This is a genomic window from Micromonospora sp. CNZ280 (assembly GCF_011759515.1).
Map to the genome: position 1 here is coordinate 680735 of NZ_JAAOYP010000004.1, position 57671 is coordinate 738405.

49 protein-coding genes and 2 pseudogenes (2 of these 51 running past the window's edge) are annotated in these 57671 nt (G+C 69.8%); 23 read left to right on the top strand and 28 right to left on the bottom strand.

Going from position 1 to position 57671, the window contains the following annotated elements:
* Nucleotides 1-4368 carry the 5' portion of an anti-phage protein ProA gene (proA, locus tag FHX32_RS30275; RefSeq protein ID WP_167190767.1) on the bottom strand. It extends 1644 nt beyond the left edge of the window, so the window shows 4368 of its 6012 coding nt (coding positions 1-4368); its start codon is at nt 4366-4368; the stop codon falls past the left edge of the window.
* 296 nt (nt 4369-4664) lie between these two features.
* On the opposite strand from proA, the gene FHX32_RS30280 reads away from it, so the two are divergent.
* Nucleotides 4665-5519 (top strand): glycerophosphodiester phosphodiesterase family protein, encoded by an 855-nt coding sequence (locus FHX32_RS30280; protein ID WP_167190770.1) that lies wholly within the window; start codon nt 4665-4667, stop codon nt 5517-5519.
* A gap of 8 nt (nt 5520-5527) precedes the next feature.
* Here the strand turns inward: FHX32_RS30280 and FHX32_RS30285 are convergent, their stop codons facing one another.
* From FHX32_RS30285 to FHX32_RS30300, 4 genes are all read right to left on the bottom strand, one after another.
* Nucleotides 5528-6937, bottom strand: coding sequence for an ABC transporter substrate-binding protein (locus tag FHX32_RS30285; protein WP_167190773.1), 1410 nt, complete (start codon nt 6935-6937; stop codon nt 5528-5530).
* Nucleotides 6938-6956: 19 nt separating this feature from the next.
* Nucleotides 6957-7787: a carbohydrate ABC transporter permease gene (locus FHX32_RS30290; RefSeq protein ID WP_167190776.1), complete on the bottom strand. Its 831-nt coding sequence runs from the start codon at nt 7785-7787 to the stop codon at nt 6957-6959.
* Nucleotides 7784-8623, bottom strand: coding sequence for a carbohydrate ABC transporter permease (locus FHX32_RS30295; protein ID WP_208419494.1), 840 nt, complete (start codon nt 8621-8623; stop codon nt 7784-7786). The genes FHX32_RS30290 and FHX32_RS30295 overlap by 4 nt, the downstream gene beginning before the upstream one ends.
* A gap of 296 nt (nt 8624-8919) precedes the next feature.
* Entirely contained in the window at nt 8920-9321 is a 402-nt protein-coding gene (locus FHX32_RS30300) for a hypothetical protein (RefSeq protein ID WP_167190782.1), read from the bottom strand.
* 357 nt (nt 9322-9678) lie between these two features.
* Between FHX32_RS30300 and FHX32_RS30305 the strand changes: the two genes are divergently transcribed.
* Together FHX32_RS30305 and FHX32_RS30310 are read left to right on the top strand one after the other, a co-directional pair.
* Complete coding sequence (locus FHX32_RS30305; RefSeq protein WP_167190785.1) at nt 9679-11025, top strand: SWIM zinc finger family protein; 1347 nt, start codon at nt 9679-9681, stop codon at nt 11023-11025.
* Nucleotides 11022-13703, top strand: a complete 2682-nt coding sequence (locus tag FHX32_RS30310) for a DUF6493 family protein (protein WP_167190788.1) — start codon at nt 11022-11024, stop codon at nt 13701-13703. The genes FHX32_RS30305 and FHX32_RS30310 overlap by 4 nt, the downstream gene beginning before the upstream one ends.
* Before the next feature lie 103 nt (nt 13704-13806).
* Here the strand turns inward: FHX32_RS30310 and FHX32_RS35515 are convergent.
* A pseudogene (locus FHX32_RS35515) lies at nt 13807-13887 on the bottom strand (IS21-like element helper ATPase IstB); the annotation flags it as partial.
* A 37-nt stretch (nt 13888-13924) separates the two neighbouring features.
* On the opposite strand from FHX32_RS35515, the gene FHX32_RS30315 reads away from it, so the two are divergent.
* The 3 genes from FHX32_RS30315 to FHX32_RS30325 all read left to right on the top strand — a co-directional run bounded on the left by FHX32_RS30315 (nt 13925) and on the right by FHX32_RS30325 (nt 17038).
* Complete coding sequence (locus FHX32_RS30315) at nt 13925-14644, top strand: DinB family protein (protein ID WP_167191091.1); 720 nt, start codon at nt 13925-13927, stop codon at nt 14642-14644.
* Nucleotides 14645-14897: 253 nt separating this feature from the next.
* A complete protein-coding gene (locus tag FHX32_RS30320) occupies nt 14898-15776 on the top strand; it encodes an IS5 family transposase (RefSeq protein ID WP_486481402.1) in 879 nt (292 codons plus the stop codon).
* Between the two features lie 143 nt (nt 15777-15919).
* Nucleotides 15920-17038 carry an IS630 family transposase gene (locus tag FHX32_RS30325; protein WP_167190791.1) on the top strand — a complete coding sequence of 373 codons (1119 nt, stop codon included), beginning with the start codon at nt 15920-15922 and terminating at the stop codon, nt 17036-17038.
* Nucleotides 17039-17170: 132 nt separating this feature from the next.
* Here the strand turns inward: FHX32_RS30325 and FHX32_RS30330 are convergent, their stop codons facing one another.
* Complete coding sequence (locus tag FHX32_RS30330; RefSeq protein ID WP_167190354.1) at nt 17171-18013, bottom strand: transposase family protein; 843 nt, start codon at nt 18011-18013, stop codon at nt 17171-17173.
* A 378-nt stretch (nt 18014-18391) separates the two neighbouring features.
* Entirely contained in the window at nt 18392-18787 is a 396-nt protein-coding gene (locus FHX32_RS30335; protein ID WP_167190794.1) for a hypothetical protein, read from the bottom strand.
* 34 nt (nt 18788-18821) lie between these two features.
* On the opposite strand from FHX32_RS30335, the gene FHX32_RS30340 reads away from it, so the two are divergent.
* Entirely contained in the window at nt 18822-19076 is a 255-nt protein-coding gene (locus tag FHX32_RS30340; RefSeq protein WP_088994233.1) for a hypothetical protein, read from the top strand.
* Between the two features lie 155 nt (nt 19077-19231).
* Here the strand turns inward: FHX32_RS30340 and FHX32_RS30345 are convergent, their stop codons facing one another.
* The gene (locus FHX32_RS30345; protein ID WP_167190797.1) at nt 19232-20020 is read right to left on the bottom strand and encodes an alpha/beta fold hydrolase; all 789 of its coding nucleotides are present in this window, start codon (nt 20018-20020) and stop codon (nt 19232-19234) included.
* A gap of 80 nt (nt 20021-20100) precedes the next feature.
* On the opposite strand from FHX32_RS30345, the gene FHX32_RS30350 reads away from it, so the two are divergent.
* Nucleotides 20101-20706 (top strand): TetR/AcrR family transcriptional regulator, encoded by a 606-nt coding sequence (locus tag FHX32_RS30350; protein ID WP_167190799.1) that lies wholly within the window; start codon nt 20101-20103, stop codon nt 20704-20706.
* 151 nt (nt 20707-20857) lie between these two features.
* On the opposite strand, the gene FHX32_RS30355 is transcribed toward FHX32_RS30350, so the two are convergent.
* Nucleotides 20858-21412, bottom strand: coding sequence for a TetR family transcriptional regulator (locus tag FHX32_RS30355; RefSeq protein WP_158289856.1), 555 nt, complete (start codon nt 21410-21412; stop codon nt 20858-20860).
* Between the two features lie 82 nt (nt 21413-21494).
* Here FHX32_RS30355 and FHX32_RS30360 point away from each other — a divergent pair, with 82 nt between their 5' ends.
* Entirely contained in the window at nt 21495-21803 is a 309-nt protein-coding gene (locus FHX32_RS30360) for a DoxX family protein (RefSeq protein WP_486481412.1), read from the top strand.
* A gap of 85 nt (nt 21804-21888) precedes the next feature.
* Here the strand turns inward: FHX32_RS30360 and FHX32_RS30365 are convergent, their stop codons facing one another.
* Nucleotides 21889-22479: a UPF0158 family protein gene (locus FHX32_RS30365; RefSeq protein WP_208419495.1), complete on the bottom strand. Its 591-nt coding sequence runs from the start codon at nt 22477-22479 to the stop codon at nt 21889-21891.
* Nucleotides 22480-22657: 178 nt separating this feature from the next.
* On the opposite strand from FHX32_RS30365, the gene FHX32_RS30370 reads away from it, so the two are divergent.
* Genes FHX32_RS30370 through FHX32_RS30380 form a run of 3 tightly spaced genes read left to right on the top strand, consistent with a single transcriptional unit; the run spans nt 22658 to nt 24128 of the window.
* Nucleotides 22658-22996 carry a metalloregulator ArsR/SmtB family transcription factor gene (locus tag FHX32_RS30370; protein ID WP_167190805.1) on the top strand — a complete coding sequence of 113 codons (339 nt, stop codon included), beginning with the start codon at nt 22658-22660 and terminating at the stop codon, nt 22994-22996.
* Entirely contained in the window at nt 22993-23469 is a 477-nt protein-coding gene (locus tag FHX32_RS30375) for an SRPBCC domain-containing protein (RefSeq protein WP_109901713.1), read from the top strand. The genes FHX32_RS30370 and FHX32_RS30375 overlap by 4 nt, the downstream gene beginning before the upstream one ends.
* Nucleotides 23466-24128 carry a dihydrofolate reductase family protein gene (locus FHX32_RS30380; protein WP_167190808.1) on the top strand — a complete coding sequence of 221 codons (663 nt, stop codon included), beginning with the start codon at nt 23466-23468 and terminating at the stop codon, nt 24126-24128. Before FHX32_RS30375 ends, FHX32_RS30380 begins: the two co-directional genes overlap by 4 nt.
* A 138-nt stretch (nt 24129-24266) precedes the next feature.
* Here FHX32_RS30380 and FHX32_RS30385 read toward each other — a convergent pair whose 3' ends face one another.
* The 4 genes from FHX32_RS30385 to FHX32_RS30400 form a co-directional block, all read right to left on the bottom strand.
* The gene (locus FHX32_RS30385) at nt 24267-25412 is read right to left on the bottom strand and encodes a TIGR02679 family protein (RefSeq protein ID WP_208419496.1); all 1146 of its coding nucleotides are present in this window, start codon (nt 25410-25412) and stop codon (nt 24267-24269) included.
* 80 nt (nt 25413-25492) lie between these two features.
* Nucleotides 25493-29533, bottom strand: coding sequence for a TIGR02680 family protein (locus tag FHX32_RS30390; protein WP_167190813.1), 4041 nt, complete (start codon nt 29531-29533; stop codon nt 25493-25495).
* Entirely contained in the window at nt 29530-30753 is a 1224-nt protein-coding gene (locus tag FHX32_RS30395) for a TIGR02678 family protein (RefSeq protein ID WP_167190816.1), read from the bottom strand. Before FHX32_RS30395 ends, FHX32_RS30390 begins: the two co-directional genes overlap by 4 nt.
* The gene (locus FHX32_RS30400) at nt 30750-32408 is read right to left on the bottom strand and encodes a TIGR02677 family protein (protein ID WP_208419497.1); all 1659 of its coding nucleotides are present in this window, start codon (nt 32406-32408) and stop codon (nt 30750-30752) included. Before FHX32_RS30400 ends, FHX32_RS30395 begins: the two co-directional genes overlap by 4 nt.
* Before the next feature lie 323 nt (nt 32409-32731).
* Here FHX32_RS30400 and FHX32_RS30405 point away from each other — a divergent pair, with 323 nt between their 5' ends.
* Nucleotides 32732-33226 carry a hypothetical protein gene (locus tag FHX32_RS30405; RefSeq protein ID WP_109901723.1) on the top strand — a complete coding sequence of 165 codons (495 nt, stop codon included), beginning with the start codon at nt 32732-32734 and terminating at the stop codon, nt 33224-33226.
* A gap of 212 nt (nt 33227-33438) precedes the next feature.
* On the top strand, nt 33439-33603 hold the full coding sequence (locus FHX32_RS30410) for a hypothetical protein (RefSeq protein WP_158289858.1): 165 nt from the start codon (nt 33439-33441) through the stop codon (nt 33601-33603).
* Here the strand turns inward: FHX32_RS30410 and FHX32_RS34695 are convergent.
* Together FHX32_RS34695 and FHX32_RS35520 are read right to left on the bottom strand one after the other, a co-directional pair.
* Nucleotides 33590-34492 carry a 3'-5' exonuclease gene (locus FHX32_RS34695; RefSeq protein WP_342447639.1) on the bottom strand — a complete coding sequence of 301 codons (903 nt, stop codon included), beginning with the start codon at nt 34490-34492 and terminating at the stop codon, nt 33590-33592. The genes FHX32_RS30410 and FHX32_RS34695 overlap by 14 nt on opposite strands.
* Before the next feature lie 212 nt (nt 34493-34704).
* Nucleotides 34705-35730, bottom strand: a pseudogene (locus FHX32_RS35520) (UvrD-helicase domain-containing protein); the annotation flags it as partial.
* A gap of 41 nt (nt 35731-35771) precedes the next feature.
* Here FHX32_RS35520 and FHX32_RS30420 point away from each other — a divergent pair.
* Genes FHX32_RS30420 through FHX32_RS30440 form a run of 5 tightly spaced genes read left to right on the top strand, consistent with a single transcriptional unit; the run spans nt 35772 to nt 41692 of the window.
* Nucleotides 35772-38870: an N-6 DNA methylase gene (locus FHX32_RS30420; protein ID WP_167190819.1), complete on the top strand. Its 3099-nt coding sequence runs from the start codon at nt 35772-35774 to the stop codon at nt 38868-38870.
* 49 nt (nt 38871-38919) lie between these two features.
* A complete protein-coding gene (locus tag FHX32_RS30425) occupies nt 38920-39927 on the top strand; it encodes a radical SAM family protein (protein ID WP_167190822.1) in 1008 nt (335 codons plus the stop codon).
* Between the two features lie 31 nt (nt 39928-39958).
* The gene (locus tag FHX32_RS30430; protein ID WP_158289859.1) at nt 39959-40372 is read left to right on the top strand and encodes a TIR domain-containing protein; all 414 of its coding nucleotides are present in this window, start codon (nt 39959-39961) and stop codon (nt 40370-40372) included.
* Nucleotides 40369-41082, top strand: coding sequence for a type 2 periplasmic-binding domain-containing protein (locus FHX32_RS30435; protein ID WP_167190825.1), 714 nt, complete (start codon nt 40369-40371; stop codon nt 41080-41082). Before FHX32_RS30430 ends, FHX32_RS30435 begins: the two co-directional genes overlap by 4 nt.
* 1 nt (nt 41083) lies before the next feature.
* Nucleotides 41084-41692, top strand: a complete 609-nt coding sequence (locus FHX32_RS30440; protein ID WP_167190828.1) for a thymidylate synthase — start codon at nt 41084-41086, stop codon at nt 41690-41692.
* Nucleotides 41693-41939: 247 nt separating this feature from the next.
* Here the strand turns inward: FHX32_RS30440 and FHX32_RS30445 are convergent, their stop codons facing one another.
* On the bottom strand, nt 41940-43634 hold the full coding sequence (locus FHX32_RS30445) for an IS1634 family transposase (protein WP_208419472.1): 1695 nt from the start codon (nt 43632-43634) through the stop codon (nt 41940-41942).
* Between the two features lie 258 nt (nt 43635-43892).
* Between FHX32_RS30445 and FHX32_RS30450 the strand changes: the two genes are divergently transcribed.
* Nucleotides 43893-44615: a hypothetical protein gene (locus FHX32_RS30450; RefSeq protein ID WP_167190830.1), complete on the top strand. Its 723-nt coding sequence runs from the start codon at nt 43893-43895 to the stop codon at nt 44613-44615.
* A gap of 6 nt (nt 44616-44621) precedes the next feature.
* Here FHX32_RS30450 and FHX32_RS30455 read toward each other — a convergent pair whose 3' ends face one another.
* Both FHX32_RS30455 and FHX32_RS30460 read right to left on the bottom strand, forming a co-directional pair.
* Nucleotides 44622-44987, bottom strand: coding sequence for a hypothetical protein (locus FHX32_RS30455; RefSeq protein ID WP_167190833.1), 366 nt, complete (start codon nt 44985-44987; stop codon nt 44622-44624).
* 191 nt (nt 44988-45178) lie between these two features.
* On the bottom strand, nt 45179-45574 hold the full coding sequence (locus FHX32_RS30460; RefSeq protein ID WP_167190836.1) for a hypothetical protein: 396 nt from the start codon (nt 45572-45574) through the stop codon (nt 45179-45181).
* 27 nt (nt 45575-45601) lie between these two features.
* Here FHX32_RS30460 and FHX32_RS30465 point away from each other — a divergent pair, with 27 nt between their 5' ends.
* Nucleotides 45602-45775 (top strand): hypothetical protein, encoded by a 174-nt coding sequence (locus FHX32_RS30465; protein WP_158289861.1) that lies wholly within the window; start codon nt 45602-45604, stop codon nt 45773-45775.
* A 120-nt stretch (nt 45776-45895) separates the two neighbouring features.
* Here FHX32_RS30465 and FHX32_RS30470 read toward each other — a convergent pair whose 3' ends face one another.
* Both FHX32_RS30470 and FHX32_RS30475 read right to left on the bottom strand, forming a co-directional pair.
* Entirely contained in the window at nt 45896-46147 is a 252-nt protein-coding gene (locus FHX32_RS30470) for a hypothetical protein (protein ID WP_109901739.1), read from the bottom strand.
* Nucleotides 46144-46440 (bottom strand): DivIVA domain-containing protein, encoded by a 297-nt coding sequence (locus FHX32_RS30475; protein WP_167190839.1) that lies wholly within the window; start codon nt 46438-46440, stop codon nt 46144-46146. The genes FHX32_RS30470 and FHX32_RS30475 overlap by 4 nt, the downstream gene beginning before the upstream one ends.
* 308 nt (nt 46441-46748) lie before the next feature.
* Here FHX32_RS30475 and FHX32_RS30480 point away from each other — a divergent pair, with 308 nt between their 5' ends.
* Nucleotides 46749-46985 carry a GntR family transcriptional regulator gene (locus FHX32_RS30480; protein ID WP_167190842.1) on the top strand — a complete coding sequence of 79 codons (237 nt, stop codon included), beginning with the start codon at nt 46749-46751 and terminating at the stop codon, nt 46983-46985.
* Here FHX32_RS30480 and FHX32_RS30485 read toward each other — a convergent pair.
* The 6 genes from FHX32_RS30485 to FHX32_RS30510 all read right to left on the bottom strand — a co-directional run bounded on the left by FHX32_RS30485 (nt 46980) and on the right by FHX32_RS30510 (nt 56995).
* Nucleotides 46980-47657 (bottom strand): DUF6308 family protein, encoded by a 678-nt coding sequence (locus tag FHX32_RS30485; protein ID WP_167190845.1) that lies wholly within the window; start codon nt 47655-47657, stop codon nt 46980-46982. The genes FHX32_RS30480 and FHX32_RS30485 overlap by 6 nt on opposite strands.
* Before the next feature lie 2 nt (nt 47658-47659).
* Nucleotides 47660-48799, bottom strand: a complete 1140-nt coding sequence (locus FHX32_RS30490) for a restriction system modified-DNA reader domain-containing protein (RefSeq protein ID WP_167190848.1) — start codon at nt 48797-48799, stop codon at nt 47660-47662.
* A gap of 116 nt (nt 48800-48915) precedes the next feature.
* Entirely contained in the window at nt 48916-52125 is a 3210-nt protein-coding gene (locus FHX32_RS30495) for a type I restriction endonuclease subunit R (RefSeq protein WP_486481413.1), read from the bottom strand.
* A complete protein-coding gene (locus tag FHX32_RS30500; protein ID WP_208419498.1) occupies nt 52122-53249 on the bottom strand; it encodes a restriction endonuclease subunit S in 1128 nt (375 codons plus the stop codon). Before FHX32_RS30500 ends, FHX32_RS30495 begins: the two co-directional genes overlap by 4 nt.
* Complete coding sequence (locus FHX32_RS30505) at nt 53221-54834, bottom strand: HsdM family class I SAM-dependent methyltransferase (protein ID WP_167190851.1); 1614 nt, start codon at nt 54832-54834, stop codon at nt 53221-53223. Before FHX32_RS30505 ends, FHX32_RS30500 begins: the two co-directional genes overlap by 29 nt.
* A 31-nt stretch (nt 54835-54865) precedes the next feature.
* A complete protein-coding gene (locus FHX32_RS30510; RefSeq protein ID WP_167190854.1) occupies nt 54866-56995 on the bottom strand; it encodes a hypothetical protein in 2130 nt (709 codons plus the stop codon).
* Between the two features lie 216 nt (nt 56996-57211).
* Here FHX32_RS30510 and FHX32_RS30515 point away from each other — a divergent pair, with 216 nt between their 5' ends.
* Nucleotides 57212-57671: the 5' portion of a DUF4352 domain-containing protein gene (locus FHX32_RS30515; protein ID WP_167190857.1), read on the top strand. 80 nt of this gene lie beyond the right edge of the window; the window shows 460 of its 540 coding nt (coding positions 1-460); it begins with the start codon at nt 57212-57214; the stop codon falls past the right edge of the window.

Below are 57671 nucleotides of genomic sequence, written 5' to 3' on the forward strand. Positions count from 1 at the left end.
CTCGTTGGTCCGCGAGCCGCCGCGGTCGTACTGGCCGTCGACCCGGCGCCAGGTGATGCCGGCGGAGCTGCTGGCGCCGGGCGACGGCAGGCTGGAGAGCTTGTTGTCGTAGTAGTACCGGTTGGAGAAGGCGATCAGCGACTCGTCGTGGCTGCGGTAGTGCCAGGACAGCCAGCGCTGCGGCAGCCCCGACTCGACGGCCTCGCTGAGGATGCTCTCCAGGTCCTCCAGCACCGGGCCGTCGCCGTCGTCGACCTCGTCGGTGGTGTGGCTGGCCTGCATGATGCTGGTCGGCGGCATCTGCCGGGAGTCACCGACGACCACCACGGCGCTGCCGCGACCCATCGCACCGATCGCCTCGGCCACGCGGATCTGCGACGCCTCGTCGAAGATGACCAGGTCGAAGCGCTGACTTCCCGGGGCCAGGAAGTTCGCCGCCGAGGCGGGGCTGACCAGCACGCACGGCGTCAACGCCAGCACCGCGTCCGGGTACAGCTCGAACAGCTCGCGGAAGGACCGGCCGCCGCGCTTGCGGCGCAGTTCCGCGGCGAAGTCGGCGAAGCGGCCGCGCCGGTCGGTCGGGCTGAACGGACGGCGGCGGACCAGCACCGAGGGCAGCCGCTCGGGCAGCGCCGAGCGCAGCTCACCGGCGGCCGCCTCGAACTGGGTGATCTCGTCGTCGTGCAGCTCCGGGTCGAAGTACTGCAGGCCGCCGGCCCGGACCCGCTCGGCGAGGGACGCCGCGGCGACCCCGCGCCGGTACGCCTCCTCGGCGAGCTGCGCGGTCACCTCGGCGCGCAGCAGCTGGTCCCGGTAGTCGGTGAGATCGGCAGCGGCGAGCACGTCGGCGTGGGTGAGCACGGTGGCCCAGCGGCGCAGCGGGAACAGCTCCTCGCTGCGCAGGTCGTGCAGCCAGGTCGCGCCGTCACGCTGCCAGGCGTCGACCCAGTGCGCGCCGGCGGCCCACAGCGCCAGCTCCGGCTCGCCGGAGCGCAGCACCCCGCGCCAGGCCCGCCACCGGGCGGCGACACGGTCCAGCAGGGCCGCGTCGGCGTCGGTGACACCACGCTGGAACAGCTCCCAGGCCTGTGGGTGCCGGGCCAGCAGCGTCCGGCCGGCCCGGGTCGCCTCGACCGCCTCGGTCAGCCGCTGCTGCGCGTCCGGGTGGGTGGGCTGCCAGCCGGGCAGGTGCAGGCCGCCCAGCGTCACCGCGTGCTGGTGCAGCGCCGCGGCCTGCGCCTGCGCGGCGACCAGGCGGCCGGTGGTCACCTCCACCCGGTCGACGTCGAGCGTCGCGCCGGCGACCAGGTGCACGGCCAGCTTGTCGACGACGGCCTGGCGGCGCTTGCGCTTGCCGAACAGCTTCTTCGCCGCCTCCTCCGCCTCGGCGTGCCAGCCGGCCAGCTCCGGGCGGGCGTAGACGTCCGGCCGGAAGGTGGCCAGCTCACCGGCGAAACCCTGACCGAAGGCGGCCAGGTCGGCCTGGAGCCGGGCCACTGCCTCGTCCCACCGCCGGTCGCCGGCGCGCAGGGTGGTCTCCCGGTCCGGCAGCAGTCCGCGTACGGCGAGCCAGGCGCCGGCCTGCAGCTCGGTGACGGTTTCCGGGGTGGGCAGCGTCCGCAGCAGCCCGACCAGGTGCGGGTGGCCGGCGAGGTCGGCGCGGAGGCGTTCGAGTTCGGCGGCGATCTCGGTGACGGCCGCGGTATGCAGCCCGTCGAGGGCGCGGCAGCCGCTGAGCGCCCAGGGGTGCTCGGGCCGGACCCGGGCCGAGCGGGCGGCGGCCGGGAACTCGCGCAGGGTCCGCTCCACCTGGGCGCGTACCTCGGCGGGTGTGTGCAGGTAGCTCACCGGGATCGGGGCAGCCGGGCCGTCGTCGTAGGCGAGGACCTGTTCGTAGGCCGACCAGAGCGACATCCCGACGGGGTTGGCGGTGTGGACCTGCTCCGGGTATTCGACCAGCGGGGCGAGCCGGGTCCGGTAGGCCGTCTCGACGGCCGTCCAGTCGCCGTCGCCGCCGCCGTCGTACTGGTCGAGGGCGTCGCGCAGCTGCTGGCGGATCGCGTTGAGGGACTGCTTGCGCCCGTGCAGGTCCAGCGCGAACGGTCCGAGACCGATCTGCTTGAGGCGGCGCTTCACGACGTCGAGGGCGGCCTGCTTCTCGGCGACGAACAGCACCGACCGGCCGGCGGCGACAGCGCGGGCGATCATGTTGGTGATGGTCTGCGACTTGCCGGTGCCGGGCGGGCCTTCCAGGACGAAGGAGTGGCCGCGCTCGGCCATCACGATCGCCTGCATCTGGGAGCCGTCGGCGGGGATCGGCAGGTGCAGCTCCGCCTCGTCGACGGCCACCTCCACCTGGTGCTCGGGGCGGGCCGGGTCGTCGAAGGTGGCGCCGGAGGACTCGACCAGGTGCCGCACGACCGGGTTCTCCATGAACCGGGGCCAGTGGTCGCCGAGGTCCCGCCACATCTGGAAGGTGGAGAACTGCAGCAGCCGCAGGCTGGCCGTCTCGTCGATGCGGTAGTTGAGCCGGTTGTCGACCAGCCCGGTGTTGATCGCGGCCAGGGTCTTGGCGATGTCGATGCCGTGCTCGTCGAGGACCGGCTGCTCCAGCTCCCGGATGCGCACGCCGTGCTTGACCCGCAGCCACTCGATCAGGCAGTGGTTCGGGCTGGCCACCTCGGTGCCGTCGATGACCAGCGCGTACGGCCGGCGGCCGGCGCCGCCCTCGATGCGCACCGGCAGCAGGAACAGCGGCGCATACGCCTCTCCCCCGCTGGTCTTGGTGTGCACCAGCGTGCCGATGGTCAGGTAGAGGTAGTTGCTGCCGGTCTCCTGCTCCATCGTGCGCGCCTCACGCTGCAACGCCCGCATGACGGTCTTGTAGCGGGCCTCGGTGACCGCGCCGTAGACCCGCCGGTCGGTGCGCAGCTCCCGGGTGAGGATCTCGGCGTCGAGGTCCTGCGCCCGGCGGGCGCCGGCCAGTTCGTGGACGTGGCTGATGTCGTCCTGCGGGATGACCTGCACCTGGCGGCTGTCGTGGATGAGGTCGTCGAGCAGGGCGAGGGCGCCGGCGGGCACGTGCAGGTCCAGGCCCCGGCCGCGCTTGGGCAGGTTGAGCAGCGGGTTGCGCAGGCTCAGGTCGAGCAGGGACTTGCGCCACTGCTGGATGCGCGCCGGCGAGCCGTCGGCCGGCTGCGGCACCTCGTCGCCCTCGTCGGCGAGTTGGCGCAGCTTGGCCGCGGCGACACCGGGCGGCAGGTCGAGGGAGGCGGCTTCAGTGTCGGTGTCCGTGCTCGTCTGGGCCTCGACCGGCGCGACCAGTTCGTCGGCCGACGGCAGCGGGCGGATGCCGGAGCGGTGCGCGAGGTGCACGTCGACGACGCCCTGTAGCCGGTGGACTTCGCCGCGGAAGTGGCCGAGTCCGACCCGGACCGCCTCGGTGAACGTCGCGGACTGCGCGCCGGGCCCGATGCGGGTCAGCTCGACCGGCACCGCCCGGCCCGAGTCGACCATCGAGATCAGCAGGTTCGTCTCGGTGACGGCGGTCGCGCCGAGCCGCTCCTCCTCCAGCAGGAAGCCGCCGAAGGCGTGCCCCTCGCTGATGAAGATGAGCGGGTGCAGGCCCGCCGCCTCCAGGCAGGCGGCGTAGGTGACGGACAGGTCGAGGCAGTTGCCGAGCCGCCCGTCCAGCACCGCGGCCGTCGTGCGGACCTTCTGGCCGCTGTTCTCGAACGACGCCGGCAGGGTCTGGTAGGTGATCTCCAGCTGGCGCAGCGCCTCGTACACGGCGCCGGCGATCAGCGCCGCCCGCTCCGAGCCCTCCTGGTAGCCCTGCAGCGACCCGGAGCCGGTGCGCGCCAGCAGGAGCTGCGCCGCCGATCGCAGCACCGCCTCGACCGCGCGGGTGTTCGGCTGCACGAAGGCGGCCAGGCTGTCATAGAGGGCCGGGCTGTTGAACCACTCGTTGTGCGCCAGCACTCGTGACGGTGCGACCAGCCGTAGTGCCTGCCCGTTGGCCTCGACGGTGAGCCGGTAGTCGACCGGGAACGCCTCGTCGGTGCGGTACAGCAGCGCGCGGTCGGGGGTGACGTCGCGGAAGTCGTCCCAGCCGGTGCTCGCGCCGGGCCGCAGCGGCGTGGCGAGGGTACGCGTCCACGGCTCGGTGAGCGCGCCGTCGGGCCCGCGCAGTTCCAGGGTGAGCGTCACGTCCGACAGCGGCTCCGCACCGCGGTTGACCAGCGTGAGGTGGCGGACCAGCGGCACCCGGTTGTGCACCAGGGCGGCGTTGATCGCCGGCTGCACGAGCAACGCGACGGCGAGCTGGTCGTCGTCGGCGGTGAACTGTGCGAAGACGCTGTCGGACATGGGCGTTTCTCCAGGTGGCGCGGCCGGGAAAAGGTCAGCCTAACGGCGACGACTCCCCACCGTGCGAGTGCACCGAGCGCACCTGGCCCTCCCCCGCTCCCATCCCCGCCGACCCGTGCTCATCATCGCGACGGACGGGACGGGCTGCTGTTGCAGCGCGGGCGGCGACGCCGCACGGCTCGTGGCCGACGAGTGGTCCGCCGCCCGCTTCTGGGTGATCATTACTTCTGCCGCCCGCACAGCCACTACCGGTACCGGCGGCGGCCACCGTCGCCCCTTTACTACGGAGTTCCTGAATGAGTACGAGTCCGTCAACGAGGCGGGGCGCCGCGACGTACGCGCACCGGGGATCGTCCGGCACGGCGCCGGAGAACACCGCTGCCGCCTTTGAGCTCGCGATCGCCGAGGGCGCCGACTACATCGAGACCGACGTGCAGCTCAGCGCCGACGGGGAGCCGGTGATCATCCACGATGTGACGCTCGCCCGCACCACCGACGCACGGCTGACATTTCCGGACCGCGCACCCTGGAACGTGCACGACTTCACCGTGGCCGAGCTGAAGAAACTCGACGCCGGGGCGTGGTACGACGGCGAGTTCACCGGCCAGCACATCCTCACGCTCGACGAACTGCTCGACCTGCTCGGTGACCGGGTCGGCCTGAACCTTGAACTGAAGTCACCAGCGGTGAATCCCGGGCTGGCGCAGGCGGTCGTCGCTCGGCTGCGCCGGCGTCGCGACTGGATCTCCCCGGGCGTCCGCCCGCGGCCGCTGATCGTCGGGTCCTTCGATGAGCAGGCCCTCCGGGACTTCCACACGCAGCTGCCCGATGTCCCGGTCTCGCTGATCACCTACGACGTGCCGGCGGGCGGGAAGCTGACGGGCCTCGCCGGGTGGATCTTCTCGGTCAACCCGGACATCCATCGGCTCCGGCTCGATGACGCGGCCCGCGTCATCGAGGCGGGCATGGCCCTGGTGCCGTGGACGGTCGACTCGCCGGAGTTGTGGCGGTGGGCCCTGGACCTCGGCGTCGACGGCATGATCACCAACTACCCGTACGCGCTGAAGACGATGCTGCACGGTCACTGCGACGAAGAGGGGCCGACTCTCACGGAGCCGGCCCCTCGTCCCGAGGTGTCCCCTCGGCGGTGACGCTGTGGTCAGCTGACCGACTTGTTGTAACTGTCGATCGCGGCCTGCACACTCGCCGCGGCGTCCTTCATGGCCTGGTCGGCCGGCTTGCTGCCGACGATCGCCGCCTCCAGGCCGTCCTCCGACGCCTTGCGCGCCTGCGGCATCACGCCGAGCAGGCAGCCGGCCGACGCGACCGACGGCGGCAGCGCGTGCAGCTGGTCCACGGCGGTCTTGAACTGGGGGTACTGCGCCACCCAGTCCTTGTCGATCTGCTCATCGAGCGCCTTGGCGTTGACCGGCACGTACCCGGTGCCGGTGTGCCACTTGGCCTGCTGGGCCGGGGTCAGGGCGAACTTCACGAACTCCCAGGCGGCCCGCTTCTCCTTGTCGCTGTGCCCGACGCCATTGATCCACAGCGAGGCGCCGCCGATGATCGGCCCGCCCGTCGAGGAGCTGCTCGCCTTCGGGTACGGCGCGGTGAGCACGGTGAACTTGCCCTTGGCCGCCTCGATGTAGCCGCGCATGGCGCCCGTGGATTCCAGGTGCATCGCCACCGTGCCGGCCTTGAAGGCGGCCTGGGCGTCGTCGGTCTTGCGGCCGGTGTTCGTCGCGTAGCCGCCCTTCACCAGGTCCGCCCACCACTGCGCGACGCGCACGCCGGTCTCCTGGTCGAACTGCACCTTCGTGGCGAGGCCCTTGCGGCCGTTGCCGTTGTCGCAGTACTCCTTGCCGTCCGTCGCGATCAGCTGCTCCACCAGCCAGCCGTAGATGGCGGCGCCGAAGCCGTACTGGACGGTCTTGCCGCCGGCGTCCTTGACGGTCAGCTTCTTCGCCATCTCCCCGATCTCGTCGAGGTTCTGCGGCGGCTTCGTCGGGTCGAGGCCGGCCCGGACGAAGGCCTCCTTGTTCAGGTACAGCAGCGGGGTCGACGTGTTGAACGGCATCGACTGGAGCTTGCCGTCGATCGAGTAGTAGTTGGCGATGTTCGGTTCGATGTCGCCCGCGTTGAACTTGTCCTTGTCGATGAACTTGTGCATCGGCACGGTCTGCTTGGAGTCGACCATGAAGCGGGAGCCGATGTCGTAGATCTGCACCAGCGCCGGAGTGCTCTTCTGCTGCACCGACGCCTTGTACTTGGCGATGGTCTCGTCGTAGTTGCCCTGGTAGATGGGCTTGACCTCGACCTTGCCACCGCTCTGGGCGTTGAAGTCGGCGACCAGCTTGTCGATCGCCTCGGCGTTGGCGCCCTTCATCCCGTGCCAGAACTCGATGGTGGTCTTGTCGGTGGCCTTCTCGAGCACCTCCGCGCCGGGCGCCTCGAGCGCGTCCTTGCCGGAATCGGTGCCGGACCCGGAACCACCGCACGCGGTCAGCGCGGCGGCGGCTACCAGGGCGACGAATGCCGTCATTGCCCGGCGGGGCTTGGGTTGTCTCACGGGTTCTCCTCTTGACGAATTAACGCAGCGCGCCGGCGGTGAGGCCACGGACGATGTAGCGCTGACCGAAGAGCACGACGGCCAGCGTGGGAAGCAGGGACAGCGCGACGCCGGCGAGAACGAGGCCAGGTTGCGCCGCCTCGGCGTCGTTGAGCTGGGAGATGCCGATCTGCAGTGTCTGGTACTCGGAGTCGCGGATCAGGATCAGCGGCCAGAAGTACTGGTTCCACGCCGAGAGGAAGACATAGACCCCGACCGCCGCGATCGAGGGCTTGGACAGGGGCACGATGACCCGCCACAACAGGCGCCAGTGGCCGCACCCGTCGATCACCGCGGCGTCCCGCAGCTCGGTCGGAAACTGCAGGAAGGCCTGGCGCAGCAGGAACGTGCCGAACGCCGAGGCGAGGAAGGGCAGCACGAGACCGAGGTAGGTCAACCCACCCCGCGCCAGACCCCAGCCGGAGATGGCCAGGTAGTTGGGAATGATGATCGCTTCCCACGGCACCATGAGAGTGGCCAGGAACAGAGCGAAGGTCGCCGCCTTCGCCGGCAGGCGAAGGAAGGCGAAGGCGTACGCGGCCAGGATGCTGGTGACGATCTGGGCCACTGTGATGGCCCCGGCCTGGACCGCCGAGTTGACGTAGAAGCGGCCGAGCGGCACCGAGCGGAAGACGTCGGTGATGTTCTGCCAGTACAGCTCGTGCGGCACCAGTGCGGGCGGGTAGGTCGCCAGGTCACCGGGGCCCATCACGGCGCCGACGAAGCCGTAGTAGATGGGGAACAGGACCGGGATCAGGGCCAGGCCGAGCACGACGTAGACGGCGGCCTGCCCGAAACGGAACTTCTTCATCGATAGTGGACCCGCCGCTCGAGGATGCCGAACTGGACAGCCGTACAGCCGAGCATGACGATCAGCAGCACGACGGCCTGGGCGCTGGCTGATCCGAAGTCGGAGGACCCGTAGGCGAACGCCTTCTCGTAGATGGAGTAGACCAGGGTCGTCGTGGCCTGGTCGGGGCCGCCCTTGGTCAGGATGTGGATCTGTCCGAAGCTCTGCAACGCGTGGATCGTGGACACCACGACCAGGAAGAACAGCTGCGGGGAGAGCAGCGGCACGGTGATCCGGGACGCCAGCCGCCAGCCGGTCGCACCGTCCAGCCGCGCGGCCTCGACCACCTCAGGTGAGATCGCCGCGACCCCGGCGGAGAGCACGAGGACGTTGTATCCGAAGTTCATCCACACCGTCGCGGCGCAGATGGCGGGCAGCGCGATCGACGGGTCGGTGAGCCAGTTGACCCGGTCGATCCCGAAGGATCCGAGCACCCCGTTCGCCACGCCGATCGCGGGGTTGTAGATGACGGCGAAGACGACCGACGCGGTCGCGACCGAGAACGCGAACGGCAGCGCGAACGCGGTGCGCAGCACCCGTACGCCGCGGATGCGTGCCTCCAGCAGCAGCACCACGAACAGCGCGCCCAGGACGGCCGGCACGACGGAGAACAGCGTGAACAGGCCCGTGGTGGCCAGCACCCTGCCGAACTCGGCGGACAGCATCTCCCGGTAGTGCTCCGCGCCGACGTACACCGACGGCGCGCCGAAGAGGTCGTTACCGTGCACGGACAGGTACAGCGTCCGCCCCAGCGGCCAGAACACGAACAGCGCGAAGACCACGACCGACGGCAGCAACAGCAGCCACCCGAGCCCGGATTCGAAGCGCGCTGGCTTCCCTCGCCGGGCGGTCGAGCGGGGGGAATCCGAGGTCGGCGCCTGGTCATCCGGTGGGGCGGTGACGGTGGGAGGGGGATGCACGGGCAGCACAGTACCAACGGCATCGACCGAAAGAAATCCTTCCATGCAGCACCCGGAGCTGGAATTTCTTTCCAGGACTGGTGCTCTTCCCCACCCGTGGCCAGTGCGTCGTCACCCTCCGGTGTGGTCACGAGTCTCGAGCGGCAGGGAAGCCTTGCTCGGCGGACGCGACGTCAGCGACCTCGACGGCGCGCCGTGAGGGGTACGAGGACGAGGCCGGCAGCGCCAAGTGCCGCGGCTCCGACAGCCCACCACCAGAAAAATTTCGAAAAGACTGAGGCGATCACCAGCCCCACGCCAATACCGGCCAGCAGGCCGAGCCCAAACAGGGCCCGTGGCGGCAGCGCGAGGTACGGCAGCCGCCGTACCACGAGCACTTCCAGCCAGGTGCCGCCCACCGCCAGCAGTGCCGCGCCGGTGGCGTCCACGGCGGACAGTCCGTGACCGTCGCTGATCGGCACGAGGACCGAGCCCTCGTGACCGGCGGGGACGAAGAGGGTGAGCACGCCGGCGACGATGAGCAACGCGGCGACCGCTACCTGGGTGCGTGGCGCGCCGCCGCCCTGGTGAGACATCGCTTCAGTTTCGGTTATCCGCCACCGGCTTGACAGGAGCCGAATCGCCGAATCTTGCGGGCCGGCGGCGGTGGGCCACCGGTCCCGCCTTCCTCGCCCGACCCGGCACCCTCCCGCCGGCACCGCGTCAGAAGCGATTGCACGAAAGTGCTCCAGCCCGGGGCGGTGGGTCGAACCGGAGCGACGTGGAAGCCGAGGAAATGTCGTACGGCTCGGGTTAGCTGCCGCGTACCGCTCGCCGTCCGGAGCCGGGGCAGCGTCGATGCGTTGTGGACGGGTGCGGAGGACAGCGCGGCGTGCGCGGCGCGTGGCACCATTCCCGGACGCCGCGCGGCGGGGCCCAGGAAGGATCGAGCATTGAGTGCGAGCCCGTCCGTGGTGGACACCAGGATCTACCGGCATGCGTCGGGCGTGGTCGGTGACACCGTGGCCCTTGCCACGTCGACGCCGGACCGGGTCGACGAGCAGACCTTCTTCGCCGGTTTCGTGCGTACGCCCCGGGTGGTGGCCGGCGGGCTGCTGGCACTGGCCGACATCGCGGCTGCCGACTTCCGGCCGGTGCGTAGTCCGGGCGGGCGCGATCCGGTGGTCACCGGCGACGGCGAGCGGCTGCGGTTCGAGGCGCTGTCGACCTGCGGCGGCGTGTACGGGCGCCTGGACCTGGCCGCCGACGAACTGGACGGCGCTCCGGTCGGTCAGGGCGTGACCAACGTGGACATCAACCCCGGGTTGTACACCGCGCTGACCCGCGTCGGGGCCGGGGACCCGGTGCGACTGGCGGTCGGCGAGGACGAGCTCGCCGTGTCGACGCTCGACGGGCGCGTCGTCGAGAAGCGGGTGCCCCTGCCGCAACGGTGGCTGCGCGGGCTGGCCGAGGTGTCGGCGCACGCGCTGCCGATGGACCCGCGGCTGGAGCTCCGCCCGGGACGCGCGGTCGCGCTGCTGGCCGAGGTGTCGGCGCGCACCGGCCGGCGGACGCGTCGGTTGTTGCCGGCCGCGACCGGGTGGCGCTCCACGAGCCGGCCGGTTCGCGGTGCGGTCTGCGTGGCGGACGGATACCGCCTGTCGGTGCTGCGTCCGCTGCTTCCCCTCGCCCGCACCGTCACCCTCTACGCCCCGCCGGTCAGCGGCGCGCCGACCCAGGTGAGCGGCTGGGTGCTCGACTTCGGCACGGCCCGGTTCACGCTGCTGCTGTCGACCGCCGTGCAGCACGGCTTCGCCGGGGACGGTCAGCTGCTGGCCGACCTCGGAGCCGGGTCCGCCGACGACACCGACGCCGACGCGTTGAGCGCCCTGCTGGTCACCGACCCGGTCGTCGACCGGTCGTCGGTCGCCGAGCGGATGGGCTGGGACGGTGGACGGGCCACCGCCGCCCTCGCCGCGCTCGCCACGGCGGGCCAGGTGGGCTACGACATCGCGGCGGCGGCGTCGTTCCACCGGCCGCTGCCCTACCGGGCCGATGTCGTGGCCGCGCTGCATCCGCGGCTGGCGGCGGCGCGGGCGCTGGGGGCGGCGGGCGGGGTGGTGCCGACGGCCGCGGGCGTGGAGGTGACCTCCGGTGGTTCGACCTATCTCGTGCACCGGCGCGGCGCCGGGTACGCCTGCACCTGCGCCTGGTGGGCCGAGCATCAGGGCGTGCGCGGGCCGTGCAAGCACGTCGTGGCAGCGATGATCAGCGAGGAGAACGGGGGTGACCTGCGGTGAGTGACGGATGGCGCGAGGTGTGCGCGCGGGTCGACGCGGCCGACTTCGACGCGCTCGGGGAGACGCTCGCGGGTCTGGACGCCGCCGGGCGCGCCGGCCTGCTGCCGGCGCTGGAGGCGCACACGCCGACCCGTGCCGAGCCGAAGCCGGTCGTGCTGCCCCCGCCCGAGCCCGAGCCGGAGCCGGAGTTGCCCACGTCCGGCACGTTCGGTTTCGTGTTCATGACCGCTCCCGCAGAGGAGATTCCCCGCGACCTCGCCGGCATCCGGGCGCTCATGGCCCGCCAGCGGTCGCAGCGGCAGGAACGCCAGCGCAGCTTCGAGCAGCAGCGACTGGAGTGGCAGGCCACGCACGAGGCCAGACAGCTCAACGAGCGCCGCCACGCGGTCCTCGCCATGGCCGTGCTCGCCTGCGCTCCCACCGTCGCTGACGCGGTGAAGCGGTTGTACCGGCCGTGGTCCGCGGGCCCGTCGCTGCGGGTGTCACCCGAGATGGTGCCCGGCCTGCTCCGGGCACGCGGCGCCGACTGGGGCGCCAGCCTGGCCCGGCACCTGCTGCGCCGGTCCGGCTCGCGGATCCGAGGGGCCGCTCACTGGCCGTTCACCGAGGCGCTCATGCGGGCCGTGGGTGCCGGGCCGCCGGACACGCCCGCGGCCGTGGCGCAGTACGTGGCGATGCGGCGGGGCAACCCGTCGCTGGCCGCTGCCCTGGCCGCCGACCCGTGGCTCGACCACGTGGTGCCGTACCTCTTCGACGACGACCGGGTGGCCGCCGCCTTCGCGACCGGCGTCGCGAGCCGGGACTGGCCCCCGGCCCTGCTCGAGCTGACCGCCAGCGGCCGGATCGACCGGCGGGTGCTCATCGCGGGGTGCCTGCGCCGGTTGCGGGCCGGCGGGCGGAAGGGGCTGCTCCAGCCGTACCTCGATCTGCTCAAGCAGCTGGCACCGACCCTCGACGAGTTGGCCGGGCACCGGCAGGAGCTGATCGGCCTGCTGACCGCACCGATGTCGACGGTCGCGAACCTCGCGTACACCGGGCTGCGCGACCTGCACCGGGTGTCCGCGCTGGATCCGGCTGCCCTGCTGGAGATCACCCGGAGCATGCTGTCCCGCCAGGAGAAGACGCTGGTGCGGGCACATCTGAAGTGGCTACGGACGTTTCCGGTCGAGCCGCTGCTGGACGGGCTGGTGGTCGGGCTGTTCCATCCGGTGCCCGAACTCGCCGACGCCACCCTCGACCTGATCGAGCGAGGGCTGCCGGCGCTGTCGGAGGAGTCCCGGAACCGGCTGCGCGGCGAGCTGCCGGCGCTCGACGGCGCGGTCGCGCACCGGCTGGCCGGGCTGCTCGGCGCCGCACCGCCCGCTCCCGCCGCCGTTGCCCCGCGCGTCGCGGAGCCGCCGGCGCAGATGCCACCGCCGCTGGACCTCGGCGCGCTCGCCGGCGAGTTGGCGATCGTGTTCCGCAAGGGCAACGACGATCCCGTCCGGTACGAGCTGCTGCTCGACGGGCTGGTGCGGGCGGCGCGGGGCGACCGCGCCGCTGCCGAGCGGGTGCTGAGGCCGATGGTCCCGCAGTGGACCGGACCGTGGCCGGCCGTGGTCGCCGCCGCCACCGGCAACTACGTGTCGGCTGAGACGCCGCACCGGTGGGCGGAGCCGCATCCGGTGACGCGCTTCCTGGAACGCCGGGTCACCGAACTCGCCGAACGGCTACTCAAGGAGCCGCCGCCGGCGCTGTTGGCCACGCCGGCCACCGTCGCCGGACACGTCGATCCCGCTCGGGTGCTCACCCTGCTCCGCAAGGCCGAGGACGACGGCTGGCAGCCGGGCCACGCCGACCTGACACAGGCCATCCTGCGGCTGCCGCGCGAGGTGGACGAGGTCGTCCACGCCGGCGCGCGGCGTCTGACTTCCCCCGCCGGGCGCCGATTCGCCGCGGCGCTGACCACCCGGATCGAGCCGCGCACCTGGGTGGAGGAGGTCGGCCACCAGCCGTACCGGACCGGCCGGCGGATCGCGATGCTGGACCCGACCGGCCTGCCGGCCGAACTCGCCGAGCCACTCGACGCGGTCCAGCGGACCAACCACAGCGGGTGGACCGGCGACCTGCCGCTGTGGCCGATGATCACGCCGTCGCACCGGGAGGTCATGGCCGCGCACCTCCAGCCGTTCGTGGCCGCGGCGGTGGAGCGGGGCACCATCCCCACCGGGATCCTCAGCGGTCTCGCCACCGCCGACGGCCCACCCGGCCCGGCGATGTGGTCGACCATGGCGTACGCGCTCGCCAACCATCGGCAACCCGTACGGCTGGCGGCCGGCGACGCCCTCATCACCCTCGCCGCCCGACCGGACTGGGACAGCTCCGGCATCGGGTCAGAGATCGGCGCCCTCGCCGCCACCGGTCGGATCGTGCTGCAGCGGGTCGTCCCGCCGCTGACCGAGGTGCTCAGGGCCGGTGCCCGCGAGGCGGTCTGGCAGGTGACGTCGGCGGCGGTGCCGGCGCTGCTGCCCGCCGGAGCCCGGCCGGGCCTGGCCGACCTGGTCACCCTCGCTGCCGACGCCGCACCCGGCGACCGTCCGGTCGACCTGCCGGGCCTGGCCGCGCTCGCCGCCGATCCCCGGCGGAACCGCCTCACCGAGGCCGCCCGACGGTTCACCGCCCGCACCGCCGGCACCTGATTCGCGCCGCACCGGCTTCGACACACCGCCCTGATCCCGGCGCGGAGCGGATGAGCTGGTACCTCACCGGGCGCGGGTGTCTGGTGGAGGACACCGACGGGTCCCGCGGATCGGTGAAGGTCTTGGTCCATCCGGAGAAGGATTCGTTGCAGGCGATCGCGACGCTGTTGCGATCTTCGCGCTCGGCAGCCTTGTCGGTGCTCGGACCTAGTATGCGGAGCATGAGGCGGTACATCGACGAGGATCTGCACGGTGCGGAGTTCCGCGAGTGCGATCTGACCGGGGCACGCCTGATCGGCGTCGTCATGCAGGATGCCGTGATCGACGGACTCATCACCAACCTCGTGGTAAACGGTGTCGAGGTCACCGAGTACGTCGAGGCAGAGCTCGACCGGCGCCATCCGGTGCGGGTGCTGATCCGCTCCCAGGACCCTGCCGATCTACGCGAGGCAGCGCGTCAGCTCCATGCCGGCTGGGCCGCCACGATCGAGCGAATCCGCCGTACGCCCGGCATCGAGCGCCGCAGCGTGAACGACGAGTGGTCGGCGGCGCAGACGATGCGCCACCTGGTCTTCGTCCACGACTCGTGGTTCCGCCGCTGCTGCCTGGGCTCGACGGAGCCGTTCACGCCGATGGGCATCGGGCCGACCGTCGAGCCCTACCGTGGAGCGCACGGGCTTGACCTCTCGCTCGATCCGACCCTCGACGAGATCGTGAGCGTGCGTGACGCACAGGCCGCCGAGCTCGAGGCCTGGCTCGACGAGGTCACCTCTGTGCAGCTCGCAGCGCCAGCGCCGGTGCCCGACGACGATGTCTGGCCGCCGTACGCCCGGGGCCGCTCGGTGCGGCAGTGCCTCGGCACGGTGCTCAACGAGACCTTCGAGCACCACGGCTTCTGCGTCCGCGACCTCGACCTGATTGAGGCACAGGACGCTGAGTAGGGCCGGCTACGGACTCAGCAACTTGCGGATGCCGGCATCGCTGACCGTCTGCGCGGTGCCGAGCTGCTGGGCCCCGAGCTGGACGCGGTGCTTCTCGAGTATCCGGCGGGCTTGACCTAAGGCGTGTTTCGTAAGTCGAGGGATCCGTACGAAGTCACGGCGTGGCGGTGGTCGATAACTGAAGAGGTCTCCGGTATTTGGTTCTGCGACCAAGCAAGAACTTCATACCGGAGACCTCGTGCCCAGCGTAGCGGTGACGAGGCGGCATGACCTGACCGACAGGCAGTGGGCTGTTCTGGCTCCGCTGTTGCCTGCCGCGCCGGCGACAGGTCGTCCGCCGAAGTGGGAGAAACGGCAGCTCATCGACGGGATCCGGTGGCGGATCCGGATCGGTGCTCCATGGCGGGACGTCCCGGCCGAGTACGCGCCCTGGCAGACGATCTACGGCCTGTTCCGCCGCTGGCAGCGTGACGGAACCTGGGACAAGATCCTGTCCGCGTTGCAGGCGGCCGGCGACGCGCAGGACCGGATCGCCTGGACGGTGAGCGTGGACTCGATGACCAGCCGCGCCCACCAGCACGCCGCCGGCGCCCGCACCGACGGCCATCTGCAGAAGGAAACACCCGGCGGTGTGCACGACGAACCCGCCGACCACGCGCTGGGCCGGTCCCGCGGCGGGCTGACCACCAAAACTCATCTGGCCTGCGAGCAGGGACAGAAGGTCCTCTCCCTGACCGTGACCGCCGGGCACCGTGGAGACAGCCCGCAGTTCATCCCCGTCCTGCGCCGCATCCGCGTGACCCGCCTCGGTGTCGGCCGGCCCCGCACCTGCCCCGACCTGGTCCTGGCCGACAAGGCCTACACCAGCCGCGGCAACCGCAGATACCTGCGCTCACGCGGGATCAAGGCCTGCATCCCCAGCAAGAAAGACCAGGACGCCCACCGCAAGGCCAAAGGCTCCAACGGTGGCCGCCCACCCGCGTTCGACAAGGATCTCTACCGGCTACGACACGCCGTCGAGAACGGCATCAACAGGCTCAAACGCCACCGCGGCGTCGCCACTCGCTACGACAAACTCGCCGTCCGCTTTCAAGCCGTCCTGACCATCACCATCATCACCGAGTGGCTCTGACCGGCTTATGAAACACGCCTTAGTGCGTTGTCCATGAACGTTTGCCGGGTCGGTGACACGCCGGGTGGCGTGCGTCCGGATGAGGTGGTGAGGGCTCACTCTCGACGGCGGTGATGGAGGCCGTTGAGAGTGGGGTGGGTGGATTGGTCGAGCCGGTACGGGCACGGCGGTTGACGCAGGACGAGGGCCGCAGGCTGCAACAACTCGTGCGACGAGGCAAGCACGACTCGGTCCGGGTGCGACGGGCGATGATCATCATGGCGTCGGCGTCCGGGACACCTGTCACGTCGATCGCTCGGTTGGTCGCCGCGCACGAGGACACCGTCCGCGACGTCATCCACCTGTTCAACGAGATCGGACTACGCGCGTTGGACCCTCAATGGGCGGGAGGCCGTCCCCGCCGGATCAATGACGACGATGAAGCGTTCATCGTCGCGACGGCCATCACGCGTCCGAGCACGCTCGGGCGTCCGTTCACCCGCTGGAGCCTGCGCAAACTCGCCGACTACCTCGCCACTGACGCCACCCGGCAGGTGACCATCGGCCGGGAACGGCTACGGCAGCTGCTGCGCGACAACCAGGTCAGCTGGCAACGCACGCGAACATGGAAGGAATCATCGGATCCGCACTTCGACGCCAAACTCGACCGGATCGAAGAGGTGACCAGGCGGTTCCCGCAGCGGTGTTTCGCCTTCGACCAGTTCGGGCCGCTGTCGATCCGCCCGCACCACGGTGGCGGGTGGGCGCCGCGATCGCATCCGGACCGGCTGCCCGCAACCTACAAACGCACGCACGGCATCCGCTACTTCCACGGCTGTTACAGCTTCGCCGACGACCAACTCTGGGGCGTGATGCGCCGCCGCAAAGGCGGCGACCACACCCTGTCCGCCCTGAAATCGATCCGAGCCGCACGCCCGGACGGCGCGCCGATCTACGTCATCCTGGACAACCTCTCGGCGAACAAGACCCCGGCCATCCGTCGATGGGCAGCCCGGAACAAGGTCGAACTCTGCCTGACCCCGACCAGCGCGTCATGGGCGAACCCGATCGAAGCCCAGTTCGGGCCGCTACGCACCTTCACCATGGCGAACTCGAACCATCCCAACCACACCGTTCTGGCCCGTGAAACGCAGAAATACCTGCGCTGGCGTAACGCCAACGCCCGTCACCCCGACGTCCTGGCCGCCCAACGCCGAGAACGCGCCCGCGTCCGCAGCGAACGCCAGCACCGCTGGGGCCGCCCCCGAACCAAGGCCGCCTGACGAGTCAGACCCGGTGAACGTTCATGGACAACGCACTAGGTGCTGGCCGGGCAGGCGGCCGTCGGGAGCGCGGCGAGCTTGTGCAGGTGCGCCGCCTGGAGGTCGGCGATGCGGTCCATCAGTGAGGTGATCTCAACAAGATTCGGGTAGGTAGCGGTATTCGAAGTGGGTGAGATGCAGTGCGGCGCGGACGGTATCGCCGGTTCTTCGTGGGCTGGCGGTGCTGTGCCGGAGGCTGCGCCAGCGGCCGGTGAGGATGGCGAAGCCGCGTTCTCCGCGGCACCGCATGGATCGAAGGACAGCGTTGTAGGTGCGGTTGTCGACGGCGAGGCGGCGGCCGTCGGCGGGTTGCTTGTACGGGGTGTGGATGCCCTGGCCGGCGCCCTCGTAGCCGGAGTCGGCCAATGCCGGCAGGTGCAGTTCGGAGGCCGCCCAATACAGGGCGCCGGTGACATCCAGTTGTTGGGCGCAGGTGAGGTCGTGCAGGTGTCCGGGCATCGCCTCGGAGGTCCAGATCGGTAGTCCGTCCGGGCGCATCACGGCCTGAATGTTCGCGCCGAAGTCGCGGTGTTTCCCGGAGTACCAGGCATCGATCGTTTCGCCCTTCACGCTCATGGTCGTCTCGGCCACTCGGTCGGTGTCGAACAGCTTGCCGTCGAGGATCACGTGCGACCAGCCCTCGCCGGCGACCCGCGCGAGGGCCTCATGCAGGGTGGGGGCCTGCGCCGCTAGGACCCGCACGGCCTCGGCGACATACCGGTAGGCGGTTGCCCTCGACACGCCGAACCCCGCCCCGAGAGTGGTCTTGTCCTCACCCTTGCGGAACCACACCAACACCAGAAGCGCCTGGTAGAAGCAGGTCAACGCCCGCGTTCCCGATCGGGTGCCCACCGCACGGCGCTCGGCGCGTAACAGCCGCGCCACGTGCTGAACGAGTTCCCTGGGCACGTCGAGCATGGCACGATAGGCGATCACGTGGGGTCCTCACTTGCTGGGCTGATCTTGTGGTGAGAACTGCCTACCGAGGGCCCCACGCCCTCCTCAAGCATCGTCCGATAAGGACGCATTCGCGCATGTCGCGCACGTCAAACGGCGATCCTTGTTGAGATCACCTCAGTGCGCGATCGGCGGCGATGGTCGTGTCCAGCTCGGCGCCGCTCGACGACGCCCTGAGGTAGACCGGGTAGCGCTCCTGTCAAGCCTCCAGGTGGGGCCACATCACACCGACACAACATTCGGCACCCCGACCGATGGGGCCGAATCACACCGCCAGGTGGGGCCAAGTCAAGCCGCTGAAGCCAGCCATCCCCACCGACACAGGCAGAACCGCTCATCAAGCCGATCTTGCGGAGATCACCTCACCGTCACACCATACGAGTCAGCCCGCCCGAGCATTTCAAGCTCAAGATTTCCGCAAGTTGCCTTCGGCATCGTCATACCTCGAAGTGTGTCTGCCAGACTCGGTCGCACGAGGATGCCGATCCAGCAGGCCGACAGTGGCGAGTGGACGGTTCCGAGGGTGCGCAATAATCTGCTGTTTCGGCCCGTGCTGCCGGAACGAAATCTCAGGAAGGGAGAGACTGTGACACGTCTCCGCTCGGTGGCCTGCTCGGCCCTGTTGGGAACCACGCTGGCGGTGGCTTCCACGACGGTGTTCGCACCTCCGGCGTCAGCCGGGTCGCTGTACTGGAAGAACGGAACCAACGTCTCGAAGTCAACGGTGTGGTCAGGAGCGACCGCCAGCAACATGCAGTGCTACTTCCCATCGGGATACAACGCGACCATGTGTATCCGGTTCGACCGGCGGGCCATCTACGTACGGAACGACAAGGCCAACGGCTATTTCAAGCTGGGGCAGTGGACCGGGGGCGGCAACACGTACATCTGCCAGAACAACCGCACGAAGACCTCGGGCGACGGCAGTTGGGTGGCCTGCCAATGGAACTGGCCGAAGAAGAACTGCTACACCAAGCGGACCGGATACGGGCAGCACGAATGGTACGTGATCAGCCCCGCCAGCGGCGTCAAGTGCTATTAATTCCATAGGAAGGGCACGCCCTGGCCCGCGCCGGAGCGCATCGCCGGCGACACTCCCCTGCTGGGGGCAGGAGCGTGTCGTCGGCGGTGCTCGCGACCGCGTACCCCATGCTTGCCTAGTACGGCCTGGATCCTCTGGATTCCATGGACCCCGGTTCACCGAACGCGTTCGTTTACTGCGCGCAGGTGTGCCGCGAGAGCGGCGGGTGCCTCGACATGTGCGAGGTGACTGAGCCCCTCCATCCAGGTCACGTGCGCCTGCGGCATGGCGGAGACGAACCGGTCGAGGGCTTCGGCGTAGGGAGCGCCGGTGGCCGCGCTGAGTGTGCCGGCGAGGATGTCGACGGGGATCCGCAGCGCCCGGTAGCGCTCGTAGTGGGGCGTGAACGCGTTCAGAGCGATGTGCTCGGCGGGCAGGGCCTGCGCCAGGAGTCGCAGGTGAGCCCAGACCGGGGACCGGCGCAGTGAACGGACACGGTCGTGGTCGTAGCCAGCGATCTCGATGTTGACGATCTCGACCAGCCGGTCGAGGTCGGCCTCCCGAGCGGCGTCGCGGACGGCCGAGGTGATGTGCTCGGCGAAGGGGCGCGAGACGGGCTCGTAGAGCACGAGCGACCGGACGTCCTCCCGCCGGGTGGCGGTTTCCGCGGCGATGAGCCCGCCGTAGCTCCAGCCGAGGAGATCCTTGGGGCCGGGGATCGCGTCGAGCACGGCGTGCAGATCGGCGATCTCCATCTCGACGCTGTACCTCTCGCCCTGCGGGCTGCTCGGCGCGCGCCCCCGGCGATTGACCACCACCGAGGGGCGGCCAGGGAGTGCCTGTACGAAGGCGCTCCAGTCCTGTGCGTCGCTCATGACGCCCGGGACGACGACCAGGGTTCCGTGCGGTGACGCCTCCCCGAGGACCGCGACCTGCCCGCCGTCCACCGTCACGCTCCATGTCACGACAGTCACCCCTTCTGTAGTGATCGTTCCAGTAATGGGGACTGTAACAGGTTCTGGAACGGTCGCTCTAGAATGAGGCGGTGACTCCGCCCCTTGGCCGCCCGCGTGGGTTCGACCGCGACACCGCGCTGGAGGAGGCCACCCGGCTGTTCTGGACTCAGGGCTACGACGCGACATCGCTCGCGGAACTCACCGAGGCCATGGGGATCTCGCCGTCGAGCCTGTACGCCGCCTTCGGCAGCAAGCGGGAGCTGTTCGAGGAGGCGGTGATGACCTACGCGCGCCGCTACCGCGAGATCTACGTCTCGGCGATCGCCGAGGAGCAGACCGCGCGGGCCGCGGTGGAGCGGATACTGCGCAGGTCCGCCGAGACCTTCACCGCCGAAGACGAACCGGCCGGCTGCCTGACGACCAGCGCCGCGATGATCGGCGGACGGGACACCATCGACGTGCGCCAGACGGTCGCCAGGCTCCAGCAGGCCGACGCCGACGCGCTGCGCGAGCGGATCGAGCAGGCGGTCCGGGCGGGTGAGCTGCCCCGGTCGACGTCCGTCGCGGCCCTGACCGCGTACGTCCAGTGCATTTGGCACGGCCTCTCGGCCATGTCGAACGCCGGCGCCCCACGCGCGCAACTGCTCGACGTCGTTGACGAGGCGATGCGGGCCTGGCCGCCCGGCCCGCGCTGACCTGGGACGCGTCCTGCACGGGCAGCAAGGAGCCCCGGCGGCGATCAACCGGTGCCTCCTGGTGCCCCGCGCGTCCCGACGTCACGTAGCGGGAGCACCGGCTACCCGGCCGGGCGCCGGATCGGGTGACGGGCACATCTGGCGCGGCTGGTCACGCCTCGGGGATCCGCACGCCGGGCGCCAACTCGGCGAGGAGATCGAACACGGCGCGCAGGTCCTCGGCCGGCAGGCGCGGCTGGGCCATGCTGGCACCGATCGCGATGAGGTGAGGAACGAGGGCTGCGATGTGCACCCGCCGCTCATCACGGAGAATCCGGGCCCACGTGCGGCGCAGGAACTCGAGCCGTGCGCCGTCCAGTCGTTCCTGTACGGCGCGGGCCGCCGGGTCGGTGACCGCCCAACTGCGTACCGCCCGTTCAAGGTCGGCATCGAACAGGCCGGTCAGGCGGTCGGTCAGGGCGCCGAGAGCGGCCTCGGCCGCGACCTGTTCCAGTTCCGCGGCGAGGCGGTCCAGCAGCGCCAACTGGTCCTGCTCGTGTCGCTCCAGCAGCGCCCGGCGATAGTCCTCCACCCCGGCGAAGTGATGGTGGAAAGACCCTTTCGTCAGGTTGAGGCGGGCCGCTATGCGGTCGGCCCGGACACCCGACGCACCGTCGGCCGCCAGCGCCTCAAGGCCTGCGGTGAGCCACCGTTCGCGCGTCGACATAAGATCAACATACCATACGGTATGGTATGTTGGTGCGATGCCGGCCCTTCCTGACCCGATCTGGCCCGTTATCCTTCTTGCGGTGATCTCGTTCGGCGACGCGCTGTTGTGCCTACGTCCGGCGGCGTTCATCGCGAAATGTCTGGAGGACGTTCACTGGCCCCGCCGCTACTGGTGGGTCCTCTCCGCCGTCAAGTTCGCGGCGGCCGCCGGCCTCGTCGCCGGCATCTGGGTGCCGTACATCGGGCTCATCACGTCGGCCGCGCTGGTGCTGTACTTCATCGTGGCGATCGCGATGCACATTCGTGCCCGCGACTTCGGCCGCAACCTCTTCGTCAACGCGACCGGCATGCTGGTGGTCTGCGCCCTCACCCTCATCGTGAGCTTCTGAGGGACGTCTCACAACTCGGTGAAGGCGCTGCCCCGTGGCCGGGTTGGTGCCCGATCTCGGCACCGGGCACGACAGGGGCACCAGGTCAGGGAAGGTCGGGATCTGGGTGCTCGGCCACGAAAGGCTCGCCCGTCTCGTCGTCGACCAGCGAGTTGTCGACCAGCCACTCGACCGCCCGCCGCTGTGCGCGCACGTCGCGGAAGGCGTACCACGCCGGCAGCAGGTGCGGCCACTCCTCGTGCAACTCGTCCTTGAACCGGCGAAAGGCGCCCTTGCCATGGATGGCTCGCGCGAGCTTGCGGCCGGCCGTCTCGTCGCTGATTCTCTCGGCAAAGTCGGCCATGTCCTGATACCAGAGGTAGGACGGCAGCGGATCGATGCAGATCAGGTCCAGATCATCAAGGTCAACGGGAGTGTGTCCATCGATGCCGCCGTCCGTCGTCCAGAGCACGATCTCGCCCGTCTGCGGGTTGATCAGCCATCGGTGCTCGTAGGCGGTCTGGTCCGCGAGCGCGGTAGCGATCTCCTCCAAGTCAACCCTGCTCAGGTCAAGCACATGGCCACCATAAACCGCTTCCAGCCGCGCTTCGAACAGCCACAGCGCGACCAGCGGCTGACGCGTGAGCTTGACCGTGCAGAGCGCGGCGCAGACCGCCAGCAGCCGGCGTCCCTGCACCGCTGGCCGGCAGGTCCAGGATCCGGCCCGCCGAGCGCGGCCAGATCCGCCCGGAGGGCGTCCGGTCCCCCGTATCGGCAGCGGTCGGCCAGCTACCGACGCCGCGGTAGGGCACTCCGGGGCGCGTCAAATACTTTGCCCTTGCGCTAAGTGTCGTTCCCGAACGATACTTAGCCACATGGCACAGTATTCGGCGCAGCTCGACGGCGTGTTCGTCGCCCTCGCCGACCCGACCCGACGCGGGGTCATCCGGCGCCTCGGCCACGGCCCGGCGAGCGTCGGCGATCTCGCCAGCGAGTTTCCGATGACCCTCCCCTCGTTCATGAAGCACGTACGGACGCTCGAGTCCAGTGGGCTGATCCGCACGACCAAGTCCGGCCGGGTGCGCACCTGTGTGCTCAACCGCGAGTGCCTCGCCGTCATCGACGACTGGCTCGCGGAGCAGCGCCGGATCTGGGAAGAGCGCACCGATCGCCTCGAACGCCTCGTCACCGACCTCGAGGAGAACCGACAGTGAATCCCGACCTGGACCTGACGCTGGAGCGGGTCATCCGCGCCCCCCGCGCCGCCCTGTGGACCGCGTGGACCGACCCGTCCCGCCTCGAGAAGTGGTGGGTCCCGGCTCCGACCCTGTGCCGCGTCGACCGCCTGGACGTCCGGCCCGGTGGCGCGTTCGTGACCCGACTGAGCGACGACGGGGTGGAGTTCGTCCCGCACGTCGACGCGACCTTCCTCGTCGTCGACGAGTTCGAGCGGATCGTGTTCACGAACGCGATCGACAGTGCCTGGAGGCCCGCGGACCCTACCCCGGTCCCGATGACCGCCGAGATCACCCTGAGCGATCATCCGGACGGCACGGACTACCGGATCATCGTCCGCCATGGCGATCCCGCCGCTCGCGCCCGTCACCAGGAACTCGGCTTCGCGCAAGGCTGGGGCTCGGTCACCGAGCAACTCGCCGGACTCGTCGAAGGCGAGGGCACGCAATGAAGATCGCCCTTACCGGATTCGTCACCCTCGACGGGGTCAGCCAGGGCCCCGGCTCGCCGACCGAGGATACGAGCGACGACTTCACCCGGGGCGGCTGGCTCGTGCCCTACCTGGACAAGCTCTTCGTCCAGCGTACCGCTGACTGGCTGGGTCTCGCCGACGGTCTGCTGCTGGGGCGGCGGACCTACGAGGCGTTCGCTCGCGACTGGCCCCGGATCACCGACCCGAACGACCCGTTCACCGAACGGATGAACTCACTACCGAAGTACGTCGTGACCAACACCCTCACGGAATCGAGTTGGCACCCGACGACCATGCTGCACGGCGACCCGATCCAGACCGTCGGGAGGCTCAGGGAGCAGCCAGGACGGGAACTCCAGATCCACGGGAGTGCGCGACTCGGCAGGGACCTGTTGTCGGCCGGCCTCGTCGACACACTCCGACTCGTCGTCGCCCCCACCGTGACCGGTTCCGGGCGACGGCTGCTCGACCGCCCGAGCGCGCCCGTCGGCCTCCGACTCGTCCGCCACGAGGCGACGGAGAACGGCTTGCTGCTGCTCGAGTACGAGCGTGTCGGCGCCGCCCCGGTGGCGGAATACGAGGGCGTCACAGCCTTCGGCGAGTCACCCCGCACACGATGTGGCCCGGCCACTGCCTGAACCTCCGAGGTCCTGCCCCGCCCCGGCAACGCGCGCCCCGGTGCCGGTGGTGTGGGCGGGCAACGAGGGCGGCCCCAACCGCTCCCGCAGAAACGGCCTACGCGGCGCTGGTGTTTCACGGGTCCGGCCCGCGGACGGCTAAGGTAGCTCACGCCGGCCGACGTGTGCTCCCATGTCGACAAGCAGGGAGTCGACCACCACTTCCTCCAGCAGGGCTATGCCGTGTGCACGGACGACCTCAGCCAGTTGCGGGTCCCAGGGGGTGTCGTCGACTCGACCCGCCGGTGGGCCCGCACTCGGCACGGCACGCCGGTAGTCTTCCGCCTGGAGCAGCCACGGTTCCGCGCCCGTCTTGCTCATTATGTGCGCCGCGATCCGCAGGCCTTCGCCGTCGACGTCTCCGTGGTAGCGCAGCTTCGCCCCGCTGGCAGCGATCTGTCGCAACAACATGATCGCCGCCGTGCTCGGCCAACCGGCGACGCAGACAAGGGGTGGGCAGGCGACACCGAACCGCTGTAGCGCGAGTGCCATCACCGCCGGGTTCTCCATGACGAACACCGGTCCCCGCAGTCCACCGACGGGGTGGTCCTTGAGGTGAGCCAGAGTGACCACGGATGCCTGACCGGCGTCGGCCCAGGTGCGTAATCCTCGGGCGAGTGGGCCGTCGCCGGCGGGCCGCATCCCCGCGACCAGGACGGAGGTTGACAGCTCGTCGCACGCGACGCCCGAGTACTCCCACAGCCGTCGACGACCCTCCGCGTCGGTCGGTGTCTCCTCGTCGCGCAGCACGGCCAACGCCCGAAGCACCACCTTGCCGAGCCGGCTGTCTTCGTCGAGCGCATGGGAGTCACCGGTGAGGCGGGCGGCCAGCACCGGGAGCGGTTCGCCGGCCGCGGGCAGTGCCGTAAGGACCTCGAATGCCTGCTCCAGCAGCGTCCGGGTGGCGGAGGTGTCGCCGGCGACGAGGCCGCCGGCGCGAACGCGTTCGAGCCAGGTGAGCAGGGCCGGCTCGGCGAGGACGGTGGGATGCTCGCGGGCCCACTGCCAGAGCTGGGCACGCTCGGCGGCCCGTTGCCGGCGGTCCTCCGCTCGACTGGTGAGGGGGCCACCGATCGCCTCCACCACGCCTCGGGTGTCCAGTCCGCCGGTGGCGGTCTGCAGGATCGCGTCGAGCACCCGGACGGAAACGGTCACCTCCGAGTCCGGGGTGTACGCCAGGCCGAGGAGGTCGGCCAGCGCGACCCGCTCGGCCGGCTGGAGGTCGTGCAGGCGTACTCGGCTCACCCGCCCGTCGGTGCCCTCGAATCGGCGTCGAAGCTCCGTCCAGAGTGGTGCGAGTTCGGGACGGTCGAACCGGGCTGCCGTCATGGCTCGTCGTCGGCCACGACGTCGTGACCGGTCCAGACGAAGCGGGCGGTGGTGACCGCGTCGTCGCCGTCCTCCCCGCCGGCGATCAACTGGTGGATGGCGATGCCGTCGACCTCCGCGTAGGTGCACCACTCCTGGTCGGAGGTGAGCAGCAGGTCGAGGTCGAGGGCTTTCAGCACAGCCATCAGCTGGCCGCGGTTGGTCTGGTCCACGCCGACGAAGACCTCGTCGAGGAGGATCAGTCGCGGCGCCGAGGGGGCTGCGCGGTAGTGCGCGCCGGCCGCTGCGAACAGCGGCAGGTGCAGCACGATGGCCTTCTCCCCGCCCGACTTGGCGCCGTGCTGGCGTCGGGTGACCGGCGACCAGTCGCCGGTGCCGGAACGGATCTGCACGACGAACCGGTGCCACCGCCGGTAGTCGAGGGCTTCGCCCAGCTGCTGCTCCCAGCCCTCGGTCGAACCGGCATTGCGGATGTCGTCGATGCGGGCGCGGAAGAAGTCGTGCAGGGCTGCCCGCTGGGTCTCGGTCAGCCGCGCCGGGTCCTGCAGCAGGAGTTCCCGGGCCTGCCGTAGCCGGGCGTCAAGGTCGCTGTTGACCTCCCAGATCAGTCGTACGCCGAGGCCCGACACGGTACGTACCCGTTCGAGTTGCGCGCTGACCTCGCGGACCAGGTCGGCGGCCTGCCGGATCCGCTGCGCGACGTGCCGGCGGGTGTCGCCGGTGAGGGTGCGGTCGAACAGCTGCCGCTCCTCCTCGGTCAGGTGAGCCCGCATCTCGTCCCGTTCGGTGGTGAGCCGGTGCACCAGGGCCGTGGGTGTGGTCGGCAGACCGTCGACGGTGGCGGTGACGATCTGCACGTCGCACTGTTCGTCGGGGATCATGGCCAGGTCGGCGTAGCCGGCAAGCGATGCGCTGATGAGGTGCAGCACGTTGCCCAGTTCGCCTTCGTCCTGGCGGAGGTGGCGGGGACCGTGTGGCAGGGCGCCGATCTCCTCGGCGAGCTGCCGCGCGGCCTGCAGGGTCGCGGTCACGGCACCGACGCCGGACAGGTCGGTGGCGAGCGCCGCGTCGGCGCCGAGCAGGTCGACGAGGCGGGCCAGGCGGGCCACCGCGTCGTCGCGGACTCCGGTGGCGTCGTCGCGGTCCTGCTCGGCGCGTTCGGCGCGGGCGTTGAGCTCGTGCAGTTGCCCGATCAGGGCCTCGTGGCGGGGGCGCAACCGTCGCAGGTGCTGTTTGAGTGCCTCCGCGTGGGTGCGTAGCCGGTGCACCTCGTCGAGGACGGCCCGGTACTCGACGCCGACGGTCCGCTCCACCGCCTCGAGGCGGGCCGCCAGGCCGGCGGCGGATTCCTCGGCGGCCTGGGCGCGGGCCGCTTCCTCCTCGGCCAACTCAATAGCGTGGTCGGCGGTTTCGCGGGCGTCGTCGAGCCGGGTTGCCGTGTGCTCCTCCCGGCCGCGGTCGGTCAACCAGCCCTCGGCCGCCTGCCGCAGTGTCCGCAGCGCGTCGGTCAGCCGGCCGAGGTCCGCCGCGGCGGTGGGCAGGCCGTGCCGGGAGCCGACGAGGGTCAGCTCGCGCAGCGCGGCGCGGACCACCTCGTCGGCGGCGACAGCCTCACGGGCGGCCTCGTCGAGCAGGTCCTGCGCGCCGGCGAGCTTCAGCTCGGCCCGGTCGATCTGTTCCGCCGCACGCCCGAGCGGGCGGTGATCCGGTCGTGCTGCCAGCTCCGCCTGAAGCGTGGTGCGCCGCTCGGCCAGGTGCCGGGTCGCCTCGGCCACCGTGGCGCGTTCGGCGTCGATGTCGGCGAGTTCAGCGGTCAGCTCGGTCATCTCCCGCTGCCGGGCCCGCTCCCGGGCTGCCGCGCCCAGGAACTCCACGTCCGGCTTGCCGGAGCTGCCGTGCAGCGGGCCGAGCCGCCAACTGCCGTCGGCGCCGACGGCGGCGACGTGATGAGGGGCGCTTGGCCCGAATGCCACGCCGGCGAGCGCGGTGGCGACCAGCGGCGCCGGCACGGGCGCCCGCTCGTCGGGAGCGAGCACCGCGAGCAGGGACTCGTGCGGCGCGGGCAGCGCGGTGGCGGCGGCGAGGTAGGTGTCGTGGCCACGGCGGTCCGAGGTCACCGATCCGTCGGGCCAGATCCAGGCGTCGAGCAGACCGGACGCCTCGAGGGCGGCCTCCACGGCGGGCTGCACCTCGGTCGGCACGTCGGCCCGCCAGTCCACCAGGCGCCACAGCGGTGCGCCGGGTCGGTCACCGCGGGGCGCCGTCCGCTGCCGCGGCGCCACCGGCTCGTGCGTGGCCGCACGCGACAACGCCGCCAGCCTGCCGGCGAGCGGTTCCCGCCGCCGAACCAGCTCGGCGTCGCGTGCCCGCCGCTCGGCGTGCGCGGCGGCGAGCTGTTCCCGTACGGCGGCCGACAGGTCGCCGACCAGGGCGTTGAGCGCTACCTCGTCGCCGGCCAGGTCCGCCAGTTCCGTCGCCCGGTCGGTGACCGGCAGGACGGCGCAGCCCGACGCCCAGCGGGCGATGGCGTCGCGCAGTTCGGCGACCTCGTCGTCGTACGCCCGCTTGACCTGCCGCAGCGCGGCGCTGGCGGCGTCGCGTTCGGCCGTCCGTCGCTCCCGCCGGGCCTGCGCCCGGTCGCGCTCGACCACCGCTCGTTCGTGGTCGGCCAGCGCGGCGGCGACGGCGGCGATCTCGTCCTCTCGGGCGCGGATGATCCCGCGCAGCAGGTGACGGGCCCGGTCCGCGGTCTCGGCGGCGAGCGGTTCGACGTGGGCGGCCATCCCGGCGGCCAGCGCCGCGGCGGTGGTGTCGCGCCAGGACCTGCCGGTCTGCGCGGCGGTGGTGGCGAGTTCGGCGACGAGCCCCTCTGCCCGTTGACTGGCCCTCGCGGCCTCCGCACGGCGGCTGGCTGCCGCGACGGCGGCCTGCTCGACGGTGCGTCTCGCGGTTGCCGCCTCCCGCCGCAGCTGGTCGAGTTGCTGGCCCTCGCGGTAGGCGTCGCTGTCGCGTAGGCCGCCGATGGTCTCCTCGGTGACGGTCTGGTCGCGCTCGTTGTCGCTGATGGCCGTGCTCACCTGCGCCAGCTCGGCGGCGGCTGTCGCGTGTTCCTGCCGGCGTTGGCGGGCGTCGCGGGTGACGTTGTCCAGCTTGGTGGTGGCCGCGACGACCTCGGCGGCGCCGCGCCGCAACGCCCGGCGCGCGTACCGTTGCTGGCGCTCGGCGAGCCGGCGTGCCGCGGTCACTTCCTCGTCGAGCCGAGCCAGGCGCTCGCGCCGTCGGTCCAGCTGCTCGAAGCCCTCGGCGATCTCGGCCAGGTCGGCGGCGTCCAGCGGTGGCAGGGCCTTCGACAGCACCTCGGACAACGCGTCGGGGTTCAGGTGCTCGGACAGTTTCGGGGTACGCAGCTGCAGCAGGGTAGCGATCAGCGCCTCGTACTGCGTCTCGCTGAGCCCACGGAACAAGCTCTCCCGTACCGCGCGCCGGTAGGACTCGGCGCCGGTGTGTACGGCGCCGCGGTCACCGAGTGCCTGAGCAAGGTCCTGGCGGGTCAACGGGACGTTGCCGTCCTTGACCAGGGACAGGCCGGCGGGCTCACCCACCCGCAGTTCGGTGGTGAAGTAGGTGGCGTCGACGGTGCGGGTGTTGGTGGAGGCGGCCAGCCGGGCGCCGCAGGTGAACCAGCGTGCTCCGTCGTCACCGTCGTGCCCGAACTCCAGCCACACGTAGCCCACCCGGGTGGTGTGCGGGTAGCCGTCGCCCATCAGGTTCCAGTGCATGGTGCGTTCGGAACCGCCGAAGGTGGACAGTCGCGAGGGGCGCAGGTTGGCGTCGAGCAGGTAGGGCAGCAGCAGTTCCAACGCCTTGGACTTGCCGGTGCCGTTGGGTCCCCGCAACAGCAGCCGCCCGCGGTGGAAGGTGAACACCTCGTCGTAGTAGCGCCAGACGTTGAGCACGCCGGCCCGGGTGGGCTGCCAGCGGTCGGTACGCAGCGTGCCGGCGGGAGCGTCGCCGCTGGGCAGAGTCAGGACGGTCACCGGCGGCTCCTCGCTCGGGTGGGGCTGACGACGGTGGGCGCGCCGATGGCGTAGCGGGCGGCGGCGGGCAGCGCCCGAACACTTCCGCCGGCCCGGTCGACGAGCCCGAACCGGCCGAGCAGGGCCAGCGCTTCCCCGGTGAGCCGCTGCGGGCCGCCGTCGGAGCGGTAGGTGCGCGCCCACTGCGGCACCGCCGCGAACCGGGTGGCGAGCTGCCCGACGAGCTGTTCCTCGCCGACCGGGTCGGGGCGGGCGGCGAGGACGGTGTCGAGCAGCAGCAGCGCCGCCTGCCCGGCGACGCTGCCGGAAGCCGGGAACCTCTCGTCCGTGGCCAGGGCATCCGGGTCGACGGCAAGGAGCCCTTCGGCGCGTTCCTCCAGCAGCATCCCGGCGTCGGCCACCGCGGTGCGCAGCATCCGACGGCCGGTGATGCTGGCGGCGTAGGCGCGTTGCGCGTCGGACAGGTCGCTGAAGTAGACCACCGGGTCGTCGAGGAGCCGCCGCACGATGGAATGCCGCAGCCACCGGTTGCGCTGCTCGTCGGAGACGTCAGCGGCGGGATCGTCGGCGCCGCCGTAGCGAGGCTCATGCACCAGCGCCGCCACGTCCCGGTCGGGTAGCCGCGACGGCGCCTGCCGCGCGGCGAGCAGCCGGACCAGTCTGCCGCTGTCGACCCGGTAGAGCACCTTGGCGTCGGCGTGCTGCAGGTAGGCGTCGGTGCTGCCGTCGACGGCGGCGAGCACACCCAACTCCTCCAGCACGAGCAGGGCGTCGACGTACGCCCGGCGGTCGTCGTGCCGGGAGCTGTCGAACGCGGCGATGTCCGGCTCGACGGCGGACGCCTGGGCCAGCCGCTCGGCCACGATGCCGATCGTGGTCACCGGCCCGGCCAGCAGCTCGGCGGCCACCAGGCAGAGCAGGGTGTAGCGGCGACGGTCAAGCGGGCTCCGCGCGCCACGCGGACGGCGGGCCGGACGATCGACCGGTGGCCGTGGTGACGTCTTCATCAGCCGGGCGTAGCCGGCGCGGGGTTCGACGACCAACCGCCAGCCGGCGTGCGTGTCGAACCACGCGACCAGATCGGCGCGGTGCCGCACGACCAGGGCGAAGTCGGCGGCCGCGGTGTCGCGGGTGAGCACGGGGCGGGCCAGCAGGGCTCGGATCGCCTGGGCCCGCTCGGCCGCCCGCTCACGGTCGAGCTCGCTGCGCAGATCGCTCACGCCGACCGCCCGTCGATCACCATCGGGGCCTCGCTGCCGAGTCCCGGCGGGCTGGCGTCGCCGGGCGCCACGAGCCGCTCGGCCTCGTCGTGAATCGCCGGCAGGTCGGGGGGCTCGGTGTCCATAGCCTGGCGGGGAAAAGCGGGCGTCGGGCGGGCCTCGCTGATCGAGACCAGCAGATCGGGGGCGGACAGTACGCCGTGCGGTGTCCGCAGCAACGCGCGGCCGGCACTGTCAGCGCCGGTGAGCGTCACCACCAGCCGACCGTCGGCCGTCGCCGCGCGACGCACGCCGTGCCGTTCAGGGGCGGACAGCGCCCGCGACAGCAGCTCCAGCAGCCGCGCGAAACCGCCCGGGTCGAGCCGCCCGAACGCCGACAGTCGCACCGGCCCAGGCGTGGCCAGCTGCCGCCACGCCCGCTCGAGTTCCGCCCGCTCCGCCACCACCCGCTCGCGGCGCAGCCGGCGTACCTCGGCGGTGTCGCGGACCCTGGCCGTGCGGGCGACCTTGTCCGCCTGCCCGGTGGTACGCAGCAACGGCGACACAGGCGCCGCCGGCGCGTGCCACCACGACGTGGTGGCCGGTACCGCCGTCGGGTCGTCCAGTGCGAGGTGGGTGTGCCGGGCGGGCCACAGCCCGAAGGCGGCGGACCACAACGTGTGCGCCGCCTCGTCGGAATCACAGGTGGCGAACCAGCGGGCCAACGCACGGAAGTCGGCGGCGGTGCTGGTGCCGCGCCGCCGACTGTCGGTCAGCCGTTCCAACGCCCGCATCAGCGCGACGATGGCACGTCGGGCGACGTCGGCGAGCTGGTCGATGCGTGGGCGGGCGCCGTCGCCGGGCCGGAACCACGAGCACAGGCCGTCCCACCGCGCGGCACGCTGCTCCAGCCAGCGCGGGGCGGGGTCGCTGCTGCCGGGCAGGGTAGGCAGGTCGGCGCCGCGCAGGGCCCGGTGATGCAGGACGGTGACGCCGCGCTGCTGGATGCGGGCCACCGCGTCGGCGATCGTCTGCCGGCGCCCGTCGAGGTTGGTGACGAACTCCGACAGGTAGGCGATCGTGGCCTGCTTGACCTCGGCGAACGTGTCGGGATCGGCGCCCTCCTCGCGCAGCAGCCGCTGAAGCTGGCCGTTGAACTGTTTGGTGCTGGCCCGCAGACCGGCGAGGTGCCCCTCGAGTTCCATGAGGGCGGCGTAGACACGGCGGTCCGCAGCGGCGTCGTCGGCGAGCAGATCATGCAGCTCACCGAGGCGATCGAGGATGGCGTCGAGCACCGCCGTCTGCAGCGCCCCGGTCGAGGACAGGTGCTGCACCGCGTGCAGCACGCCCTCGTAGGCGGCCTCCCCCTTGCGGCTCAACGAGTAGTGCAGGTTACGCCGTTCGTACTCGGCGGCGGAGGCGTAGTGGGCGCTGTGGTTCTGCGTACGCTCGATGAGCCCGTACTTGTGCAGCGCCCCGAGGGTGTAGTCGAGCGAGCTGTCGGCGACCGGCTCGTACCAGCCGACGCCGGGCAACGCCGCGAGGATCTCGTCGAAGGTCAACGCCGCGACCAGCCGCTCGTGGGCGTCGCCGAAGACCTGCATGACGGCGGTGTGCAACTCGGCCCGGTCGGTGGTGGTGAAGGCGAACATGTCCGCCGGGACCTGGCGGAACATCGGTCGGGAGCGTGGACCGTCCACCACGTGCCCTCCCCTGCTCGTCGTACTGCGGACGTTCCCGCAGGCTACCGGGCGGCACCGACAGGCCGCCGCATCGCCGGCCACCGGCGCCGCGGGATCGATCGCGCCCAGCCCATGGTGGCACCACGCCGAAGGGGCTGGCCCGACCGGACAAGACCGCTTGGCCCGTCCGCAGGCCTGCGTCACCCCTTCGTGATCAACTTTGGCCCGTCCGGCCTGCGGGAATGGCCAGTCCCGCTCCCGGTCTCCGGATCAACACCTGATCTTGGATGTCGTACCCGCACGGCACGATGTGCGCCATGACGACGCACCACCCGACCACCCGCCGCCTGGTCTACGGCCACGCGCAACTGCACGACTGCCTCGCCTTCGCCGACGCGAACACCGCCGCCGAGGAGGCCGAGGAGATCAAGGCGCTCGCCGCCGCCCGCACCTGGGGAGAGGCCCGCCAGGTCCGGATGACCCACCTGTCGAATCCTGCCGCCGCGGATGAAGACTTCCCCGACGAGGATCCCGCCGACAACGAGCCCTTCGAGATCAACGAGCTGAACTCGGTCGCAGAGGGGGACTGGCCCCCGATGGTCACGGAGCGGGCCTTCAAGCTGCTCCCCGAGGACCTGCAGGACCAGTTCGGCGAGCGCCGGTTCACCGCACTCAACGGGGACTACCTGGAGATCCCGGTCGACCGCGAGGGCGAGCTGGTGGCGGAGCTGCGCAAGCGCGGCTACGAGGTCAGCCGCGACGACGAGGTCATCAACGTGCTCGACGGCCGCAGCTTCAGCCCACTCGGCTGAGCGTCTCCCTCCTTCCGCCGGCGGCGTCGCTCCTTCGGCGGCGCCGCCGGGGGATCCGGAAGGAACCGGAGGACTCAGGTGGTGGCGAGGGCTGCTCGTCGCTCTCGGTGGTCCGCCTTCAGGCCGGCAGACAGCCACAGCATGGCCCGGTCAAGCTGGCCCAGTTGTCGGAGCGGGCCGCTGAACGAGGCGAGCCGATCTGGAGCGCGCTCGTGGTCGGTAAGGACACCCGCCGGCCGCACGAGGGCTTCTACGCGCTCGCCCGCCGGCTGCGCAGCGAGTACGCGAACCTCGACGACGAGGTGCTGTGGCAGAAGGAACGCGAACGCTGCTACGCCGGAGCGCGCTCTGGCGGCATCCGCGTCAGCGCGCGTTAACGGACGTCAGGAACGGGCTGGGCTGCCCGCTCCAGGACACGTGCAGCGCCTCCCGCGCCCGCGTACTGGCAACGAACAGCAGGCACCGCTCCCGGAGCAGGTCACTTTCGTGCTGCATCGGATCCACCTCGGCCGGCGTGACCTCCTTGGCGAACGGCACCGACCGCGCCGTGACGCCGACCACCGCCACGCACCGGAACTCCAGCCCCTTCATCGCGTGCATGGTGGCGAGCCGCACCCCGTCGACGTCTGCCCCGGGCTGGTCCCGAACCCGCACAGAAGGAATCCCGGCGGCGGCCAACTCCTCCTGCACGTCGCTCAGCGTCAGGTTGAACCTGGCGCACACAGCAATCTCGCTCGCCGCCACACCCTGCTCCAGCCACTCCCCCACCCGCTCCACGAGCGCGGCGATCTCCGCCTGGCTCGTCGGGTACCCGGCGGCGTGGGGTCGCTTGCCGTGCAGCAGTGACCGGTAGCCGGCGAGGCTGTCGTCACCGTCGCCGCCGAGGTCCTCGATCCGCGACCCGACGAGCACGCCGGTGGACCAGGAGAGGATCTCCTCGGTGCTGCGGTAGTTGACCCGCAGCCGGCTGCTGCGCCCGGCGACGGAGATGCCGAGGGCGTTCAGCGAGACGCGGGAGTCGTAGATCCGCTGGTGCGGGTCGCCGGTGATGAAGAGGTCGTCCGGGCCGGGCGCCACCGCGGCCCGCAGCACCCGCCACTGCGCGGGATGCAGATCCTGCGCCTCGTCGACGACGACGTAGTCGTACCCGTGGTCGGTGAGGTCGGCGCCGTCGAGCAGCTGCGCCGCCCGCGCGCAGATCTGCAGGTGGGTGGCGGTGCCGGCGGCCGACAGCTCCTTCTGGAACATGTCCACGGCGTCCCACATCCGGTCGCGCTGCCGCGGGCCGAGCGCCGAGCCTCTCCCCGCCGGCTGGCCGCGCGGTACTCGTCCCGGCTCTGCACGTTGTGGGCGAGGATCACGTGCCGGAACTCCTGGGCGAGGAACTGCTCGGTCCAGGGCAGGTTCAGCCTGCGGCCCACGCGCCGCCAGACCTGCCGCTCGTCCACGTCACCGATGGGGGTCGGCACCCGCCCGGCGAGGGCCCGCACGGTGCGGTGCGCGAAGGCGTTCACCGTGGTCACCTCCACCCGCGCCAGCTGCTCCTCGTCGTCGAGGAGCAGCGCCAGGTTCTCCCGCAGGGTCGCGGCCAGGGCATTGGTGTACGTGGTGAGCAGCACTCGGCTGTCGGGCGTACGAGAGAGCAGGTGCTTGACCCGGTGCAGCGCCACCACCGTCTTGCCGGTGCCTGGCCCGCCGGTCACCCGGGCCGGCCCGTTGCACGAGACCCGGTACGCGACACGCCGCTGCGACGGGTGCAGGAAGACCCGCCAGGCGGCGAAGGGCTTGTCGAGGATCTCGGCGAGCTCGTCCGGCCGGGTCACCAGGGTGATGCGGTTGGCGGTGTTGGCGATCGCCACGGCCAGGCTCTCGCTCGGCTCCGGCGGCGCGTCCGCCGGCCGGCGCTCGGCCACGACGTCGCGATAGACCTCGTCCGGCGTGAAGCCCTCGGTGAGGTACTGCAGCACCTCGAACTGGTCCTCGGGCAGCAGCGTGCCGAACGCGTCCAACTGCCGCTTGTCGATGATCGTGCGTACCGCCCGCAGCACCTGGTCATCGATGCCGAGGTGACGCAGCACCGTGTCGGAGTAGCGGGCGAACAGCAGGCTCGGCGCCTCCGCAGCGGCCTTTTCCAGCGCCGGGGTGAGCTGCTCGATGGCGACGACGTTGCGGACCTCCAGCGCCCGCGTCGCCGTGTAGAGCCGCTTCGCGGCCCAGGTGTACGCATCGTCGTGCGGCACGACGTTGAGCAGCAGAAAGGTGTCGCTGCCGTCGTCGGGCGCCAGCACCACCTCACGCCAGAAGTCCGTAATCCGGATGGTCCGCATCCGCGGGTCCGCGCATTGTTCACCGACGCCAGGGTGCAGGCTCCTTGTCGGCGTGCAAATCGGCGATGCTGAGCTGCTGGAACTTCTCCATCGCCTTGCGTGCACCGACGCTATCGGCTCCTGGCCGCTCGGCCAGATCACCGTACGCGAGCTGTCCATAATCCGACAGTGATTCATCACCTCTTGGATTCGGCCAGTTGCAATATCCACACTGATGCATGGCCCGCTCGGACGGTACGCCAGACGAAAGCCGGAGCCGCCACTCACCACCCCGGCCGCAGGTACGCGCGCCCGACGGTTTTTCCCCGTCGCTGCAGCCCCTGCTGGCGCGGATCGCCGACCGGCGTGCCGCGCGCAGCGAAGCAACCCTGCAAGCCGACATCCGCCAGCTTCTGCTGGCCGGCGATTTCGGGCTTTCCGACTTCCATCTCGACGACGTCGACCTCGAAGCTCCGGTAGGCGGCGGCCGACGCATCGACATCGAGGTCGGCTACACCATCATCGAAGTCAAGCGACGGCTCCAGACCGGGCGCCCGCTACTGGAGGCCGAGCGGCAACTCGGCGGTTACGTTCGGTCGCGGAGCAGGGAGAGCGGCCAGCGATACGTCGGAATCCTTACCGACGGCGCCACCTGGCGGGCCTACCAGCTGACCGGCGAGGCCCTGACTCTCATCGACGCCCATACATTGGCGGGCGCTCGCCCCGACGGCCTGGCCCTCTTCTACTGGCTCGAAGGAGTGCTGGCGACGAGCCAGCGGGTCCGGCCGGCTCCCGCCGAGGTGGCTCGCCGCCTCGGCGCGCAGAGCACCTCACACAAGCTGGATCGCGCCGCGCTCGCCGCGCTCTACGCGGAGCACCAGCAGCAGCCGACCGTCAGGCTGAAGCGGAAGCTGTGGGCGGAGCTGCTGGACAGCGCCCTGGGCACCCAGTTCGTCGACGACCCGGATCTCTTCGTCGAGCACACCCTGCTGATGAACAGCGCGTACATCATCGCGCACCTGGTCGTCGGCATCGACGCCATGGAGTTGCAGCCGCACGATCTCATCACCGGGCAACGGTTCGATAAGGCCCGCATCCTGGGGGTGGTCGAGCACGACTTCTTCGGCTGGACCACCGAGGTGCCCGGCGGTCGCGAGTTCATCCAGGGGCTCACCCGGCGACTGGCCCGGTTCGACTGGCTGCGGGCCGACCACGACATCCTCAAGGTGCTCTACGAGTCGATGATCGGTCCCGAGACGCGCAAGCGGATGGGCGAGTACTACACGCCCGACTGGCTCGCGGAGCACCTCGTCGACACCGTCGTCACCGATCCGGTGCGGCAACGGGTGCTGGACCCCGCCTGCGGCTCCGGCACCTTCCTCTTCCACGCCGTACGCCGGTATCTCGCCGCCGCCGAGGCAGCGGCCATACCGCTCGATGCCGCGCTGACGCAGCTCACCCACCACGTGGTCGGCGTCGACCTGCACCCCGTCGCCGTGGCGCTCGCGCGCGTTACCTACCTCCTCGCCATCGGCCACCAGCGGCTCACCGACCAGCGGGGCGCCATCACCATCCCGGTCTACTTGGGCGACAGCATGCAGTGGCGGGAACGCCGCGATCTCTTCACCGAGGAACACGTACGGATCAGTGCCGGCTACAACGCCAGCGAGGTCGAGGAATGGCTGCGCTTCCCCAAAGGCCTGCTCGACGAGCCGAGCCGCTTCGACCAGGTCGTCGCGGGGCTCGCCGGCATCGCCGCTAAGCCGCGAGATCCTGACAACCCGCCGTCGTTGGCCGCGTTCTTCCACCACATGGAGATCGAGCCGGACGACCAGCCGATGATCCGCGGCACCTTCGAGGCGATGTGCCGGCTGCACGACGAGGGTCGCGACCACATCTGGAGCTACTACCTGCGGAACCTGGCCCGGCCCGTCTGGCTCGCCATGGACGACAACCGGGTGGACGTCCTGATCGGCAACCCCCCGTGGCTCGCCTACCGCCACATGCCGCCGGGCATGCAGGCAATGTTCAAGAAGCTCTCCCGTGATCGCGGGCTGTGGCGTGGTAGTCAGTTCGCGACGCAGCAGGACCTCTCCGCCCTCTTCGTCGCCAGGGCCGTCCAGCAGTACCTCCGCGACGGTGGCGCGTTCGCCTTCGTTCTGCCCAACGCCGTGCTCGACCGCGAGCACTTCGAGGGCTTCCGCAGCGGATGGTACAAGGACGAGGTCGAGCCGACAGCGGTTGCCTTCACCGACTCCTGGGACCTGCGCCGCCTGCGTCCTCACCCCTTCCCGCGGGGCGCCAGTGTCGTCTTCGGCAATAAGGCGGCCACGCACAGCCCTCGCGGCCTTCCATCGGTCACCGAACGGTGGACGGGACGCCTCGGCGCCGATGCCAGGAGGTGGAGACAGGCCGCACCATCCATCCATCGGGAACGCGTCCCCCTAGGGCGGGCGTTCCTCGCCGATTCGCCGTACAAGCCACACGTGCGCAACGGCGCGACGATCTTCCCCAAGATCCTGTTCTTCGTCGAGACTGATACTGGCGGGCGGCTCGGCCTCGGTGCCGGCCGGCACGCCGTTCGCTCTGCGCGCAGCAACCTGGAGAAGGCCCCGTGGAAGGATCTGCCCGCACTCGAAGGCGTCGTGGAGAGCGAATTCATCCGGCACGTGCTGCTCGGCGAATGCCTGCTGCCGTACCGGATCCTGCCGGGGAAGAAGGCGGTGCTCCCGCTCGACGGTTCCACGCTGATGACCGGACCTGGATCTCGACTCGACTACTACTTCGGCCTGGCCGAATGGTGGCGGCAGGCTGAGGCAACCTGGGAGGCGCACCGCAGCAGCGCGCGCCTCACCCTGGCCGAGCAGCTCGACTTCCGACACAAGCTGACCGCGCAGTTCCCCGCACCGCCGCTGCGATTGGCCTATTCGGCCTCCGGGATGCATGTCGCCGCTGCCATCGTCGACGACCCGACCGCAGTCATCGAGCACAAGCTCTACTGGGCCCCGATCGCGACCTGGGAAGAGGGCCTCTTCCTCTCGGCGATCCTGAACAGCACCGTGCTGACCGAGCTTGTCCGACCAATGATGTCCTACGGCAAGGATGAGCGGGACATCGACAAGCACGTGTGGAAGCTGCCCGTTCCCCAGTACGACGTCGCGGACGCAGCGCACCAGCGGCTTGTGGAACTCGGGCGGCAGCAGTATGAAGCTGTCGCCGGGCTACACCTGACCGAGGGCACGAACTTCGTGACGATGCGTCGGCGAGTCCGAGCCGAACTCGCGCGACACCCTGCCACTCCCGAAATCGAGGCGGTCGTCATGGAGATGCTCGGTTGATCGACGCCTGTCAGTAATCTGTCGCAACACTCTCTGATGGAGGGGCTGAGTGGTCAGCAACGCGCCCGCTGCCGGATCGACGGAACGGCCGATACTGCTCAAGGCACATCGGATCGTGAACGTCGGTGGCGGCGACTACGCCTTCACCGATCTTCGCAAGACGGATCTCGGCGGCGTGCAGAGCCGGCAGTTTCGCTTCTTCACGCCGGTACGGCGGGACCGGATGCGCCTGCCCACCTCTCTGCCGGAGTTCGCGGGGTTGCGGCATGTGGCCAATCTGTCCGACAGCCCGGTGACGGTGGCGGCAGAGCTTGGAGGGCACTGGTCGGAGCACAACCTGGCGGCTATCACGCACGTCGCCGCGTGCAACTTCCGCTGTTCCTACTGCTACGTCGACTACCGCCATCTGGCCGGTCGGGACGCCTTCATTACCAACGCCGACGGCGTGGTGAACGAGTTCGTCGCGCTCAGGCGTACGGCTCAGGCTGCCGGTCGGCAGCTCAGCCTGTTGCGCGTCAGCGGCGGCGAGCCGCTGCTCGCGCCCTCCCTCGTGATCGAGATCTACCGCGCCTTGGCGGCGCGGGGCCTGCTCGGCTCCGTCGTCCTCAAGGTGGAGTCGAACCTCTCCGCCCTGCCGTACGCCTGGCAGCAGAGTGCCCTTCGGCTCTCCGCAGTCGAGCGAGAGGAGCTGCGGCGCGTCAAGGTGCATACGACGCTCCATCACCCGCCCGGCAGCGGTGACTGGCCCGCCATCCGCGACGGGATCGTCCTGGCCCTCGAACTTGGCTTCGATCTGTTTCCGGCGGTCGGCGCCAACGACTGGACCGAGGAACAACTCGACATGAGCTTCCACGAGTTGGCCCGGATCAGCCCGGGGCTCCCCCGGCGACTCGCGGTGCGCCCCTTTCACCTCGACTATCCCGCGCTGGCGGACCGCCGCAGGCTGCCTCGACCAGCCGATTCCGAAGCGCCTTCGATGGTGTGGGAGAACATTCTGCGGCGGCACGCCGGTGTCGGGTATCTCGACGAACCCCGACATCTGATACCGCTCACCTGAGCACGAATATCGACCGCACACTGGAGGATCGATGCCCGAAATCGAGGCAGTCACGATATGCAGCAGCTCCAAGTTCTACGACACAGCCCAGCTTGCCGAGGCAGCGTTCCGCGACCTGGGCATGACCGTCTACACCCCGCGCTACGACTTCAACGAACGGCATGTGCGGGTCGACGAGCCGGACAAGATCCAGCTCACACGCGACTTCCTTGCGAAGATAGCGCGGTCGGACGCGATCTTTGTCGTGGCCAACGGCGGGTATGCCGGCGTCAGTGTGTGCATCGAGGTCGGCTACGCCGTGGGGCAGGGCAAGGTGGTGTTGTTCTCCGAGCGGCCGGCGGAGTTCGCGCTCCGGGCGCTGGTCGACGCGGTGGTCCCGGTCGAGGACATCGGCGCCGGAGTGCGATCGGTGACCAGGGCCGAGGCGGCGGGCAGGTCACAGTGATCGTCGCGGTGCCCAGTCCCTCGAGCCGACTGTACGGCCCGGTCGCCGACATCGTCGGAAGCCGCTTCGCCGGCTTGGACGAGGCTCACCGGAGGTCGCTGTGGCACCGCATGGGCGCGGATTCGCTGATCCGATGCCGGGGCTTCGACATACCGGAACTCGTGGCTTCAGGAGCCGTCGACGTCGGCATCACGGGCTACGACGTATGCGTCGAGTGGTGTCTCGCGAACGACCAGCCGCTCACCATCCGGGCGCTGCCGCCCGCCCGGACGTCATTCGTCACCTACTGCGCGGTCGCCGGCCGGAATCCTCGCACGGTCTACACCGAGTACCCGGCCATCACCCGGGCCTGGCTCGACGCATGCGCGAACCTACGATCGATGCGAATCGTACGGCTGAACGGGGCCACCGAGGGCGTGATCCGCGCCGACGACAGCGGCGCCGGAGTGTTGCTCGTGACGTCAGGCCAGACCCTGGCCGCGAACGGACTCGACGTGGAGGTGCCGCTTCTGGCCACCGACGTGTGCGTCGTGACCCGTACCCCGTCTTGCAGCGGGGGAACGCTGATCGACCTGCCGGCGCTGCCGGTACTGCCCCTGCCGAACTTTGCGAGGCAACGGGCGCCCGGTGATCCGATACAGCGCCAAACGAGACGGACGGCGGCGTCGGCGACGCGGGAATCGTCAGAGGGATCATCGCGTGGAGCTTGAGGTGGCTACCGTGGCGTCCGGGTGGCACGACGTGCTCTCGGTCTTCTCCGAAGGACAGCCGGCGCGGGTTGCGACGCGGCACGGGATCTGTTTCGACATCCCGGGTCTCACCGTCTGGCTGCGGAATCCGGCGGATCTGACCCCGCCGCGGGGCTACCTGTACCCGGAGCTGATCAAGGACTACCGCGACCGGATCTTCGGCGACCAGCGGGAATCGTCGCTGCTCTACCAGCGGCTGCGGGGTTGGGTCGCGGCGGACGGCTCGCCAATCGACCAGTTCGAGCAAGCCACCGAAATGCTGCGGCAGGACGAGCACAGCAGGTCGGCGGTCTTCTCGATGTGGCGGCCGGAGGAGGACCTGGGCGGTCGCTTCCCGGTGTCACCGGTCGGTGGTGCCCTCCGGATCGTCGGCGACGACCTCGTTCTCTTCCTCACCGCCCGCAGCGTCGACGTCTGGGTCGGGTTCGTGCCCGAGTTGTTGACCTTCGCGCAGCTGACCTCCGACGCCGCTCTTTCTCTCGGGCTGCGCGGCAGCAAGGTCTGTTACCACTCGTGGAGCATGCACCTGTACGAGGTGGACTACCTCACCTATCTGGCGGGGGCACGATGACACGGTCACTCACTCTGCTGGACAGCGGCCTCGTCGACACGCACACCATCGACAGGGTGCTGCAGTCGGTCGTGTTCTTCTCCGACCGCGTCGTGCTGCGGGCCTCTTTCGAGGTCCCGGCCGCGTACCGGGACCTGGCTTCCGCAGTAGGTGGGCATCCGTTGGCCCGGAAAGCCTGCTCTGAGCTGCGGGAACGTGTGCTCCTGGACCGTGTGGGCGTGTGCCCACGCGGTCGGGTTGTCGCAGGTCAGGCGGGGTCTGCGGTGGTGATCCGGGGTGGGGGTTTGATGCCGCAGTCGCGGTAGATGCCCGCCTGTTCGGCGGTGAGCGGGGTGGTCTGGGTGATCTGTCCGGCCTCGCCGGTCAGGGTGACCTCGTGGACGCGGCCGAGTTCGCTGCCGATGCGGTTCCAGGTGCTTCCGGTGGAGCGTTCGGCGACGCGGATCAGCAGCAGGGCGAGCCAGCACAGCAGCACGTGGGCGCGGATGCGGTGCTCAAGGCGGTGGAAGACGGGCCGCAGTTCCAGCACGGTCTTCAGATCGCGAAATCCGCGCTCCGCTTCCAGGAGCGCCTTGTAGCCGACCGCGATCTCCTCCGCGCTCAGGTGGGGGTCGGAGCTGGTCAGCAGGTACTTGCCGTCCAGACGCTCCTCGGCCTTGACCTTGGCGCGGTCGATGGCCAGGCGGCCGTTCTTCGATGTCCTCAACCACCGCTTCAGGGTGGGGTGTTCGATCAGGGCGCACTCGGCGCGCACGTGCGCGGCCTCCGCCCGCTCGCGGGCCTTGGCGCTGGTCAGGCGCTTGGCGTCGCGGTCGCGCTGGGCCTTGATGCGCTCCAGTTCGGCCTCGATCCTGGTGAGCGCCTCTTCGCGGTGGCGGCGGTCGCGTTCGGCCTGCGCGGGGTTGTGGCAGATGACGAAGCGCCGCCCGGGGGCCTGGTCAAGCCGGACCTCCTTGACGCGCAGGTTGTCGCGGACGTCCTGGTAGCGGCCCTGGCGCGCGAGCGCGGCCTCGGCCAGGTCGTTCCCATCGCGCATGCGCATCCCTGCGATGTAGTGGCCGCCGGCCCGGGTCAGGTAGGACAGGTTGTCCGCCGAGGAGAACCCGCGGTCGACCACGGTGATCACCCGGCCGAGCTTCCAGTCGCGCATGTCGTCCTTGACCTGCGGCAGGATCGCCTGGTCGCTGCTCCCGCCGGGCCAGACCCAGCAACGGACCGGCACGCCCTCCTTGGTGACGGCCAGTCCGATGGTGATCTGCGGCAGGTCGTCGCGGTGGTCCTTGCTCTTGCCGTAGGCGCGGAAGGGGGTTTCGCCGGCGTCGGGCTCATCGCGCTCGAAGTAGGTGTTCGTGGTGTCGAAGAACAGCAGGTCCACCTCGAGGTTCAGCAGGTTCGCCACCGCGAAGAACACCGCTTCCTGCACCTCGGCCTGGGCGTCGGCCTCCACCAGCAGGTCCATCGCCCGGTATGCCTGGTCCTCGTCCATGGCCGCGAGTCCGGGTATCGACGCGTCGCGGCTGGCCCACTCGGCGGCCGACAGCTTGGAGGCCGGGGCGATCGCGCGGTTGGCGACCAGCGCGAACAGCACCCGCTCGACGTCAGTGCGAAAGCGGCGCTCGCCCAGGATCTTGGCCAGGGCCCGGTCGATCTCCAGCTGCCGCCACAGGCCCTCGAGCAGCCACACCGCCCCGATCGGCACCGAGGCGGTGACCTCCAAGCCGCCGCCCGCCGGTGCGGCCGCGTCCGCGCCGTCCTCGCCCAGGTAGCGGTTGATCGAGGCGACCAGGCGGCGCAGTCCGGCGGTATCGAGCCGGTCCTCGCGGCCGAAGTTGTGCAGCACCTCGGCCTGCGTGGTGCCGCCCACCCGGCGATTGTGCGCGAGCTGCACGTAGCGGACCACCGTGCCGTCCTTGTTCTTACGCTGAGTGGTCCGCAAGTACATGCCCACAGCATGAACGATCTCCCCAGGAGGATCCAAATCAAACCCCGGGAAACGTGTGCCCACGCCTTTCAAGCCCTACCGACCCTACCCAGGCCCGCGACCAGCTACGATGCCGCTCAAGCAGCCCCCGCATGCCTACGAACTGCGGAAGTCAGGCGGGAGCGTGCCGCCGAGATCAACCGGCGGGTCGACGAGCTGCGGGAGGCTGGGCTCCTGGGGCTCTGGGGTCACGAGTACGAGGTCGACGACGGTGGCCGGGTGCGCTTCGGTCAGGGCGCGAAGCGGGGACGCCGTGCTGACCTGGTTATCGCGCAGGGACAGATGCGCGAGAGCCTGACCCGGATGGATGAGGTGATGCGGGCGATCCGGGAAGAGGCGTACCGCCGGACCGAGACCGACACGCGCACGCTGCGGCAGGGTGCGGCGGAGATCGTGAGCCTGCGCAACCACATGGCCTCCCTCGTCATCTCCTCCGAGCTGCGGCAGGACGGCATGCTGTCCAACCCGGCGGTGAAGGCCCAGCTCACCCGGAGCCTCGGTCGGCCGCAACCGCAACGCTTCGAGGCCGAGGTGGTCAGGGAGGTCCTGGGAGAGCTTCAGATCGGCTCACTCGACCAGCTCAGCGTCGATCAGATCGTCGAATCACGCCGCTACAACGCCGGCTTCCGGAGCCTGCTCGACGAGTCGTTGCTCGCGCTGTCGCGGGGCCTCGATCCGGTCCTGACACCAGAGGCGACGGCGCGTGAGTTGACCCGTCGCTACCGCGAGACGATCGCGGAGTTCGCCCGGCCACGCGTCGCCGGCCAGGTCGCGCAGGAGGTGGTGTGGGATGTTCTCGGTGCCACCGTTCCGTCGACGGTCGTGTTCAAATACGGCCTCCGCGCGCTCACCTGGCGAAAGGCAGCCCAGCGGGCCAAGCCCTTCCTGCTGTTGATGCACCTGGAGAGAGCCGCCAGGCGACAGACCCCGGACGTCGGGTGAGCCTGATCAGCCGACCTGGGCATCCGTGTGTGCCGGCGAATCGAACTGTCTGAAGGCGTCCTCGATGTCGGCGAGCGCGCGGTGTGCCGAGCGCGGCAGAAGGTGGCGGAGATGCCACATCGCAACCGGCACGCGGTCCCCGTTCGAGGCGTCGCCGTCCGCTGTCCTGGCCGCGGCGACCGACCACACGAGGACCAGGGCCAGAGCGTACGCGGTATCCGGGATGTCGAAGCTCAGGTCGAACCAACCTCGCGCCGCCTTGGGAAGGAGGAATGTGCGGCCATCCCGGCGGGCCTCGACGAGCCCGTCGGCCAGCATCACCACGCCCAGGCGCGGCGCGTTGTCCGCGACTCTCCACGTGATGTCGAACATCGACGCGAGCGTCGCCGCCGCCCCGATGATCGCCCTGCACTCGCTGCGGTTGAGGTGCCGTCGCCTGCGGAGCAGCCTCATGCCGCAGGCCCTGCGGACAGGTGTTGCTCCAGCATGTGCGGACCCTCCCACGAGGCCCTGCCATGGTTCAAGAACCGCCGGCCTGTGTCATGGATACCGCGCGCCCACGTTCACCTTCCACCCCCGTCCGGCCGCAGCGCGGCGACCCGGGCCAGCACCGGGCGGAACGCAGCATCCTGTCCGTCCGGGCCGACCTCGACGCCTTCGAGCCACACCCACTCGCCGTCGTACCACTCGCTGAGGTCCGGCCGGACCCGGACGATCCGGAGCCGGAGCGGAGCCTCCGCGTACCGGTAGTCGGACTCGGCGAGCTGAACCACGTCCCCGGGCGCGACGGACACGCACGGGACGACCGGCACCCGAGCTACCGCCGCCCGCGCCGCCTCAGCGTGGCCATGCGGGCGCGCCGGCGGTTGCGGTCCGGTCCCGGCGGCCAGCGCCGCCCGCCGCGCCCGCAGGATCAGCCGGTTACGGATCTGCGCGGGCGACAGGTCGAAAACGTTCATCGCCAGTACGTCCGCAGGTAGCGCAGGATGATCGAGTCGGCCCAGGCCGCACGGGGGGCACGTGCCGTCGGCGCGGCAGTCCGGGCATTTCCTGGTACGGGGATCCTCGGTGGGGCTCCGCCAGTGCGCAGCTACGAGGTCACCCGCGACGACGAACTCATCAACGTGCTCGACGGCCAGAGCTTCAGTCCGCTCGGCTGAGCGTCTCCCTCCTTCCGCCGGCGGCGTCGCTGCTTCGGCGGCGCAGTCGGAAGGCCCCGCGCTCACCCGTCCGGCTTGCCGGCCTCGGCTGAGCCTGTCCGACCGCCGACCGCGCTCACGTCATCGGCGCAGGCGGCGGGAGCACTCGCCGTCGTGACCGTCGCGGAGCACGCAGCGCCGTCCACCGGGTAGCCGCAGGTCGCAGAAGACCCGGTGGCGGAGGAACTGCCGGTCCTCCTCGGAGACGGTGGTCTCCCCCGGGTCGGTCATCGGCAGCACGGACATCCAGCGACCGATGACCCGGGCCAGGCGTTGCGCGGCCGGCAGGTCGGCGGCGACCACGGGCAGGTGGATGACGTACCGCTGCGTCATCGTGCGCGGTCCTGGTCGGCGCGGGCCTGGTCGGACTGCCAGGCGCGCAGCGCGAGCTTGATCCGCGCGGTCTCCCGGCGGCTCTCGGCGAGAGCGTCGTGGAGTGCGGTCATGTCGAGGGCGACCCGGTCGAGGAAGGCGTACACGTCGTCGGGGTTCAGGCCGCGGCGTCCGAGCCGGGTGGGCGGGAAGCGGCGCTCGCGCACCTGCCACGGCAGCAGGCTGGGGTACGCGGCGGAGCGGTAGGTCGTCCCGCCGCTCGCCGTGAACGACCTCTGGTTGCGGACGCTCATCTCTACCTGCCTCCCTGATCCGACCGCTCGTAAACGATTGCGCCATCGCACCGGGAGGTCACCCGCCCTTCGAGTAGGGCGCCCTCCCCCATCGGAAGCTGGTAGCGGCTTGGCACGCCCCCTTGCGGTACGACGTGCTCAGCCTTGTCGACCACCGCACTACTCGGCCGCAGGAACGATTTCCACCGCGTGCTCATGTATCTCCCGTCCTTCCGCTCGGCATAAGAAGCTTAGCAGACCTATAAAGCCTGTAAAGATAGGTCGGGGATGCTTTACATGCTCGTCTCCGCGACTGCTTTGCTGGCCACATGCCGTACGCTCAGCCGCTTTGGCGCCAGATCAGAGATGATCTTCGCGCGAAGATCCGGGCTGGCATCTACCCGCCGGGGAGCAAGCTCCCCTCCGCTCGCCTCCTCGCTGAGGAGTACGACACGAGCCACGTCACGGTGCGACGCGCGTTGGACTCGATGATTGAGTTGGGCGAACTTGTCGGCCGAATGGGCATCGGCGTCTTCGTTGCCGACACGTCAGAGCAAGACTCATAGGCTGGAACCGAAGCCCGCCAGCCCGGGACAGCGCCGACGCTGGTGATCGCGCTCATGCCGCATCCAGAAGACGACGTCGAAGATCCGGATGTCGGACACGTAAGCCGGAACACCGGCCTGGACCCGGAGGTTCCGCAGTCTGTGAGTCAGACAGAGGTCGTCGGCCCGGAGCAACCTATGGAGCCAGAGCCAGAACCCAGGGCGGCCACGAAGCGCGCACGCCACGACGTTGTCGTAGACCGGAATGAGCTTCGGACGTTTGCGAGCCAGGAGCTTCCCGGCGATGGCCTTCTTCACGCCGCGTCGATCAGTCAACAGGCGCCATGCACGTTCTGCTGGCCCGCCGTCCTCAATGTAGATTCTCGCCCTTTTGTCGCTCAGATTTACGGCCAAGGGAATCTTGCGCAGCTCGTCGCTGATCCGCTGACCCAGATCTCCTTGAAGGAGGTCGAGGGCGACCACGGCAGGTGCTCGCGCCTCCAGCAGTTCGACGGCGATCAGATCCTCGGCCGTCACAACGTCCCGATGCAGGGCATTGGAGCCAGCGCCCAACACCTCGAACTGGCTGCCCGTGAAAGCACCGGACGCGAAGTAGTGACGCAGGTCGGAGACTGAACGCTCGTTATCAAGCACAGCAATGACGTCGGGCAGTCGAAGCCAACCGGTTGGCATCGCTACCTGCCCAACGCGACGCGACGGCGGATCTCCTTGAGCTTGACTACGTCACCCACCAACGCATCCTGTGCCTGCCAGAAGTCGAACCCATCGGTCGCCTTGCGGGCGTCGGTGATGTCCTGGCCATGAACCGCGATCTTCACCGCCTCGCCGGCACGGGAGGGTGAGTTACAGACCTCCCCCCGGTACCGGACACGGCCATCGGCCAACAACTCCGCAGTGTGTTCCTCGCCGAGGTAACGGCCAACGAGCGTGGTCCCGGGCCGCAGCCGCCCGGCTGCGAGGAGATCCACCAGCTTCAGCCTCCGCTCGTCCGGGGTAACGCGTGGACCCCGCTTCGGGTTTCTGGTTACAGGCGACTGATACGCCGACATCGCCTGGGCCGGCATAGGCGCCAGCCTCTGCACGGGAGGCTCGTACGCCTGCGGTGAAGAGGGCGGCCCCTGGGCCGGCTCGGCGACAGCCACAGAGGTCGGAAAGTCGAAGGTGGCCCGCGCCCGGACAAGGCTCTGGCGGATCTCCTCGCGGCTCAGCCTCGGCATTCGGCTGTCAAGCAGATCGACCAGTTCGGGCGCGGGATCCGATCCGGCGAACAGGTCCGTCAGTTTGGCGTGGACCTGCCGGTCGACGAAGAAGCTCTTCCACAGCTCCTCGATCCGGTTATCCCCCATGTTCTCCTTGCTGAGCAGGCGCAACAGCTCGACTGCGGCGTCAACATCGTTCTCCAGCCGGACCGAACGGAAGAGCTTGTCCTCGATCGGCACTGGGGCGTGAGCGTTGTAGACCCGCCACTCTGCGCCGTTGGTGAGGGCGACCCACTCCACGCCGGCCATCGTCGCATAACCGATCGTTTGGTTGGCCCAGCGGGGATCGTCAAGGTTTTCCCCGAGCGCCTTCGCCTCGATGAACAGGCGTGGGGTGCGCAGCAACAGCAGTGCGTAGTCGACCGGATTATCGTGCCTGCCCCGCTTGTACTCGTGGTGTACCTCGTCGGGGTCGTAGAGGTCCCAGCCGAGTGCCCCGATGACCGGGGCGATCAGTCCGGCCTTGGTGTTCTGCTCGTTGATCCGCTGGCCGCGCTGGCTAAAACGCCGCTGCCGTTCCACGCATTGCTCGACGACGGCACGCAGATCACTCATCGGCGACCTCCCGAGAACCTCAGCCAAGCAGCACAGAACGAAGACATCGCCTTTCGTGCGCGCTGATCGAGTACACAGTGGGGCATGAGGTGCCTCTCGACGGTGGTGGAAAGTGGTCAGCCTAGCGCCTCGGGTGACCATTCCTCGGCGAAGGTTTCGGTCTGCTGCAGCACCCGGCGGATGGCCTCCTCGGCGGCGTCCGGCGGGTATCCGTGCACGGCTAGGAGGCGCTTGATGGTGGAGCGGAGCTTCGCGCGTACGTCGTCGCGGGAGGTCCAGTCGACCGTGATGGACCGGCGGATGGAGGCGACCAGATCCCGGGCGATACCGGCGAGCTGCCCCTCCCCCATCTCGGCCACGGCGGACTCGTTGGCGGCGACCGCGTCGTAGAAGGCCAGCTCGTCGTCAGTGAGCGCCGGGCTGAACTGCTGCCCGCGGTTGGCTTCGGCGCTGACCTCCTTCGCCATGGCCACCAACTCGGCGATGATCTCGGCGGAGGTCAGGTTCTGGTTGGTGTATCGGCGCATCAGCTCGACCAGCCGGGCGGAGAAGGCCTCCTGGCGCACGATGTTGTGCCGGGTGACCTTCCGCATGGTCTGCTCGATGGCCCTCCGCAGTGCCTCGATGGCCAGATTCGGCGTCTTGGAGGCGCGCAGCTTCTCCAGGTACGCCTCGTCCAGATGGGACAGGTCCGGGCGGTCGATGCCGGCGGCGGCGTAGATGTCGGTGACCCCACCGGCCTCGATTACGCCAGCGGTGAGTTCCCGCAAGTACAGCGCCACCTCGGCCGGGATGGGCATCCCCCGCGAGCGGCGGTCCTCCACGTCGTACTTGGCCATCCAGACCCGCACGGCCTGAAAGAACGCGATGTCGTCCCGGAGGTCGTTGATGTCGCCGCTGCTGGCGCAGAGCGCGTAGAGCCGGTCAAGACTGGCGGCGGCTTGCCGGAAGCGTTCGGCGAGGGTCGGTTCGCCCGGCTCGGGCTGGTTCTCCGGCAGGCTCGGGTCGCGCAGGTGATCGATGGTGCCGAGGACGGCGTTGGTGAAGGCGTTCTTGGCGCCGGAGTTCAGCACACCGCGCCAGTCGAACCCGGCGAGGATCGTGCCGCAGAGGACGCCGTGCAGGTCCCGGACGCGGGCGACGGCCTCGCCGGTGTCCCGGCCGACCGGCTTGGTGTCCTGGTCGCTCTTGGTGTACTCGGCGAGCGCCTCGTGCAGGCTCTGAGTGATCGGGGCATAGCCGACCAGCAGACCGTCCTGCTTGCCGCGGAAGGTGCGGTTGACCCGGGCGAGGGCCTGCATCAGCGCCGCACCGCGCATCGGCTTGTCGAGGTAGAGCGTGTGCAGCGGCGGGGAGTCGAACCCGGTGAGCAGCATGGATTGGACGATGATGAGCTCCAGCTCGTCATCGGGGTCCTTCGCCCGGTTGCGGATCACCTTGGTCTGCGAGGGCCTGCGGACGTGCTTGCGGATGTGCGGCTCGTCGTCCGGGCCGCCGGTGTAGACGACCTTGATCTTGCCGAGGTCGTCGGCGTCGGAGTGCCAGCCCTCGGGGAGCCGCGCGATCATCTCGTCGTAGAGGCGAGCGCAGATATCGCGGGTCGCGCACACGATCATGGCCTTGCCGGGCCCGCCGATGTACTTGCGCATCTGCTCGGATCGCGCCTGCCAGTGCTCGACGAGATCCGCGGCTAGCGCCTTGATCCGGTCGGGGGCGCCGTAGACGGCGTTCATCACCGCGACCGTGCGCTGGATGCGAGCTTTCTCGGCGTCGTCCAGCCCTGCGGTCAAGGTGTCGGCCCGCTCGTCGATGGTCTCGGGGTCGACGTCGGCCGGCAGGTCCACCGGGATGAGCCGGCTCTCGTGGTAGACGCGGACCGTCGCGCCGTCATCGACGGCCCGGGTCAGGTCGTAGATGTCGATGTAGTCACCGAACACCGCCCGGGTGTCGCGATCCGCCTCGGAGATCGGCGTGCCGGTGAAGGCGATCAGCGTCGCGTGCGGCAGAGCGTCGCGCAGGTGCCGCGCGTAGCCGTCGAGGCTGTCGTAGTGGCTGCGGTGCGCCTCGTCGACGATCACGATGATGTTGCGCCGGTCCGACAGCAACGGATGCTTGCGGCCCGCGGCCCGCTCGTCCCGGGTACGCCCGAACTTCTGCAGTGTCGTAAAGATGATGCCGCCGGTGCGCCGGTTGGTCAGCTCGTTGCGCAGGCTGTCCCGAGTGACCGCCTGCACCGGCCGCTCCGGCAGCAGCTCGCTCGCGGCGAACGCCTCCAGGAGCTGCTCGTCCAGATCGGTACGGTCGGTGATGACCACGATGGTCGGGTTGCCCATGCTCGGATGGGTGGCGATCTGGTGGGCGTAGAACTCCATCTCCATCGACTTGCCGGAGCCCTGCGTGTGCCAGACGACTCCGGCCTTGCCGTCGCTGCGGGTCGCCTCGACGGTCTTGCGGACGGCCTTCTCCACCGCGAAGTACTGGTGAGGCTTGGCAATCCGCTTGACCGCCCCGCCTCTCGCCTCGGCGAAGCCGACATAGCCGTGCAGCAGCTCCAGGAATCGGCGGGGGGTGAACAGCCCGTAGAGTGCCAGGTTCAGCGCCAGATCCTCGTCGCTCTTCGGCGGCTGCGGCACCGGCTGGCCCGCGTCGTCGACGTTCCACGGCGCGAAATGCTCGAACGGGGTGAAGGCCGTGCCGTAACGAGCGGTGATCCCGTCCGACACGACGCAGACGACATTGGCCCGGAAGGCCAGCGGCAGCTCCTCGACGTAGGTGCCGACCTGCCGGTGGGCACCCCGCAGATCAGCATACGCGTCGCCGGCCTTCTTCAGCTCGATCAACCCGACCGGCAGCCCGTTCAGGTAGCAGACGACATCGAACCGGCGCTTGTGGTCGCCCTCGGCCACGGTCACCTGGTTGGTGACCAGGTAGTCGTTGGCCGCCTCGTCCCGGAAGTCGACCAGCCTGATAGTCGGGTTGTGCTCGGCACCGTGCTGGTCGGTGTAGACGATCGAACGGATGCCCTTCACCATCAGCCCGTGCAGCCGTCGGTTCTCGGTGACAGCGTCACGCGACCGGGCGCTGAGAACCTGGGCGACCGCCTCGCCGACCTGGGCGGGCGGAAGCTGCGGATTGAGCCGGGCGACAGCGTCACGCAGCCGGCCGGGCAGGACCAACTCCGCCCACGACTCGCGCTCTCCAGTCCCGGGCGCGATCGACGACCCGGGTACGGGCTCCCATCCCATTTCGGCCAAGGAGTCCAGTGCAAGCGCCTCCCACTGCGCCTCGGTTACGTCGCTTAAGCTATGGGACGATTCTCCGATCACGTCGCATCCTCCACAGCCCTCTCGGCATCGCCCACCTGGATAGCCCCCGATATCAGACCCGGCAACAACAGATCACGTAGCTCGCCGAGCTTCCTTGACTCAAGGCGTGCCTGACGGCTCCGATTGCACAAGCCGCAAATTTGATCTCGCGTTTCTGCGCACATTGCACGTGGGTCAACCACCTGAGTTGACAATATGTCTGCCGGCTTTACCCGCTGATGACTGTTGGATGTCCCAGTTGCTTTACCGGTCAACTCGTCCCAGAATGCATGTTGACCACATACCGCCCATAGCTCCGCCGAGACCACGCCTACCTTCGGTTTAAGGACCAGAAATTCTGTAGAGGCGAGAGCTCGATAAGACGTGTCTGGTGTAATGTCCCAGACCCGCGGTATCGCTGGGTTCAGCTTGGACAGAAGTACGACTGACCCTTCTACCAAAAACTTCCCGCTCTTGATCTCCGTCGGATGGACAATGTCTGGCAACCCGCCTCGGTCGAAGGCAGGAAGGCTGTAATGAGCGACTGACTCTGCATCGATATCGGCGGGAGTAACCTGCTCTCGAATATGATCTACGAGTTCGGCGAGAGCTACGCGGGACTCCCAAAGCTCAGGCGCCGCCAATGCCAAACTGAGATTCTCGGCAGCGTCGACGATGCGCTGGTTGACTGCAATCTTGTCGTCCAGCGCCCCAAGAACGGCGACAATACTCTCTTGCCGTCGTCGAGAAGGCCAATACACTGGTAACGGGTGGACGTGGTTGCGATTAAGCGTCGGATTAGCGGATCCTACGTCCAAGCCCATGACATCCAACTGCTTGAAGAAGTAATATACAAATCTAGGCAAGCTACCCTTGAAATCTTTCACCCAGAGCGTAGTGTCATGCGGCCAATAGTCTCCAGGAAGATAGAAGGTTTTACCCAGGGTGCCCTTCCTACCGATCACCACTCCTGGTCCTCGCGCCGCCGCCGTATCGTGGTAGCTGCCGATCCCACCCGAGGAGACGACCGGTATTGATCCCTCCCTCTGCTCAGCCCGCGTGATATCGAACCCCCGCTGAAGCGTCAGCACCTCACCGATGGTTGTTTGCGTCCATTCAGACATGAACGCGCTCCAGCTGTTCACGGACAACCTGCTCCAACCGACTCGACTCATCGAAATGGACGCACAATTCCTTCTTAAGGCGCTCGATCTTGTCGCCGATCGGCTCGTCAGCGGACATGTCGACCTCGGCCAAGCCGACGTAGCGCCCCGGGGTCAGAACGTGATCGTGCGTGCGGATTTCGTCACGGGCCGCGGAGTAGCAGAAGCCCGGCTCGTCCTCGTACTTCCGGTCCTCGGCCCGAGCGGAGGCAGTGCCGCGCCAAGCGTGGTAGGCACCAGCGATCTTTGCCACATCTTCGTCCGTCAGGACGCGCTCCGTGCGGTCGACCATCGTGCCCATGTTGCGGGCGTCGATGAAGAGCACCTCGCCGCGCCGGTCCGCGAGCCTCTTCGCCCCCTGCGGTCCCTTGTCCTTGGCGAAGAACCACAGGCAGGCCGGGATCTGGGTCGTACGGAAAAGCTGCGGCGGCAGCGCCACCATGCAGGAGATTAGATCCGCCTCGACCATCGCCGCCCGGATCTCGCCCTCGCCCGACTGCTTGGACGACATCGAGCCGTTGGCGAGCACCACGCCCGCGGTCCCCCGCTCCCCGAGCTTGGAGACAATGTGCTGCAACCACGCGAAGTTGGCGTTGCCGGCTGGCGGCACACCGTAACGCCAGCGTGGGTCTTCCACGCTGCGCGCCCAGTCCGACATGTTGAATGGCGGGTTGGCCAGGATGAAGTCCGCGCGCAGGTCAGGGTGCTTGTCGGCGTGGAAGGTGTCCTCCCAGCGCGGCCCGAGGTTGCCGGTGATGCCGTGGATGGCGAGGTTCATCTTCGCCAGGCGCCAGGTGCGTTCGTTGGACTCCTGGCCGTAGACGGCAATGTCGTCGCGCCGGCCCGTGTGGCTGAGCACGAACTTCTCAGCCTGCACGAACATGCCGCCCGATCCGCAGCACGGGTCGTAGACCCGCCCTGAGTACGGCTCCAGCATTTCGACCAACAGCTTGACCACGCTGCGCGGGGTGTAGAACTCGCCGCCGCGCTTGCCTTCGGCGCGGGCGAACTTCTCCAGGAAGTACTCGTAGACCTCGCCCAGCACATCACGCGCCGGCCGGTCGCCGTGGCCGGTGAACCGGGCGTCGCTGATCAGGTCGACCAGCTCGCTCAGCCGCCGCTGGTCGACGTTGTCCCGGTTGAAGATCTTCGGCAGCACACCGAGCAACGCCTGGTTGGACTTCATGATGGCGTCCATGGCGTTGTCGAGCAGCAGCCCGATCTCGCCGCCCTTGGCCCGCTCCGCCAGGTGAACCCAGCGGGCCTCCGCCGGCACCCAGAACACGCCCTGGCCCGTGTACTCGTCGATGTCGTCGAGGAACGCGTCGACTCGGTCCTCGGGGATGCCCTGGTCGAGCACCTCCTGCTTGATCTGGTCGCGGCGCTCCTCGAACGAGTCGGAGACGTACTTGAGGAAGACCAGGCCCAGGACGAAGTCCTTGTACTGCGCGGCGTCCATCGACCCGCGGAGCTTGTCGGCGGCCTTCCAGAGGGTGTCGCGAAGGTCGGCCATGGTCGGCATGCCGGGCAGTGCGCTCTGCCCGGCAGCCCTCTTCCTGGGGGGCATGGTGCTCCTCTTATCCGTTCCTGCGGTGCGGTCAGTCTTGCTGGTCACGGCGGGGTGGTCCAGCCAGCGGCGGGCCCTCCGTGAGGGTCAGGGTGCCGTCGGTGAGCCCAGCCACCGCGCGTCGACCGAGGTCGTCGAGCAGGGCCAGCTCACGGCGGGCCAGATTACGGCGTTCCTCCATCGCCGCGAGCAGCGAGTCGAGCCGCGCCACGTCGGCGGGAGGAAGGAGGGGAAGCTGCAGGTCGGCCAGCCGGGTCGCGGCGCGCACCGCGCCGGCCGGCCGCTCCTTGGGTACGGCGTTGAGCAGGGCCTCCAGCACCCGGGGTGTGAACCGCTCCCGCCCGTCGGGGAGAATGCGCAGCGCCCGCGTCGGATAGTCGACAACCGAGGTGCCCATGGCATCGTGGTAGGCCCGCAGCCAGGGCGTCATGGTCACCAGGACGTCACCAGCTTCGGTGAGTCGGGCCCGCGGATAGCGCTGCGCGAAGACGCCACGGTCGATCCGGCGGGAACCGACCCGCGTGGCTCCGGTCAGCGCCAGTGGCCCGATGACCGGGTAGTGGCCGTCTCCGCTGATGTCGCCCTCCGCGATCCGGCTGCCGTTGAGCACGACGAGGTGACCGTCACGGACGAGCGCGCCGATCGACCTGGTCGGTGCCCTCTCGATGTCATCCTGGGCGGCGAGGTGCGTGCGAATCTGCGGGCGAGGTTCCGCGAGTCCGTTGAGCTCCACCTCCAGCTCCGCCAGCTCCGCGACGGTCACCCGTCCGTCGCGGACCGATTCACGCAGCGTTGCCGGTCGACGGGCGGTCAGTGGGCGCCGCGGCACGGTCAGGTCGGCGATCCGCACCTGGCTGGCGTACGCCCGGAGATGCTGCTCCGGGCGGTGTCCCTCCCGGCGCCAGGTGGCGACGTCGACGATTAGTTCGTCGGCAACACGCTCGGTGAGCGGTCGATCGGAGATGTCCGCGAGCAGCACCCGCCCCTGCCACTCGGGTGCCTCCTCGTGCCGGATCACCCACAGGGCGGTCTGGTAACCCGGCCGGAAGGGCATCATGCCGCCGGGTAGCTGCACGATCGCCTCGACCCGGCCCGTGCTGAGCAACTCGTTCCGGGACCGGGCCGCCGGCTTGTAGGGCGGCAGGACGCCGACGAGCAGCTCGGCGGGGCCGAACACGACGGCTGTCTGCCCCGGCGTGAGTGCCCTGGTCACGTCGGCCAGTTCGGGGAACGGGTTGAGGTCGGTGCGCGCCTCGGCCGGCTGGTAGGGCAACTGGATGAACGCCACGTCGGCTGCGGATGAACCCGACAGTCGAGCTGCGGCGATGTCGACTTGCCAGCTGCCTCGGGAGACGCCGTGGACGACGAGCCGGCGGCGGGCCAGTCGAGCCAGCAGCGGGTCAGCCTCAGCGGCGAACATGACCGGGTCGTGCTCACCGAGCGCATGCCGGGCGGCCATGAGCAGGTCGCCGGCGCCGGCGCGCGGATCGGCAAGCTGGACGAAGCCGTACAGGTCGGCGTGCTCGCGGATGCCGGAGAGCCCAACCATGAGTCGCGCCAACCGCGGGAGGATCGCCGCCTCGTAGAGCTGCGGCACGGCGAACCGGTTCCGGACGGCGAGCACCCGCTCGTAGGCCTGCGCGGTGCCCCACGCCGCCTCGATCAGCTCGTCGACCACCTCGGCGAGCCAGGCGGCTTCCGGCGGAAGCGCCTCGATCTCCGACCGGAGCAGCTCGTCATCCCAGTCCGCCTCGGTGGCGCGCTCGCGAAGCGCCTCCACCACCTGCCGGTCGGTGTAGCCGTCGGGGCGCAACGGTTCGTCGTCGAGGTGGTGCAGGCAGATCAGGGCGGTGATGGCGGGTACCAGCTGTTGGGAGGTGAGAGCGCGGCGCCGGCCGACGCCGGATGGCGAGGCGGCCTGCAGCGCCAGTCCGGAGAGCAGGTGCAGTCGAAGGTCCGGCTCGATCGACTGACGCTCGGCGCGGCCGGTGTCGACCAGCCAGTCGACGACCTCGCGGGCCTTGAACAGCGGCCGCCCGCGGTCGACCTGCACCGGAGCGGGAAACCCGGGGTAGCGGCGGCGCCAGGTGGTGACCACGGGACGCTGCACCCCGGCCAGGTCGGCGATCTCGGGCAGCGAGATGAGATCGGCAGCGGCCACCGTCACCTCCTCATCCCGTTGATCGCGTCGGCAATGGGTCGACGGTAGATGGCTCGCCGCTTCTCCGGTAGTCGCATTTCTGGTAACCCCGGTTACCAATGTTCGGATGGTCGTTTGCTGGCGTGCGGTGGGCGACCGCTGCTGTGATTCAGCGGCATCAACGAACCGCTTCCGGTCGGAAGCCGCGGAATCCCCCTTGAGAAATGGAGCTCCCCCATGCGCAAGACCACGACCTTCGCCCTCTTCGCCACCGCTCTCATCGCGCTGGCCTGCGGCGCCGGCGCCACCGACGAGGTCAGCAGCTCCAGCTCTGGTGGCGGTGACACCGCCGCCAAGGGCGAGGACAAGCCCGCGAAGACGGCGAAGATCGGCCAGGCCGCTCGGGACGGGAAGTTCGAGTTCACGGTGAAGTCGGCCAAGTGCGGCGTCGCCAAGGTCGGCTCCGACCTGCTCGGCGACAAGGCCCAGGGCCAGTTCTGCCTGGTCACGGTCAACGTCAAGAACATCGGCAAGGAGCCGCAGACGCTGATCGACAGCAGCCAGAAGGCGTACGCCGCCGACGGCACCGAGTACTCCACCGACTCGGAGGCTGCGCTCTACGCCAACAAGGACCAGCAGACCCTGTTCGCCGAGATCAACCCCGGCAACCAGGTGACCGGCGTCCTCGTCTTCGACA

Excerpts from the sequence above, each read along its gene's own strand:
- FHX32_RS30505 (WP_167190851.1), bottom strand. The coding sequence starts at position 54,834 with ATGCCCCCCAGGAAGAGGGCTGCCGGGCAGAGCGCACTGCCCGGCATG.
- FHX32_RS30480 (WP_167190842.1), top strand. The coding sequence starts at position 46,749 with ATGCCGTACGCTCAGCCGCTTTGGCGCCAGATCAGAGATGATCTTCGC.
- FHX32_RS30485 (WP_167190845.1), bottom strand. The coding sequence starts at position 47,657 with ATGCCAACCGGTTGGCTTCGACTGCCCGACGTCATTGCTGTGCTTGAT.
- FHX32_RS30405 (WP_109901723.1), top strand. The coding sequence starts at position 32,732 with ATGACGACGCACCACCCGACCACCCGCCGCCTGGTCTACGGCCACGCG.
- FHX32_RS30335 (WP_167190794.1), bottom strand. The coding sequence starts at position 18,787 with ATGTTGCTGGCGGTCGCTCCTGACCACACCGTTGACTTCGAGACGTTG.
- FHX32_RS30490 (WP_167190848.1), bottom strand. The coding sequence starts at position 48,799 with ATGAGTGATCTGCGTGCCGTCGTCGAGCAATGCGTGGAACGGCAGCGG.
- FHX32_RS30445 (WP_208419472.1), bottom strand. The coding sequence starts at position 43,634 with ATGTACTTGCGGACCACTCAGCGTAAGAACAAGGACGGCACGGTGGTC.
- FHX32_RS30455 (WP_167190833.1), bottom strand. The coding sequence starts at position 44,987 with ATGTTCGACATCACGTGGAGAGTCGCGGACAACGCGCCGCGCCTGGGC.
- FHX32_RS30290 (WP_167190776.1), bottom strand. The coding sequence starts at position 7,787 with ATGAAGAAGTTCCGTTTCGGGCAGGCCGCCGTCTACGTCGTGCTCGGC.
- FHX32_RS30460 (WP_167190836.1), bottom strand. The coding sequence starts at position 45,574 with ATGAACGTTTTCGACCTGTCGCCCGCGCAGATCCGTAACCGGCTGATC.
- FHX32_RS30370 (WP_167190805.1), top strand. The coding sequence starts at position 22,658 with ATGGCACAGTATTCGGCGCAGCTCGACGGCGTGTTCGTCGCCCTCGCC.
- FHX32_RS30400 (WP_208419497.1), bottom strand. The coding sequence starts at position 32,408 with ATGTTCCGCCAGGTCCCGGCGGACATGTTCGCCTTCACCACCACCGAC.
- FHX32_RS30420 (WP_167190819.1), top strand. The coding sequence starts at position 35,772 with ATGGCCCGCTCGGACGGTACGCCAGACGAAAGCCGGAGCCGCCACTCA.
- FHX32_RS30300 (WP_167190782.1), bottom strand. The coding sequence starts at position 9,321 with ATGTCTCACCAGGGCGGCGGCGCGCCACGCACCCAGGTAGCGGTCGCC.
- FHX32_RS30315 (WP_167191091.1), top strand. The coding sequence starts at position 13,925 with ATGAGGCGGTACATCGACGAGGATCTGCACGGTGCGGAGTTCCGCGAG.
- FHX32_RS30475 (WP_167190839.1), bottom strand. The coding sequence starts at position 46,440 with ATGAGCGTCCGCAACCAGAGGTCGTTCACGGCGAGCGGCGGGACGACC.
- FHX32_RS30470 (WP_109901739.1), bottom strand. The coding sequence starts at position 46,147 with ATGACGCAGCGGTACGTCATCCACCTGCCCGTGGTCGCCGCCGACCTG.
- FHX32_RS34695 (WP_342447639.1), bottom strand. The coding sequence starts at position 34,492 with ATGTGGGACGCCGTGGACATGTTCCAGAAGGAGCTGTCGGCCGCCGGC.
- FHX32_RS30380 (WP_167190808.1), top strand. The coding sequence starts at position 23,466 with ATGAAGATCGCCCTTACCGGATTCGTCACCCTCGACGGGGTCAGCCAG.
- FHX32_RS30430 (WP_158289859.1), top strand. The coding sequence starts at position 39,959 with ATGCCCGAAATCGAGGCAGTCACGATATGCAGCAGCTCCAAGTTCTAC.
- FHX32_RS30465 (WP_158289861.1), top strand. The coding sequence starts at position 45,602 with ATGATCGAGTCGGCCCAGGCCGCACGGGGGGCACGTGCCGTCGGCGCG.
- FHX32_RS30355 (WP_158289856.1), bottom strand. The coding sequence starts at position 21,412 with ATGTCGACGCGCGAACGGTGGCTCACCGCAGGCCTTGAGGCGCTGGCG.
- FHX32_RS30340 (WP_088994233.1), top strand. The coding sequence starts at position 18,822 with ATGTGTATCCGGTTCGACCGGCGGGCCATCTACGTACGGAACGACAAG.
- FHX32_RS30280 (WP_167190770.1), top strand. The coding sequence starts at position 4,665 with ATGAGTACGAGTCCGTCAACGAGGCGGGGCGCCGCGACGTACGCGCAC.